The following is a 57671-nucleotide window of genomic DNA, read 5'->3' on the forward strand; positions in this document are numbered from 1 at the left end:
AGTTGCTGGTATCCGGTCGATCCTTTGCGTGACGACGTCGTCCCATATCCGGCGGAAGCACTCCGCCTGATCAACAAAGGCGAAATCCTCGTCACGCACGGTTGGGCTTAAAGGCTGGCCAGCAGGGTTTTTCACTGGAGGGGGCTTGAATCTCCGCTTCGCGGCATGCGGACATCGAGCCAACCTCCACAGTCACGTGGCAGTATTTGTGTGGACGTGGTCCCAGTATGGTGTCCACAGTGGGAGCATGGAACACCACACCAGGCGGAATCGGATCGCGTGGGATGCTGCGTCGGAGAAGCACGTCCGCGAGTACCAGGAACTGTTGGGTCAAGCCAAGAAACAGTCTTCGCTCTTCGAACGTGAACTCGACCTCCTACGGCCAATACTCGTGTCGTCGCCCACGGTAGTACACCTGCAAAGCGGGCATGGCTTGGACGACGTCGCCCTGGTCGCTGCGGGTGCCCGATCTGTGGTTGGTGTCGATTTCAGCGAGGTCGCATCGATCGCGGCGCAACGTCGAGCGGACGAGTTGGGGGTGGCCTGCCGCTATGTGGTCGCCGAGTTGCCAGGTGCTCCATTGCGTGACGAGTGTGCTGACCTGGTCTACACCGGCAAGGGAGCGTTGATCTGGATGCCGGATCTGCGGGTGTGGGCCAAAGACGCGGCTCGCCTGTTGCGACCAGCGGGGCATCTATTCATCTACGAGGCTCATCCCGCAGTGCCGCTGTGGACCTGGGACGAGGACGAGCCCCGGATTCGCCCTGACCGCAGTTACTTCGAACGCTCCCACATCAACGACACGTTCCCCGCCCACGGTGCGGTGGAGTGGCAGGCGACCCTGGGAGAGATCATCAACGCGGTGATCTCGACTGGTTTAGAGCTGCAGTACGTCGCGGAATACGCCGAGCCCTTCTGGCGACCGGGCAAAGTCGCAGCGGCAGCGTGGCGAGGGCAGCTGCCGAATTCGTTCGCGCTCGTCGCCCGACGAAGGGATCCCACCTCCGCCGTCGGGAATCGGTGACCGAAGCGGGTACGCGCACATAGGCATGGACGTTGGCCAATGCTGCGGTGGTCGGCGTGGGAAGAAACTCTCTGTTGTCGGCACCGAGGTCTACCATTACGACGTGCCACAGGACCGTCCGCCGATCCCCGCCGAAATGCGCCGCGCGATCTTGGTCGAGGCAGGTCACTGGTGCGCCATTCCCACCTGTCGGCAGTACCCCGTTGACGTTGATCACATCGTCGACTGGGTGAAAGTACGGCGGCACGAGTTCGACAACCTGATCGCCCTATGCCCGAGGTCCATCGTAGGGCTCGCCACTGGGCTATGCGCTCGGCACCACCCAACCCGACGCCTAGGGGGCTCGGTGGCGTCAGTTACTCCGAGTAGCTGTTAGCATGCCTACTTGGCGAGCCGGCAAATGCGGACGCTGGAGGGATGGCCGCTCGCCTCGGCGCTTTACCTCAAGATGTCGACGTTCGCGGCCACGGACTATCCGGCAACAGAGTCGTACGTCCACAGCAGAGCTGCGCGTAGGCTGCGGAGCACCTGTTCATCATCCGTCTCGCCGGGATCATCCCCCAGGGGAATCCACTCCTCGGCGACCGCGCGGCCGTGGAGTGTGCGGGTGATGAGCAGCCCGGAGTAGTCGAGACATTCCCCGCCGAGGGGCACTCCTCGAGTGCTCGATGCGAGATCCATACCTCGGCCGCGGCGCGGCCGAGCGGCTGGTCGAGAGCGGAGCCCGTCGAACATTAGGGCTCACCTGGTCTTTCTTGGAGATCATGCAGGTCTTTCCGGACTAGTCGAGCCGCCGCAATGGGGTGTTACGTCTGGTCGATCGGAGTGTTTGTCGGATCACCATGTTGGTGGGCTGCGACGTGGTGGAGCCGGACACATGGAAGTCGGGTCAAGTGCGACGGCATGGACAGCCGATACATCTGCTCGCTCACTAGTCCAACTGAGCGAGATCTGCTCTCGGTATAGCTGCTGCCCTGCGGCTCCTGAACGACTTTCACGGTCAGCGACCACGCGACCACGGAAGCCTCTATCTTGGTCAGCGGCGGGTGCGGCGGTGGCAGACAGAAAGAGGGAGATTGCGTGGCGCTGGACGGATCCGGGTTCCATGTCGAGATCGAGGTGCTGGAGGGCGCTGCGAAGGCGATGGGGGAGATCACCGCCAAGCAGGACAACTTCGATCTGCGCGGGCTGTGCGGCGAGGAGTCCGAGGTTGGCCACGCGACCATGCACGCTGCGCTGGGAAACTTCTGCGGGAAGCTGAGCGAGAGTATGGGCATTCTCTCCGACAAGGCGGAGGACATGCGCGGAGGTCTGGAGACCGCCGCGAGGATCTACCGCGAGCACGAACACGACACCAAACAGAGCCTGACCGCCGACCCGGCCGTCGAGGCCATGGAAGACCTGTAGGGGGCCGGGCTTCATGGTCGATCGGAAGGAATTGGGCGAGGCTACGACCCGGGAAGAGCTGATACCTGGGAGCCCGGAGGCGCTGTACAAGAACGCTGAAGTGCTGCGGGACCGGGCGATCGATGTTACCGCCGATGGCGAGGCGCTCAAGCGCATCGATGTCGGGGCCTGGCGGGGCCCGGCCTACGACGCGTACGCCGAGGAGAACGAACTCGAGGTTCCCAAGTGGCTCAAGACCGGCGATGCGCTGGCCTACGGAGCGCAGGCGGTGGAGAACTACGCCAACTGCCTGGGCTGGGCGCAGATGCAGGCGGAGCAGGCCCTTGAGCTGTACAACCGCGGCCAGACCCTCACACAGCAGGCGAACGCCGCGCATAACCACGCCGTGGCGGAGGCCAGCGCACAGACCCAGGCCAACGCGGGCCGCGGTGACCCCACCGTGGTACAGCCACCGCCATTCAACGATACCGGTGAGGAATACCGACAGGCCGCTCGCGAGATCCTTGACCGCGCCCGCCACCAGCTAGATCAAGTCGCTGACGAGTCCGCCAACGCGCTCAACGAGCTGGCCGCGGCCGCGCCCTCCGAAGACGACGAGGAAACCACCGCCTCGAAGGTGGGCCATACGATCCTGGACGGCCTCGGGATGATCCCGGTCGTCGGCGAGCTGGCCGACGGCGCGAACGCCGCGTGGCATGCGCTGCAGGGCCACGCTGGCGAAGCAGCCCTGTCGGGGGCGGCGGCAATCCCCATCGCCGGCTGGGCTGCTGGAGCGGGCAAGATAGGCAAGGCTATCGGCAAGGCGCTTGAGAAAGGTGAGAAGGCCCGGTTCGGCTGGTCGTCGCGCATCGGCAAGGGGGCATACAGGGATAATTTTTTCGATCAGTACCCTGAGCTTAGGGGGCAGGTTGAGGTTCATCATGCCGTTGAGCAGCAAGTAATCACGAAAAAGTATCCACACTTGGATATCAGCTTGCATGAGATGCATTCCCTCGACAATTTGCGAGGGATTCCGAATGACGTGAAGGGAGTGCTGCATCGAGGTCAGATACGTGGAGAATGGGACGAATTCTACCGCGAGAATCCCGGGGCCACGAAGCAAGACCTGCTAGACTTTGCGACCAAGGTTGACGAAAAGTTCGGCCATCTGTTCCGGCCGCCTGTGCGTTGAGAGGTTATGATGTATTACCTGGTTAAGCCAGAGGTTGCTGGCGAAATGGGAGAAGGGACAGTGCTGGATCACAGCACGCACCCTCCGAGGGTTGACAGGCTCGAATACGAAATCGGGGGATGGCTCGGCAGTGATCTCATGACCACTTTCCCCTGCTTTATCGTGACTGAAACACTCGCTGAAAAGCTGACAGCTTCCGGGCTTGGTAGCTTTGAGTTGCGAGATGTTGAGATCACCATCTCGCCAGAAGGTGAGACAGCACTGCAGGTCATGGGATTCAGTGAGTTTCCCAAGTGCAAGTGGTTCTATGTGACGGGGACGGCCGGGCATGACGACTTCGGTGTCACACAGAAAGCGAGGTTGATTGTTTCCGATCGCGGCCTGGAGGTCGTGCGTCAAGGTCGGATAGAATATGTCGCAATCGAAGAGTATAATCCTGAAATACATACATAGAATTGCTGCCATGTCCGCGACGGCCAGAGACTGTCGGGTGTTCGGAACAACCGAACCCCGATCCAGTTACCGGGTAGTCGTCCGGTCTCACGGGCGCACGATTGTTGATGATCAGTTGAAACCTACAGTCGGCGTGGGTGGCCCAGGGTAAGTGAACATGAGGAAACCGTTCCAGGGCGTGGCTACGCGCCACAACGACCGCGAGGCTCGTCGGCGCGCACGAGTTGAACCCTCACCATCCCAGCGAGCACGGCCGCATCACCGCCCTTACCGACGTCGCTTGCCGAGTGCTAGGGGGCTTGCGCCAGGGCCGGATCTACCACGCCGATCTTGAGGAATACAACCCCGAGGCGCACAAGTAGACCTCGCGTTCTATCGGTGCGTGCGCCCGCCTGTGTTTGCCCGAGCGGGAGTATGACGACCACCAACGTTTAGCCCTCTGGGATCTGGGCCCACACGCGGGCAGCAGCTTCGCGTAGCTCCGCTGGACCGTGTTCGCTCCACCCCTGGAATTTCCCTGCTAGCTCGGCGATCAGAGCGCGGTGTTCTGGTCGCTCGTCGGTGTGGGCCAGCGCCCATAGCAGCCCCCGAACCGCAGCGGTCGTGTCAGCATCAACCGACCGGTACGAATTCAAATGCCGAACCAAGCCCCAGAACATCCCCCCGACACCAGGACGGAGCCGCACATCCGCCGGTAGCTCAGGCGGAATCCAACGCAACAGCCCGCGCAGAGCCGGGACGAGGAACGCCGCGACGAAACAGATCAACGCAGCGATACCGATCGCTCCGATGGACCGCAGCCAAAAGGCCACCGCCACGAGCGCACCAATGATCAGCAGGACGACGACCGCACCTGTGATGTAGGCGCGCTGCAGTGCAGGCCGAAAATGCCACTCCTCCACAGCGTCGGACCGCTGGTTGGCAGCAGCCTGGTCCAGACGCGGGTCGACGACCGCCAGCCGCCACGGTTCGTCGAGTATTACGCCCCACCAGCTAAACACCGGACGTGCCTGCTCCCACGGCGGCATCGGACCAACACGCTTACCCGCGCTGCCTTCGATCATCGCTGGTTCGTCCTCGTGGTTCTAATGTGGATTCCGAATGCGACAGGAGTCGGAACCTCCGGTTCCTGCGGTCAATACACGTAGGTGGCGAGCAGGGCGTGTGAGGTAGTGGCCTGGTCGCCGTAGATCGCGTAGTGCCAGTCCAGAGCTAGACGTCGGAACGCGCTTTCGTCTTCGTCGGTCAGCTGCACTGGCTCGCCGGCAGGAGTGGTGTCGATCCGAGCGAGTAATCGCGCTGTATCGGCGACCGGAACGCCCTCGGCCGCGGGCCGGTGGTCGGCGTGGATCGGGGTGGTGGCGATGGCGACTTCGACCACGGCGAGCAGTTTCCGGAACGTGCGGTAACTGGCGTCGACCAACCCCTCGTACTCCTCGACGGTGGCCAGGTAGTCAGCCAGGTCAGCGAGTACGGCGGGACGATCTGGCTCGGCCGCGCGGATCAGCAGGGCTCGGGCCGCCACGAGCGTGTCGATCTGCGCGCGGGTGGCAGTTGAGACATAGAGGCCCATGTGCTGGTAATTGCCGTAGCGCACGTCAAGCGCGGTGCTGCGCTGCTCGTCGCCGAGGTGGCGGGCCCAGTTGCCGAAGATCGTGGTCCAGGCGTTGACTGGCTCGGTGGTCGTCATCTCGGCGGGCAGTTGCCACATCTCGACGCCCGGATCGTAGGTAGCCGGGTCGGCGGTGGATCGTAGGACGTGAAGGAACTCCTCCGCACCGCAAGCGGCGCGGGTTAGTTCTGGGTGGTCCGGAATGAGGATTCGCACCGGATTGGTGATATTGCTGATCATTGGTCTGCCTCGGGTGCGGTACGGGCGGGGACAGCGACATGTCCGGCGGTGCGTCGAGCGGTGCCGTCGTCTAGTTCTCGGGCGTTCCCGGAGTGAAATCGGCAGCGTCCACGACACGTTGCCCGTCGACCGCTGCCTCCTCTATGTCGTCAATGGCGCGTGCTGGAATCACGAACCTGCCGCGGATCTTGACGGCGGGAAACTCGTCGTCGCCGATCGCCCGGTAGATCGTCATGTCCGAAATACCAAGGATGTCGGCTACCTGGCTGACCCCGTAAAACTTCGGGGGTGTGGGTGAGTCCTTCTTCGCGTGCTTCATGGGCTTTGTCCTCTGTGGATGGAGGAGGCTCCGGCCGTTGCGTTGTCTGGTGGGCGTGCTGGTCGGGGCGGACAGCGGCGCCCTCCCCTGCAACCGCTGGCCGCGTCCCTGACATCCCGCCTTGAGGTGGAGTCAAGTGTTGACTTTATATGCCAAGAGTGCCGTGAATGGTTAGAAAAGTCAACAGATGTAGTCGATTGCAGGCGAAGGGGTGTGTGAGTGCTCCGGGGCGCGTGCTGGCGCGGCGCCGGTGGGTGATCAGAGTGCGCGGTGATGGTGCTGGGTAGCGGTGCGGCGAGAAGATCGTTTGCCGAGCGTGGTGGGTCGACCGGACCTGGCCATCGCGTGTTCCGGCGGGCTTCGACTGCGGCCTGGTCGGCGGGCGGTTGTGCGCCTGCCGGACCTACTCGGGACTGGGAAGCTGATGACCTGGTTCGGTGTTGACGGCGCCAGCGGCGACGTTCGTCACGATGTTGGCGGAGCAGCCGTTCTGGATCAGCAGAGCCATGGACGGGGGTGTACGGAGTGGGGGAACGTTCTCGCAGGTGACGGTCAGCGATGGCTTGCAGCTCCTCTGTGAGTGTCCAGGCATCGGAGTCATGGGGGCCTCCCCGGTAGCTGTGGCTCCGGCGAATGAGGCCGAGCTTCTCGGCGGCGTCTCGTGCTCGGCGGATCGTCTTCGGATCAAGGCGTGCTCGTTCCGCCCAGGCACGGACCGCGATCGACCCGTGGTCGAGGGCGATCGGCTCGACGAGAGCGTGGAGGGCTGCGAGAAGAGTCGTGAACTGGACCCCTCCTGGCAGGCGGCCGCGGGCGTCGGCGGACTCGGACGCGGCATCAAGGAGCGTGACCCGGACAGCTTCGATGCAGTACTGCAGGTCCGAAGCCCGAGCCGGGCGACCGATGAGGTCGGGCGGCCTGCTTGAACGGTGGACGCGGCGGCGCCGTGGGCGTTCGCGGCGAGCCTCCTCGAGTGCGGGAAGCCAGCGTTCGGCTCGCCACCGCTGTCGGCCGACCCGGTCGGCTTGCATGGGCGACGCCTCGCGGAAGTGCTTCCACGCTTGGTCTTCGGTGAGGCCGCGTTCGGCCGCGACGATGGTGGTGGCCGGCGCCCAGAACCACCGGCGCCACGCGTGCTGGCCCAACTCGTTGGCTTTGCTTCCAGCGGTATTCGCGGCGTTCCAGGCATCGATGGTGGACCACTGTGCGCGAGCGCGGGCGAGGGCATCACCGAACTCTCGCTCCGAGCGACTGTGCCGAGGCGGAGCCCGACGTGTGCAGCGCGGTCGTCGCGGCCGGGGGGCAGCGGAGCTAGGTTGCGCAGTTCGAGCGTGCGGCAGGCTGACGAGGTCAGCTGTAGTGAGGGTGCCGCCGAGCGTCGGCGCGGGGAGCCGATGACGATGTGCAGCGGTGAGCAGCCTCAGCGTCGAGCGCGCAGTGACCGACACGGCGTGGTGTGTGCCGATGAAGCGGGAGAGATTGAGGAACTCGCCCCGAAGCGGTGATGGTACGACGGTGATCAGATGGATGTGTCCAGGCCGGCCGGAGGCGCGTCGATACCAGGGCAGTCCGTGTCGGTCGCACCAGGAAACCAGATCGTCACTGACGGCTTGGCCCGCTTGTGGTTCGGCGCCGGTGTCATCGGGGTCAATGTCGACTCCAACTACGCCCGGCCGGAGGGTCCCGACGATCGCCACCGCGTCCGCCATCTCATCGATGCGCTGCCTCGCAGTGGCGAGAGTTGTTGTTGTGGACACCGCTTGGTTGTCGGTGTCGATGAGGATGAACGGTGGGCCGAAGAGTTCGGCGTCCAGCTCAGCCGTGAGCGCACCTTTTCCTGACTGGGCTTGAACGTTGGGCGGTGTCGATGGTGCTTGTGGAATGTCATCAGAGCGTGCGCTACCCTGGGAACAGCTGTGCATAGCGTTTCCCTCGTGTCCGCTGCTGTGAGCGACACCGGGGTAGCCGGAGTGGTATTCGGCCGTAGCAGTGACAAAGACCGGGATCCTGGCGGGGATACTCGGTCTCGGTGGTACCGAGCCCGCGCGACTTGTCGCGCGGGTTTTGTTGCTAGTGGACGGTGTCGCCGTGTTGTTCAGTTCGCAGTGTTGGCGAGTCGGTGACCACCTCCCGATAGTCGATCTGTGGCCTGGGCGCGTATCGAGGGCCGTGATCCTCGGTGCGCGCAGTGGCCGGGTTGGTCAGGCTGGCCCGCTGTCAGCGAACGGGGCGAGTCGAGCGTGCGAGATCTGCGACAAGGTCAGTGAACCGGTCGACCGCGCGCCTCGATTGCTTCCGGTGTCGTCCACCGCGGCGGCGAGGTGTCGCACGGCGGTTCTGCCGCGTTGCAGGCGAGGCCGCAGGGCGGAGGCGAGACCGTCGTAGTGCGGAAATGGCGAATACGCCTCCGAGTACTGCGGCGCAAATCAGGAGTAGGTGACGAATCTTAGGCATGTTTCTCCTTCTGTGGCACGGAAGTAGGTCGGCCCTGGCGCCATGGCCAGCGCAGTGGAAGCGTGTGGGTGCGCATGGCGGCAGGAACGCGATTGATACGAAGAACGATCGCTGTCCACGTCATCCCGATGCCCACCCCGACAAGTGCGAGATGGTCGCCGGGGGAAACTGCTTGCTGGGCAAAGAGATGCGTGAGTCCGATGATCTGATCGTTGGGACCTACGTGCCCCCATTGGTCGCCGGCGTGTTTGAGTGTCTTCTCTTCGGCGAGGTGTAAGGGGCGCAGGCATTGGTTGACCAGAAGGCGATGTCCGTAGTGAGGCAGGAGGACCCACCGGAGGTCGTTGAGTTCGAGGTCGGCGTCGGCCAGGGCATGCTGCATCACGTGGGCTATCCCCGTCGTGCTGCGCCGGGTCACTGATGACGCGCCGACCGCGGCGAGGTAATGCGCCTTGCGTTGGTGCACGCGCTCGATGCCGACTTCGGTGGTGCCCGGTGGGAGGAAACGGGCTCCGCTGCGATGGAGTTCTTCGAGGGTCGGGTCGGTCCACGAACTGGTCGCGAGTACGCGTGCGAGGCCGGGTTCGCGGCCGAGGATGAGGGCGGAACCGCCGTCGCCATAAGCGATTCCGTGGTCGGCGGTGAGGTGGTCAAAGGCAGGGGCGCCGAAGATCTCACCGCCGGTGAGCATGACTGTGTTGGTATCGGGACTGCCCGCGAGGACGCGGGCGGAGAGATCGACGCTGCCGACGAGTGAGTTGCTCATGGCGTTGATCTCGGTGGCGATGCCGGGCCCGGCGGGAAGCCCTAAGCGAGAACGCACGTAGGCGGCACGGGACCAGAAATCGATCCCGCGGCTACCTCGCCAAATGGCCGCGTGGAAATGCAGGTCTGGCACAGGAAGCGGTCCGGTGGAGGTCATGGCGAGGCTGGCGAGCGCGCCTCGACCTGCGTGCACGGCGAGGTCCATGCCGGTGATGCCGCGCGCGACGGACACGGCGCGCTGTCCCGTGCCACTGAGATGGTGGTGGTCCGCGGAGGGAAACTGGTCGACCGGCACGAGCGTGCCGAGGGCGGCGCCGATGCCGCGGATGTGGAAGTCAGTCCAGCGCATGTCAGCACCCGCCTGCCGAGAGGTGTGAGGCTCGGTGCCCTCGTGCATGGCTGTGGCGCAGGTCGTTCTCGATGGCGTAGACCGACGTGTAGTACGCGCGCAGCTGTGAGGTCGTGATTCCGGCGCACGCCGCGATCTCATCGAGCCTTCTGGGCGTGTCCTCGGGTTTCGTGGCCGACTTCTGAGACAACAGGTCGTGCGCCGCGGCGAGTATGCAGGTGCGCATGGTGTACTCCTGCGAGATCAACAGTGGTGGCAGCGGGCGAGCAAGGCCCCGAACGAGGCCACGCCGATTTCTCGACGAGAAGGCCGGTTGCCGCGCCTGGCATAGGGACATGTCGGAGCTACCGTGGGCGTCGGACGCGGCCAGAACGCCGGGACATGAGCCGCTCGAGGTGTTCGGCCCGCAGCTGACCGACACGCGAGCTGACAGCTCCGCTGAGTTCGGGCACTCGCTGAACGTCAGCGATGAACTTCGGGTCCGTACGGAACACGATCAGCAGGACGGAGGCGTTCAAGCTGAGATTCACCACGGCGTATGGGGTTTCCGGCGGGATATAGATCATGTCGCCGGGACGGGGAAGGTCCGGACGCATGTCGTGGCCGGAGAGCACGGCGGCATAGCCGCTGAGGACGGCCAAGGCGGACTCCGTGGCGCTGTGCCGCTGTGGCGCGGTCGCCCGGCCACCTGGGATGTGCATGCGCCCGGCCGAGAGCATACGAACCGGGACCGCGGGAGCGTGGATGATTGCGGTGACGGTGTCACCTTCGCGGGTGGTGGACGCGGCGGCGCCGCTGGCGGAACGGTGCACGGCGGCGGTGAGCGTGGATTCCATCGTATGTTCTCCAGTCATCGTCAGCTGCTGGGTTGGTCGGTGTGGATGCGGGAGAGCTCGCGGGCCAGCGCGGCGTTGGCCTCTGCCGCGGTTGTGGTTCGGCGGCCGAGGCCGCACGCTGCCGCGACTGCGATGGCGCGGTGGCCAAGCTCGGACTCGACCAGGTGCAGCGCGGTGCGGGAGTCCTCGGGATGGAGTTCGTCAGCCAGCCCGGCGATGATGTCGATTCCGGTGCGCAGGTGCTGGAGGGCGCGGTAGAACAAGGGCTCAGTCGGTGGCCCGGTGATGCCGGTGCACATCGGGATGTGCGCTGTCGGCATGGGGTAGTCGAGGCGGTTCAGCCGCCGGTGCAGGGCGTTGAGGAACTGTACGGCGGGAACCAGGTCACGGGGCTCGACAAGCGGCTCGTGGGCGAGGTCGCCGTGGCACAAGTGCAGGATCCAGCGCGCAGATCGAGGTGCGCCCGTGATCAGCTGAGCCGTTTTATGTGCGAGACCGAAGGAGAGGGCTGGCCAGAGCTGCCGGGGAGTCCGGTCGAACATGACCAGCACGGCCGGCGTTTCCAGTTGGAAGACAACGTCGTCGCCCCACCGGTCGTGGATGTGACGAATGTCAGTGAGGACAGCCTCCCGGAACACCGAAAGGTGTGCGAGGGCGGCTTTCGGGCCGCCGAAGCAGAAGAACGACAGGTCCAAAGCGTTTGGCACGGAAACCTGGTGCGGTGGCAGGTCGCGGTCGCTGGACAGGCGGTTGCGGGCGGCCATGGCCGCGGTGACGTCGCTTGCTCGCCGCAGCGCTATGTCTTCGGGTGCGAGGCGATGACCGGGCGCGAGTCCGTAGGCGGGCAGATCCTCGTAGCTGGTGGAGTCCCCGGTATGCACGGTTTGGAGTGCGGCAACGTCCGCAAGACTAACCAGCCAGTTGACGATCCACTGTGGATCCTGGTCGCACGGGAGGGTGAGCAGATCGGTGTCACCAGCCTGATCGACAAACCACTGCATTGCGGTGGAGTCGTTGATGAGTAGCTCAGGTGGGAGGGAACCAACGAAGTGCAGGGCTCTGCCCGATTCGCCGGACTGGTCCGGGACTTCGTGGAGCGTGGGATGAGAAATGACAGTGGCGGACATCGTCTCCCCTAACGTCGCGTGCTGATTCGTGTTGTTGGGGCGGTGTGGCCGACGAGGGGAGGGACGTCGGCCACACCGCTAGATATTGAGTTGCGGCGATGGTGCTCGTGACCCGCCCTCGCTCGGAGGCGAGGACGGGCCACGGTCTCGCCCGAGGGACCAGGTGAACTGCTAGCCGGTGACCGGAAGGTGGCCAGGCTTCGGGCCCGGGGTCGGCGCGGGCCGGTCATGAGTCGTGTCGTCGTGATGCTGGGTGCGGTCGGTGGGCCGCCCAGGCTGATGCCCAGGAGTACCCGGCTTGCCCGGTGCAGTGGGCTTTCCGGGCTTACCCGGCGGGTTGGCGGGCGGTTCGGTCGGCGGGGTCCCGGTGCCGCAGGAGACCGACGCCACGGTCACCGTGATAGCGGAGTTCTTCCCGTCCTTTCCGGATCCTGCGGCACTGACGGTGATGGTCGCCGCGGTGCCTTTCGCGCCACCGGAGGCACCAGGGCTGACCTTGAGGTTGCCGCTGCCGCCTCCGGACGCACTGACGGTGGTGACTCCGTTGCGGCACTTCGCGGAGAAGGGGCCCACCGTGGTTCCGCCGACCCGGACGCTGGACACCGTCGCCTCGGCGATACCGGCCCCGGCCCGGACGGTGATGCCGCTGGCGACGACGGCGCCACTCTTGGTGGACACCGATCCTCCGGCATTCTTGATAGCCCCGTTGCTCGACACGCTCGGCTGCGCACCGAGACTTTCGGTGCCGCTGACCGAGATGCCACTGGCCGTGGAGGTAGCGGCCTCCGCGTGAGCGGACGCCGCGTGAGCGGACGCCGCGTCAATGGCGGCCACCCCGCTGATACCACCAATGATCAGCACGCCTGCGCCGAGCCCAGCCAGCGCGGCGCGGGGACTGAACGTGTACTTGTTGGTGTTCACGGTTTCTCCCATGTTGTTGGTAATGGATGGGTCAGGTAATGAGCACTGGCGTGCCGATGGGCACCCACGTACTCAGAACGCGCAGCGCGTCGGCTGGCACCCGGATGCAACCGTCGCTAGAGGGGCGGCCGAATACCGTGGTGGTTGGCCACCCGTGGATGCCCGTGGTTCCGGGACCACCGCCATACGTTTCGTGGCTTGCGGAATGCGTCCCCAGCGGAAGAATCACCGGACTGAACGTCTGCCGACTGTCCTGGATGGACGCCATGATGAACGTCCGGCCCGGCGGGGTCTCCGCACCCGGCTTGCCGACGCCGATCGTCCAATTCCCGAGCTGCTGTCCATCGCGAAAGAGCTGCATGCGAAACGCAGACCGGTCGACTACGAGCCGATAGGGCGTGTGTGCGGTCTCCACCGAAGAGTCCTGAATGGACACCCATCCCGTCGAACCATTGGGCCTGGACGGCAACAGAACCTGTACCCAGCCAGGCTCCTCGGCGATCACCGGCAGCCAGGTGTCGGAGTTGATCTGTTGAGGTGGCAGCGCCGCGATGGCCGGGCCACCCGGTTGGGCGTAGACCGGCACCAGGTTACGTGGATGTACCACACGGCCGACCGGCACGCGGTCCCGATCGATGTCTGCCGGAGCTGCGGGCACGGTGGTGAAGGTCGTGGATTCGGTTAACGCGGCAAGGTTGTCCACGGGCTGTGGCGGGATCTCGTGCGCCTGCACAGCGATCGTGGTCTCGCCTGATCGGTCCTCGGCGCTGTTGCCGTCGGATGACCCGGTTGCCGCGACCAGCACGGCCGCGATGAGCAGCGCCAACACCAGCACGATGATGGCGGCGATGAGTTGCACTCGCTGTCGCGTCGACCAAGACCGGGTCGTCGGCGTTGGTTCGGTGACACCGTGCTCGTCGGCGTCGTGGGAACGCGGTCGTGAGTCTTGCGGATCGTCGCTTCCTGACACGACAGCACCTCCTGACGATGAACGGACAGACGAAGGAACGAGGGGAGTGGTGCGGGCCCGCCCCCGATTAACGGGCCCGCACCACCAGTGCGGCTACTTCGCCAGCGCGGCCACGAAACCGGCTGACGGAGTGCCGAGACCGGTGACCGTGTCCCAGCCCGGTGCGCTCTGCAGGTTCTGGGGTCGCGTGTCGAAGTCGACCAGGTAGCTTCCCTGCCCACCTGGCACCGAGGTGCCAGGCAGCGAATGCATCGACGGTGTCCATACGCCGGCCTTCTGCGGCGTTACGTCGATGATTGCGGGGCTGCCCTTGAGTGCGTAGAGCGCGGGGTTGAGCAACCCTGCCCGTGCAGTCCCGGCGCGGGCTTGCTGCGCGTCGACGGCGAGGCCGGCAACCAGCGGCGCGGCCAGCGAGGTGCCACCGGAGGGACCAATGGTGAACTGCCCTCGGGAATCGGTCTGCCCGACCAGCATTCCGGTGTAGGAGTCGGCCAGCGCCGCGATGTCCGGTACGGCCCGCTTACCGTGGGCAACCTCGGCGGGGACCGCCCCGGCTTGCCAGTCGGGCGCGTCGTACAACGCGGACGGTCCGCCTCCCGCTCCGCCAGCGAAGGGGCCGTCAGCGTCACGCTGTGGTACCCACTGCCCACCGGAGAGCGTGTTGCCGGTGTTCTCCCAGCCGGTGAGGACCTTGGGCTTGTTGTCCTGTCCCAATCCCACCGTGGTGCCACCAACGGCGGTCACCCATGGGCTGCTCGCGGGGAATCCCGCCGTGATCCGGCCGACCATGCCGGAGTTGTTTCCGGCGTCCCCAGTGGACACCGTGACGGACTGACCTTGGATCCCCGCTTGCAGGGCCATGGAGTTGAACTGATCGCGTGTCGCAGCCGGTAGGCGGCGCTCGCCGTCGGCGTCACCCCAGGAGTTGCTGATCACGTCGACAGCGTTGTCCTGCACCGCCTTGTTGAACGCGTCGTACAGACCGCCGATGCAGGTTTTCGCCGCGTAGTAGCGAATCTTCGCGTTCGGCGCGATCGTGTGCGAGGCTTGCACGTCCAGCGTCTGTTCGCCGTACCAGCCTTCAGCATCGCATTCCTTCTCGTCGGTGAAACCGCCGTCCGGCAGCACCGCGCTGTACTGGTCGGCCGCCAGCGGCGGCACCCCGAGGTGACCGGCAGCGCGGTTGGTATCGGCCACCAGCGTTGGAGAGTTGTAGGCACCGACGATCCCGACCGTGGTTCCTGCGCCATGGTGGCCGGGGTTCAGCCCATACATGGCGCGCACGGACGGCCCGGTGTAACCGCAGAGGGAGTTCGACTGCGACCCTGCCGGATATTTCTGTGGAACCTCGGCGTTGTTCTGCTCGCCCCACCAGCGCGCGCAATGCTGCACCGCGTTTGCGCCCGGCGCTGAAGGGGCGGTGTGCTGAGGCTTGATCGCCTTGGCGCTGTCATCCAGCCCCAACACGGTCGTGACCGCGCCCCGCAACTCCCGCGGCAGGGAGATGGGCGAGGCCGGGGCGACCAGATCCTGGACGCGGCCGCTGACCTGGCTGCGGAAGGTCGATAGCTGAGTCCCGAAGGCTTTCTCCAGCACACCGGTTGGCGCCTGTGCGTCAATGAAGTGACGATTCGCGCTCACCCCGGTGACCGCCAGGCCCTGCTGCGTAAGCCAATCGCGGACGTGCGTGACGGTCTCGTCGCTCGCGGCGAACCGTTCGACGAACTGCTGCGGAGTCAGAAACTTGCCGTGCTCCGCGGTGCCGGGGGTGGCGACCGCAGCAGCGAGCCGTTCCGCACCGGCCTGGTCGCGCAGGGAGAGCGCGATCTGCACGTGGCGGACTGCATCGTCTGCGACATCGCCGGTCTTCGCTTGCGAGGTGGCCCAGCTTGGCGTACTGCCCGCGACGACCGTCCGGTCATCCTGATCGCCGCCGGAAGGTTGAGCGCTGGCCGGAAACGCTGTGACTGCTGCAGCTACCGCTAACCCCGACGCTACTGCTGTGGTGCGCCATGGTCGTAAAGGCATAGAAGTCCCCTTGACTGGTTTGTTGAGTGACAGACATCGCGTGCGAAGAAAATGCGGCACGCGAAGCCTGGAATTTGCCGGAATGGCAGAAATATCGTTTCGGAGCTGTAGTGGTCCTCGTCAGGAATTGCTCACCATGAACGACGAATTCCTGAACTGGAGCCCAAGACAAGAACGCAAGGATCTGTCTTCTGCTGGATGGCCGCCGCCACGTGTGCGTGACTAAGAAGGTTCACAAGCCAACGTCGAGATATGAAGCAGAATCTGCGCCGGACGAGGCCGAGTGCTCCGCGATGCGAGTCGTGGGCCACCAGGCGGCCCACGAGGAAGAGTGCCCGTGGTGCTCGCCGTGCGATGCCGAGCGGAGCTCGTGTTGATCGGCGATGGCCCGTGGGTTGCGGTGCCCCGCGTCCGTTCCGATAAAAAGACCGTCATGCGGGTGCCTCGCAAGGGGCATGACACAATTCTCGGTCCTCGGTGCCCTGGACGTCGATGTCACGACTTAGCTCGATCGCCCGGACGACGCGGATCAACGAATTAGGCTCTCGAATTCGACGCTGCAATTGATGCAGTCGTCGCAGTATCGAGGGCGGTGCACTATTCGCGAGGAGCCAGACCTCCTCCGGCCTGTGCGCACAGAGCCTGTGCGCGTACAACTCCTGCGTGGCCTGAATGTAGCCAATGGTCCACGCCCCGGACGAGGCGTCGGCCGACACGGTCGGATCGTCGTCGCCCTCTCGCCGCCACTCGGCCCCCACGATCTCCGCATTGATCGCGCCAGCGCCCCAACCAGCGGACACGGCCCGCCGAGCATCGGCGCGGACGAAATCCTCGGCACTCGGCCAGACGGCGGAGACCATGCCGGGGCGCTCCGCGGGAAGCAACCAGCCCTCGCGAGCAGCCCCCAGCGGACCGGACTCGACGCCGAGCGAGACGATGAAGCGCCGCAGCTGACGGTTGTCGACGCGCGCTCGGTGCAGGGTTTCCGTGCTGGCCCGGTGTTCTGTGCGTGCTTGCCGATGTTCCGCGCTACAGTGGCGAGATCGATGACGTGGAGCGTCGGGGCACATATCGCGAGCGTCGATGAAGCGTTGTTCGGTCTGCTCCCAATCGCGCTCGGCATCGAGAATGACCTCCCGCTGGTGTCGTTCGAGTTCCAGCAGGTCGGCATCGGGTGTCGGGCTGAGTCCGCGTGAAAAGCGTCTGAGCAGCTGGTGGGTAATTTCGCGCGGGACACTGTGGACGCTGGCGTCGAGGCGTAGCTGTAACCCCCGCGCTGTATGCGCCCATGTGAGGTCAGGGCCGTGCGGATGGGACATAAACACTCTCCCCGGTCGCGATAGTCCACCGCCCTCGCCGCCGAGCTCCCGGGGCGCGGGCCGTGTGTGTGCCGCACCCTCCCTGGCGCGACTACACAAGTGGACCTTGCTATGGCGAAGCTAGAGCCGAGCGGCCGAGAAGTCAACAGATGTAGCCGTTTTCGCGCAGAGATGTGCGTGTGGCGGGTGAAATGCCCCGTATGAGCGCTTTGGTGTCTTGTCGGATCGCAACGGTGGTTGAGGTAACCGGATCGGGTGAAAAGAAATTTGCCAGTATTGTGTCCGGCAGAATTTAGGGTCCCGAACTACTCTGAGTAGTTGTCAAGTGAGCACGTGAGCGCGGTCACTGCCCGGACGTGCAGTTATTCGCCCAATCGAGTGCGCTCTAGGCGAAACGGTTGATCTTAGGGGGCTACGCTGTGGTTATACTTCGGTAACGAATCGGCGGGGTAGTGCCCATTTCTGCCCCGTCGGCGCGGGTCTACGCCTTGCGGGGAGCAAGGCAATGTGTTAGCCGCTGGCGAGGGGGTCGGCGGAGGGGAGTCAGCGCACGGCGCGGACTGCTGCGGGGCCCTGCTCGGACGCCACCGGCGCCGGTGGCCCTCGACACCTCGCAGTAGCCCGGGACCGGGGCTGCGGATAGGGGGCACACTGGTGACTCGAGTGCACGATCGGCGCGAGTTCGCGCGCCGTTGTGAAGAATTGATCGACTCCTTGCCCATCAGGGTTCCGTTCGAGGTCACTGCCTTCCTGGCGGAACTGGGCGAACAGCGCGGCACGCCACTGTTGTTGTGGCGGATGAATCCTGACCCGACCCTCCCTTCGGGGATGCTGGTGCGCACGGTGTCCGGCGACTATCTGTTCGTGGTCCGCGGAACCAGTGCCGGCCACTTACGGCACATCGTTTTTCACGAGGTGGGGCACCTGGTGCTGAGGCATCCCCTGGACAGGGTGTGCGGGGTCCCCGGCGAGCGTCACTTCCTCGACGAAGAGGAAGCCGAGGCCGAGCGATTCGCCTACCTGCTGGCTGCGCGCATCCGGGCAGCTGAACTGCAATGCCGTGTAAGCGGTCCGCAGGGGCAGTTGCGCTCAGCGTTCGGCTCCCGTCGGCAGTTCTGCAAACGGTAGTGCCTGACTTCGTGAGCACGGCCGCGTACGCCGCAGCGGTGGGCTCGATCGTCGAGTCGGTGCGCAAGAGCATCGTGAACAGAGCAGTCGCACACGAGATCAGCCGCGACTACGTTGCTGTCGGGCTGGCCGTGATCAGTCTGTCGCTGGTCGCAGGAGCCCCGGCGACCATGAGCTGGTGCGACGAGGTCACCGGCATGTTCAACCTCGCCTTCTTGCTGCATGGGGTCGCCGCGATGGCAGCCATGGTGTGCGTCGCGGGTTTCCTGCGAAGCGTTGAACGCCTGCATGTGCGAGTGCGCACCGCCGCCGGCCTGTTCGCGGTGTGCACGGTCGCATTGGTGGTGCTTTACCTCGCGCGGGGCACCACGGACCCGGACTTCGGCGCCAGCAGCGATCACCACGCGGCCTCGATCGCCTACAACTTGATCTACCTCGTGTACATGTGCGCCTGGCTCGTCCTGTTCATCCGTGGCTCGTGGTTCAGTACTCGGCGCGAGGAGCGCGTGGTGCAGTTCGGCGTGTTCCTCGCGGCGGTGGGAATGGCGTTCGGCCTTCTCGGGCTGGGGTGGAAGATCGCGCTGACCGTCCACGGCATCCTTGACCCAGGCCACATACTGCGCGACACGCGCATTTCCTTGATAAGCCAAGCAATCGGCGTGGTGCTCTTCGCGGCCGGCTCGGTGTTTGCCGCAGCCGTCAGGCGCCTTCACGATCGTCGGGACCGTCGACGCAACGCGGCCGTGACGAAGTTGTGGTGCATGCTCGAACCGGTTCGCAACGAAAGCGCGATCCTGTCGGATGACGAGTGCCCCGATCTCCGCCGGCAGGTAGTCGAGATCTTCGACGGCATCCTCGTTTTGCGGCGCTACATCCCCTCCGAAGTCGGAGATGTGGCCGCGGAATTCGCCCAGGCTCTCAAACTTGACCACGGCAGTACGAAGTTGCTACTCGGAGCAGCTGAACTCCGTGTGGCGCTGGAGTACTACCAGGAGGGTGTGACCTTCCCGCAGGTGGGAAACGACGTCGACGCGCGGCCGCAAAGCTCGACTGTCCGGGCCGACGAGGACGACGAGATCGCCTCGTTGGCACGGCTCGTGTCCTGGATGGCGTCCGAGGTCGTGGAGGAGATCGTGCGCGTGGTGCGGTCTATGCGTGACGACGGTCCGACCAGCGACTAATGCACAACCGACAGCTGAGTACCCGGCGCCGCAGTTCGACCTTGCCGAACCGCGGCGCCTGCTTCACCCTTCTGGAGACGACTTGGCGTCTTGATGCGAGCGCTGATCACGCGCGATACCTTCGAGAATCTGTAAGAACGCCCGCTTGCCGTCGTCGTTGGCGTACTCGAGCGAGTGTTTAACCTCCCGGGGGCGGACGCCAACGAACCCGACTTCGTTCATCAGCTGGTACGTGCGGCGCTCCAGCGGGTCCAGTTCGGTGGCTCCGGCTTGAGGGTCCTCGAAGCGGCTGGCTGGAACGGTGGGATCGAGCAGCAGGGGCTGCAGGCGCCAGAACTCCTCCAAGCCGTTGGTAATGGCCGCCCGCGGCTGGAGGCGGTCACCGTCTCTGAACTGGTACAGCGCCTGCTTGGTAAAGCTGTGCCCCGTGCGCAACCGCACCCAGTTTGCGACGACCGGGACCCGCGCGAGCTTCCGCTTGAGGCCCTTGGGGGCGGAAGCGATCACCTCGGGGTCGACGACGTGCTCCTGGTCGAGGACATAGAAGTACGACTCGTTTTCGAGGAGGTACCTCAACCGCTCCGCGAGCGTGGGATAGACCAGCAGCCTCTGGGTCAGTTCATACTGCTGCTGGGTTGATCGCCGGGGGATCGGCGACTCCATGTCCTCTCGTGGTCGAGTCTCGTCGGGTGACGTGGAGTGCTCTGACTCAGGTGTGCGTTGCTGCGCCACCGTCCGCACCCCCTCTCCTTCAGTTGTGCACTGCTCCTGCGGGCCGATCGAACTCGGCGGGCACCCTACCAACCCGCCGCGGCCACGCTAGTTGACATTATCGCTATCGCGCCTACCCTCGTCTATGGAGAGTCAACACTTGTAGTCGATTTGCTCGACTCGATGCAGGTCGGGGCGCTGCTGCCGAGGGCAAAATACTCCGGATGGGCGAGCCCGCCTCGGGGGTCAGTTCGACAGCGCGCCGTCCTGCTCGGCGTGAAGGCAAGGGGAGTTCGACGACGGCGAGGGGAGGCGCTGGAGTGCTGAGGAAAGACCCGCTGGGCGACCGGTTCGTCTCGCACGTCGCTGCACCGACCCGCGCGCAACCGGCGTCGGCGAGTGCTACAGCAGGAATGCCCCAGGACCCGCGTGGCATCGACACGTACGCGAACGCCCTGGCGGCGCGCGCCGTGGCGGTAGCCCCGAAGGTAAGCCCGGCGGACCGGGATGCCGCGGTCGAGGCAGGACTGCTGGCCGAGGCCCAGGCGACCGCCGATCACCGAGACGAGGATGCCGCCGACCTCGCCAGCCGCGATATGCGGGTCGGGGAGAACGTGGCTGAGCGCACCGCCCACTCCGCGGATACCGTCTCGCGCCAACATCCGCGCCTCGACCTTCCCGGCCCTGCTGACTGGTCTCGGTTCGGCGTTGTCGTGCCGGTGCTGGCGGCGTCACCAGGAGCAGGCGCCACCGTTGCGGCCACCGTACTGGCGGATGTGCTTCAACTCGCCGCCAGGTCGGTGCTGATGGTCGACACCGACGATCCCGCTCGATCCGGGCTCAACCGCGCGGCCCGAACCGATGGGCCACAGGCGCTTGGTCCGCACCCGGCGGTGCGGATCCGATTCTCTTGGCGCGCGCAGGCCGTGCTCGCCCGCGCCGAAACATCCCTGCCGGTACTGGCGCCGGGGATGCTGCCGCCACCCCGATTCTGGCAGCCCGGAAATCGGGTGATCGATGTGACCGTGGTTGACGTTGGACACGACCCGTGGCGTGTGACGGCGCACCCGCTTGCGGGGGCTGGGGCGTGGCTACGAACCGGAAAGCCTTCTCCCGAACCGATTCTGGTGGTTCGACCGACGATCCCCGCGCTGGTCCACGCGGAACAGGTCCTGGCTCGCCTTGAGCCGTGGGTGCGGCTCGGCACCGTTACCCCGCCTGCCCAGCTGATCGTCGTGGGTGCGAAACGGTGGCCTACCGGCGTCCCTGGAACAGCTGGGCGCCGGTTACAACGCCTACTTCCCGACGCGGTGTTTCTGCCGCATGACCCCGAGATCGCACTGTCCGGAATCACGGCGGCGGTCACCCCGCCCAAGCTGCGGTCCGCAGTTGGTGACCTGGCGCGACGCTTGCGTCTGCTACCCGAGTCTGAGCCCTCCCCAGGAAAAGTCTCCAGCCGCTTGCGGCGGGGACGACGAAGGGGAGACAACCATGATCGACATTACGTCGCCTCCGATGAGGACACGTCGAGGGCCTCGCAGTTCTAGACACAAAGGATGGTGCGCTCGCGGTGTGAACAACACCGCGAATCGCGCGACGGTGCACCCGCCGACCATCCTGGCGGGCTCGGAATCGTGTGTCCACATGACATAGAGCAGCCAACCTCGCCACGAAAGTTCGTGGCGTAACAGCGCATCCTCTCGTCCAACCAAGACCATCGCACTCGGGCTGTGTCCAAACGGCCGAGGCGCACCAAATTCAGCAAGCCCTCCCACTCCAGTTGCCCGACGCGTTGCGCGTCGGGCCAGGGAAGGGGAGCGGCGATGCTCGCACATACCCTGGCGGACTGGCTGGCCCAGATCCCTAACCCCAGTCCGGTCGAGCCTCCGGGAGCACCACGCATCCTAGGGGTGCTGAACAACGCCAAATGGGGTGCCGGTGTGGCGCTCATCCTGGGCTTCTTCATCGGCCTGATCGTCTGGGCCGGCGGGAGATGGGTCGACCACCACCGCGCCGGGAAGATCGGCGTCGTCATGATGCTGTGCGCCGTCGGTGGCGCGATCTTGTACGGCATCGGCTGGACGCTCATCAACGGATTCGCGAGCGGCTGAGCCATGATGGATCCCCTCACCGACCAGCGCTCGCGCCGCCGCGCCGGAGTCCGGCTCGGCACCATTGTGATCACAGTGGTCGCGCTCGCCGGAATCGTGGCCGCACTCCTCGTCGCGCGGAGCGTGACAGCACCCCCGAGAAGTTCCCCACAACCACAACCTAGTACCGCCCCGGTCCCGATCGAACCAGGATGGGATACCGCTGCGGAAGCAGCGCTTGCAGCGCACCCCATGCTGTCTCTCCCGCTCGAGGCCGCTCAACCCCAGGAGCTGACGACACAAACCGCCGGCCCGGACATCTCCATACCCGCACCGTCCACAGTGGTCGGACGCTGGATACCCGATGGGTTCCCGAGCACCCCGGAGGGTGCCCTCGCACAACTCAAGGCCATCAACGAAGTGGGCTCCCACGGTGGTGACCCCACCACCTATGCCCGCGCCTACACCGAATCGGCCATGCCAGGCGCGCCCAGCGTCGACGGCAGCGGCCTGCACAGGCTGCTGAGCCGATTCCGCACTCGCGCAGGAATCCCTGCAGGACAACCGAAACCCGGACTGACGGTCAGCTACGAGGTCACCCACGGGGTGGTCAAGGGAACGACGGACGGCGGCCGCTACACCGTGGTCTGCACCCTCGGCCAGCTGTCCTTCGACTTCCAAGGTCAGACAACAACCTTCGGTGTGGGCGACTGCCAAGCGATGCGCTGGACAGGCGCGGCCTGGCGAATCAGCCGCGGTCCTCGCGCAGCGTACGCACCTCTGGCGTGGCCGGGCAGCCTTCCCTCGGTGCAGGCGGGCTATCGCGCGCTGACCGGAGGTGGTGGGCGATGAACCCGATCCTTCCCGATCCGTCCGGTCTGCTCGACATGCTCGGCATGCTTGACTCGCTGGGCGACGCTGCCGGATCGGCGATTGCAGACGTGGCCAACGGTGTACTTGAGCCCATCATGCGCGGTATTTGGGACGGCGCACTGTGGATCCTTCGGGAAGCCTTCAAGCTCGCCGACAACTTCTCGATCTTCACGGTGTCCACGACCGAGGGCCCGGTCTCCATCCTGTGGCCGATGATGCTGTGGATCAGCGGCGTCCTCGGATTAGGCTTGTTCTTCTGGCAGATCATCATCACCACCCTGCGCGGCGGCCGTGGCTTCACCCGGCTCGTGGGCGGCCCGTTCCAGTACGGAGTGGCACTCGCCGTCACCGTCGGCTTGGTGGGTGGGTTCCTCGCGAGCGCAGACGGCCTGACCACGGCAATACTCGATTACTCGTTGCACGCACGAAACTTCAACGACGCGCTCAACATGACCGGGTTCACGGACGCGGTCTCGGACGGGGTCAAAGCCGTCGTGCTGGGCCTCGCCGGTCTGTTCGGCGTCGTGCCAGCCGGCCTGGGCTACGTCGTGGAAATGCTATTCCGCGAAGCGGCCATCTACGTCCTCGTCGCCACAACCCCCTTGACCGCGGCAGGGTTGTTGGCCAACGTCACAGCAATCTGGTTCTGGCGTGTCGTTCGATGGTTACTCGCCGCCATCGCGATGAAACCGGTTCTCGCGCTCACTCTGGTGCTTGGTATCGCCATCGCCGGTGGCGCACAAGGACTTTCAGGCTTACTCGCCGGAGTCGGAGTGCTGCTGGTGTCGCTGTGCGTTCCCTTGGTGCTGTTCAAACTGTTCGCTTTCGTCGACCCCAACACCGACGCTGGCGCGGCCTTCCGGGACAAACTGCACGACGCGGGCCTGGATTCCTACGGCGCCAACAGCATCGCGGGCCGCGCTGGACAAGCCGCCTGGAACAAGGCGTTCGGCAACAAAGATGACGATGAGGACGACTCGGCGGGCGCGGACCAGGAGCAGGCAAACACCGACCGCTTCGACCAGGCCGCAGATGACGGCGACGAGGCCCTGGAGTCGTCGGGTGTCGGCGAGGACAACGAAGCCGACAGCGAAAGTGGAGATTCCGGTGCCGGTGGGGCGAAACCCCGACCCGAGGCTGAGAACGGGGACGCCGGGGCCAACGCAGGCAGCGGGGACGAGGAGATCTCACCAGCCGCGGCCGACAGCGATCCACCGGATGACCACGACGGCGGGGACGGCGGGGACGACGACCCGGGACCACCCGAGCCACCGGGCGGCGGTGGGGGCACTACCCCACCAGACCCCGACGGAGGGCCGAAGTCCGGTGGTGGAGGTGGCGGTGGTCCTTCGGATGCGGAGATCGAGGAAGCGGCGGTGGTCGCATGACCACGAACATCCGCATCTACAAGGGACTATCCCGCCGCGAGCACGCCGGATGGGTCCTGGGCCTGCGTCCCGGACAGGCGTTCGTCTGCATTCTGCTTGCCGTGCCGGTGGTGATGGCGCTGGCGGCAGGGAACTTGATTGAGGCCCTGATGCTGACGGCAATATGCGGGCCGGTGGCGGGCCTCGTTGTCATCCCGGTCAGGGGCCGACCGGCAGTCCGATGGCTCGGCCACCTGGCGCTGTTTCAGGTCGGCATGGTGTTCGGTTGGTCGCGTTGGCAGTCCAACGTCGCGGGAGGCCGCGCGGTCGACCCTGATGAGCCCGACCTGCCTGGTGTGCTGACGCGGCTCCGGTTCCCCGATGGTCCACCTCTGCGTGACGCGGGACGCGTGTGTCTGATCCACGACACCGGCGAGGGCCGCTGGGGTGCGACCGCCCGCCTGACGCACGGCGGCGTCGGGATGCTCTCGGATGCCCAGTGCGAAAGGCTGGCGAACCGGCTGGGAAACCTTTTGCTGTCGATCGGGCACCGCGACGTGATCGACCGCATGTCCTTGCTGGTGCGTACAGTGCCCGATGATGGCGCCGAGTACGAGGCGTGGCGTCACCGCAACGAGAGCGCGGATGCACCTGAACTGGCGCGCCGGGCAACCACCGAGCTCGACCGCACCGTAGGCGCGGTATCCGTCCGCCACGAAGTCTTCGTGACCTTGAGCGGGACCGAAGAAGCGCTGCGCAAGCCGGCGACGGCAGCGGGCGGGGGCATCGCGGGACGTGCGGCCGCCTTGTACCGGGTGCTGGACGGCTTGGAAGACAAGCTCAAGGCGCTCGGTGCGCAGAGCGTGAAATGGCTGTCTGGAGGCGAACTGGCCGAAGCCATCCGGACAGGCTTCAATCCGGCGAGTGCGGCAGTATTGGCGGCGCGGCACCATTCGGATCGCTCCGATTCCTCTCGCGGTGTCGCGTGGGCAACCGCGGGTCCGACTCATGCGCCGACCCCGACCGGGCGGGCCTATCACCACGACGGGTTCGCCACGGTCTCGTACTCGGTCTTGATGCCCGAAGCCGGCACGGTCTTCGGTTCATTGGGCGCCTTGCTCGCGGTGAAGACCGCGGGGGAACGACGCAGTCTGGCGATCCACTACGAGACCCTGTCGCAGCGGCGAGCACGCAGCGCGGTACGCGGCAACCGATTCCGCGCTGGTGTCGTGCGCGACTGGAAATCGTCCAAGGGATTCAACAGCACAGCCGCTGACGCCCGCGAAGCAGGCGGGGCCCGAGCGCAAGAAAAAGCAGTCGCTGCCGGACACGGGATCGTGCGCTTCGCCGTGGCGACAGCGGTCACCGTCCCCTCCAGCTGGAACTTGGAGGACCACGCAGCTCGCGTCGAGAACGACATCGCCGGTCGATTCCAGCTGCTACGCATGGAACTCGCCCAAGACTCCTCGTTCGTGGCCGCCGTCCTTCCGGTCGGCATCGGGCTACCGAGACTGCGGGGAGGTGGCCTGTGAGCCCGCGCGCAGCACAGCCGGAACGGTCCGCCGCCGAACTGTTATCGACGTTCGGTGCGGCACCTGGTGCCAAACGGCCCCAGAAGCCGCCACGCCCACGCAAGGAACGGCTCAACCATCCCGTGGCGCCTCGCCGCGGGCGCGCTCGGCCTGGGCAGGGTTGGTCACCGGTGCACCCACCGTTGACGGTGTATCAGGCCAGCACTCACGAGATCGGCGGACTCTTCCCGCTGCTTTCGGCAAGTCCGATACCGGCAGTTGGGGCCAGGATTGGCTACGACGTCCTGTCCGGAGGAGCTTTCTACTGCCACCCGGTCGAGTTCGTGCTCCGAGGAATCTGCACCAACCCGAACATCGTCGTCTTCGGAGAGCCCGGAAAAGGCAAATCTTCGACGGTGGTCGCGTTCCTGTTGCGCATGATGCTGTTCGGGGTACGCACGCTGATCAGCGGCGATGTGAAAGGCGAATACACCCCACTGCTCAGGGCGCTGGGAATCACACCGATCATGCTGGGCCGGGGCAGTCACGCCCGGCTCAACGCTCTGGACCTCGGCCCGCTCGCCGCGCGATGGGACAGCTGGCCGGTGGCACGGCAGCGGGAAGAACTCGACGGTGTTCTCGGACGTTGGGTCCAACTGCTGGTGGCCCTCGCCGAAGCTCAAGGCTACACGCCCACAGTCACCGACGAGGCCGTGCTCTCAGCCGTCCTGCGCCGACTCGTTGGCGCCACAGACGGCTACACCAAGCTGCGGCCCATCACGATCCCCGACGTGCAACGGGAACTCGCCAACCCTGCCAGTTCGCTGTGGACGGACATGCGGTTCGCCGATCGTCGGCACTTCCTCGACCACTTGCGCTCGATCACCGACGCACTGGCGAATCTGATCTCCGGGCCCCTGGCCGGCCTCTTCGACGAGCCAACGAACTTCACACTCGACTGGGACGCTCCCGTGCAGAGCATGGACCTGTCCCGCCTGCGCTCCCGCGGCGACCAAGCAGTCGCCGTTGGGCTGACCTGCTTGGGCTCGTGGTCGTCGATGGTGACCGACCTCCAGGAGGACGGAGACCTCCGCATCGTCGTGCGCGACGAGATCTGGCGGCAAATGCGGTTGGGGTTACGTGCCGTGCAGGCCGTGGACAGCGAGCTGCGACTGTCCCGCGCGGAACGCAAGATCCAGATTCTGGTGAGCCACAAACCGTCGGATTTCCTGTCCGTCGGAAGCACCGGCTCGCAGGAAGTCGCGATCGCCAAGGACCTGCTGGCCCTGTGTTCCACCCGAATCCTGTTCGGACAGTCGACAAGGGTCGCCGACCAGCTCGCAGATGATTTGGCACTGTCCGAAAAGGAACAGCAAGTCACGACCGGATGGGCGAACGACCGGCAAGGCCGCGCGCTGTGGAAGCTGGAGAACCGCACCGGGTTCAAGGTCCAGACCGTGCTCAGCCGTGTCGAAAAGCGATTGTTCGACACGAACGCACAGCTCCGCAAACCTCCGGTCATCACATAGGTGTGCGATGGAACCCGCCAGCAGCAATGCTATCGCCGGAGTCGCCGCCGCGCTGGCTGCGGTGGTTGCAGTGCCCGTGGCGGCACTCTCGATCGCGGTTGCCGCCGTTACCACTGGCTCCGTGGTCGAACTGGGCGGATGCGACCAGGGTGGCGGCGCCGGAGGCGGCAGCGTCCTGGTCGACCAGCAGAGAGTCGGCGCGAGCGAGATGGACATCGCGCGCACGATCGTCGATGTCGTTCAACAGCGCCGACTTCCGCGCAAGGCCGCAGTGCTCGCGGTCGCCACCGCGATGGTTGAGTCCGGCTTGCGGAACCTGAACTACGGTGACCGAGACAGCCTCGGTGTGTTCCAGCAACGCCCGAGCCAAGGTTGGGGAACAGCAGAGCAGATCCTCAATCCCGTCTATGCCACTAACAAGTTCCTTGACAGCCTGTTGAGCATTCCCGGCTGGGACACGATGGAGCCGGGCAAGGCTGAGCAAGCGGTTCAACGCAGCGGCTTCCCCGACCGATACGCCCCGAAGGAACCCCAGGCCGCCGACATCGTGGCGAAGTTCTGGACCGGCCCCGACAATCCGGCGCCACCACCGGTCGACGGCAATCCTGGCAACGGTGCACAACAGGTCAGTGCGAAGACAGGATGCAGCGACCGCGGCGGCTCTAACATCCCCGTCGACCCAGGGAAGGTCGATCCGGCCAAGCTCCCGCCCGGCTACACCTTGCCAACCAACCCACGGCAAGCGGCCGCAGTGTCCTTCGCCCTTGCACAACTCGGCAAACCCTATGTATGGGGCGGAAAAGGACCCAACTCGTACGACTGCTCTGGGCTCATGCTCGCGGCGTGGGCGACCGCGGGCGTCGGCATCCCCGCAGGAACAGCAAGCCAGATCCATGCCGGACATGCGGTCCCGAACCTCGGCCAGGCCCAGCCAGGGGACCTCTTGTTCATACCAGGCGCGAACGGCTCCGCGCGCAACCCCGGTCACGTCGGCATGTACGCGGGGCACGGCCTGATCGTCAACGCCTACGACGAGTCCAAAGGCATCATCCTCGAGCCGCTATCCGCCTGGGCAAACCAGATCGTGGCGATCCGCAGGGTCGCCGAACCCAGCACTGTAGGTTCCCATGATTGATTGCGGATTCCCACCTACTTTGCGTCGGTCGTGCGGTCTCGCAAGGTTGATGGGAACGCGTTGGCGTGTCGGCGACCTACCAAAGACCTGGAGCCGCAGGTCGACGTGGGTCCGCCGATCTCGACCTCCTTCTGCCCATCGCGACGGACACCGCGCCGCGGTCCACGAACTTGGGACGATCTCGGAGAAACCGCAAGAACGGTGGGAATCCAGCGACGCAAAACTGTCGGGAACCAACATGGTCAACCCAGGTCATCGCACGCCGCGCCGCAAACAAACACGGGAACCTACAAGCACGCCCTCCCCGGCACCGGGAGGGAGCCCGCAAGCATGAGCACACAAGCCATGTCCGTGCTGCCTTCCCCGCATCGGGAGGGAGCACAACGACATGCCTCGCAAGCGCACGGATTCGCTGAGCCTGGACCGCGATGTCACCCTGATGGCCTTGCTCGTCGCCGCCTTGGCGGCACTGTGCGGCTTCGGTGCCGCACTGACGGTCGCGGCCGTCGCCATGACCGGGTTCCACACGGGATCGTGGGTGTGGCCTGACTTCTCCGATTGGTTGCCGACCGCTGTCAGGATCGTGCTGCATCCCGGCGATCCGAGCGCCGGTCTCGCGGCACCGTGGTCGACCGGATTGGCCGGCCACGCGGTGGGGTTCTGGCTCCTGTTCGGCGCGGAGTTCCTGCTCGTCGCGGGCGCGGTCACCGTGGTTGCCGTGCCGGGCTGGCGGCGGCTCGGTCCTACGGACGCCGGGCACGCATCACGCCGCGACATGCGCCGCGCGCTCTCGCCGAGGGCGGCCAGAGCAACCGCGCAGTGGACGCGCGCCGATCTATCAAAGGCAGAGCGCCGCAAGGCCCCACTGACAGAGGTTTCGGTACCACTACACCGAGGCCCCAACAAGCAGACCTTGGTGACGTCCCTGGAGACGCCGACCGGCACGATCGCCCCCACCCGGTCAGGGAAATCGCGCACTGATTTGGTGCACAAGGCACTCACGGCTCCCGGAGCCTTGCTCACGTCGACCACCAAGGACGACCTCGCCGAATGGTGCTTGCTGGCGCGCACCCGCCGCGCGGATGCCGGGCCGGTGTGGCTCATCGACGCCACGAACACGGTGCCGTGGCCCGCTAAGGCGCGGTGGTCCCCGGTGGTCGGCTGCCACGATCCGGCGGTCGCACTGCGCCGCGCGGAAACGCTGATCGAGGCGTCCTCACTGGGACTCGAAGACATTGGCGGCAACGACAAGGTATTCCGCGGCAGGGCCACGATCGTGCTGCAGGCGTACTTGCTCGCCGCCGCTCTGCACCACCGCACGATCGTCGACCTGGTGGGTTGGTCCATCACCAAGCCCCCCGACCAAGAACCCGTCGAGCTGCTGCGCCCCACGCATCCTGAGCTGGCCCACAACCTGCGCTCGGAGATCGGGATGGTGGCCGAAACCTCGGATGCGGTGTGGATGTCGGTGCGCCGCGCCATCGAGCCGTTCATGAACCCCGCGATCCGGCACTTCGCCACCCCAGGCCCAGGAGAAGAACTGGACATCGATGACTTCCTTACCCGCCAGGGAAGTCTGTTCGTCATCGCCGGGGAACACCAAGCACCACAAGCCCGTCCGGTACTGACCGCGCTGACCGAACAGATCCTCACCACCGCCCAGGACCGGGCACTCCAGCAAACTCGGCGGCGCCTCGAGCCCCCGACGACCGCGATCCTTGACGAGCTCTACGCCGGAACCCCGGTGCCACGGCTTCCCGCCATCATCGCCGACTCGGCCGGCCGTGGCGTGCTTATCCACTGGTCAGCCCAGTCCCGTTCCCAGCTCGACGAACTCTATGGCGAACCCGGACGGCTCCAGCTGATCGACAACACCCTGACCTTGACGGTCTTTCCCGGGTTGAAGGACGACAAGACCCTCGAATGGCTCTCGACGCTGTCCGGCCAGCACCGGCGGCGCACCTACCAGCATCACAGCGACGGCATGCTCGGTCCGGGCCGCTCGGCGATCGGCACCGAGACCGTTCCGACCTACCGGGCCGGCGATATCCGCACCCTCGACCGCGGCCGGGTACTGATCCTGCACGGCAACCTGCTGCCCATCCTCGGACGCACCGTCGACGTCGAACAACGGCCCGACTGGCAGCAATTGAGCGCTGACGTCGCCGCGATCCGCAGCGGAAACCTCGCCGTCACCACGGACGGCTACCGACGCGCCCTGCCATTCGCAGACGCCGCGCACAGTACGCGGACGGAGGCGGGCCCGGTATGAGCGACGACGACGAGATCTCGATCCCGGCCAGCGGTAGTGAGCCCGAGGAGGCACCTACCGGACGCTCCCGTGCCGAGTTGGACGGCATGATCGAAACCCTGTGGAACCGGGTGCAGGCTCAGCAGGCACAGATCGACCGGCTGCAGAAGAAGATCACGGCTCTCGAGGACGACCAGGAGGACAACCCGCGGCTGGCTCGGTGGCTGCCCTTCCCGCCACCACCAGCGGCGGAAGACAAGCAATACCGCGGCGAGTCCCCACTCTTCACGATCGGCCATTTCGTGCAGTACTACAACGCCGTCTACGTCGGCAAACCCGGTACCCGCGCGGTCGCCATCCCGGACTGCTGGCTCGAACACCCCGCCCTGATCGCCGAACTCGCCACCCTGACCTACACCTGGCGCGCCGCGCACATAGGGAAGAGCGCCTCCGCGCGCGACGCGCAGTACTGGCACGACCGGTGGCGAGTCGGGTTCGCCGAACGACTCGCCACCGAATGGGTCCACCCGCACTGCCTCACCGATGGGCACAAAGTCGCGGGCGCGACACCGCTCATCGACCGGTACACCCTTGAACAGCAGGAGCGAGCCCAGGCGCAGGATGGGTCCGCTAATCCGAGCGCGCCGCACGGCGACGAGCATGTACAGGCCGAGTCCTAGCCGCTCTACGGCACGCGCTGCCCAACTCGGCGTGGCGTCGTAAGAGCGTGTTTGAGAAGGATCGGCGTGTCTGCGTGACTCACCCGCCGTGTGATTAACTCCGGGCGAGTGGCACGACGCAGCCGGTACCCCTCACACCAGCGACGAGCAGTGGGCTCTGATCGAGCCGCTGCTGCCGGAGGTGAAGACCGGAGGCCGGCCGGAGTAGCATCCCCGCCGCGCGTTGGTGGACGCGATCCTCTATGTGGTGCGCGCCGGATGCGCGTGACGGCAACTGCCGACCGACTTCCCGCAGATCCTCCCGGTGGTGCGTGAACAGCTGCGGATCGCCGAAGGCCGTAACCCGCAGCCCAGCGCAGGGCTGATCGACTCTCAGACGGTGAAGGGTGCCGACACTGTCGGGCTGCTGCGCCCCGCGGTCAGAATGTGGCGATCGGGTTGATCGGGCTGCCGGACGTACCGGCGAAGCGGACCGGCGCGACTGCGAGGTGGAAGTCCCACTGGCCGAGCTCGGTAGCCGTCGTCGCGCAGACCTCCAGGTCGCAGTTGTCGAGCATCCACAGACCCATCGCGACGAGGCTCACGGCGTGAACCGGCATCAACACGTCTTCGTACCCTGACGGCTGAACGTCCTGGGGGGTGTCAGCGCCGATCAGCGCGACCTCCCGTTCATGCAGCCACGGCAGGCAGGACGCGTGCCAGCCGGCCTGCGTGAAACCGCTGGCCTCACCGGTCTCGTGCCGGAAGCGGCCATAGCCGGTCCGCAGGAGTACCGCATCGCCGGATCGCACCCGCACACCCTGGCGACGCTCGGCCTCCTCGAGATCGTCGGGAAACACACCCTGCCCGGGTTCCAACCACGGCACATCGCGGACCCTCGCGATGTCCAGCAGGACACCACGCGTGAGGATCCCGTTCGCCGCCGCCGTGACGGCCGCCCACGCCGATCCCGTTGCGGCGTCGACCAACGAGTGCGACCGCCCGTTGTACATCGTGCCGTCCCAGAAGATGTGGCACGGCGAGTCGACGTGGGTGATGGTGTTGCCGTGGAACATGATGCCGAGCCGCTCGTTCGAAAAGCCCCAGCGCCGGTCGTTGTGGAAGTGCGCCGGCATGTGCTCGGCGCCCGGCATGTCGGCGGCGCACGGGCACGTCGTCGTCGACCGCTCCATGTCTTCCGGTACGGCAACCTCCCATGCGCACGACACGCTCCTGCCGTGGCGCACGGCCCGCGCCGCCGCCAGCCGGACGTCGTCGGTGATGTGGTTCAGAGTGCCGAGCTCGTCGTCGTCGCCCCACCGTCCCCAGTTCGACAGCGTGTCGAAGTACCCGAGCACGTCGTCCTGTGTGGGCATCGGTCGCCCTGCCGTCATCCCCAGCTCGACTCCTCCGGTCACGCGGTTCGAGGCAGTATCCCTGACCAGTGGAGGCTCGTCGTCGTCGGCATAGCATCTCTGCCTGCTCCAGGGTAATGATGTCGTTCAGTCGTCGAGGTCCGGAAGCCAGCCTTCGGGATGCCATGTGTTGGGCGCAGCTTCGGGCGCAGGCCGGTAGGGCAGATAGATTCGCTTCGACGGGTCGACGCGTCCTCCGTGAATGAGAGCGCCCTCGGTGCTGCGGAGCCACCGTTCGCCGTTTCCGTCGCGGAACGATGCACCAACGCAGCTCTCACCGTAGGTGATCTTCCGTAGTCGCGTGCGTTCTGCGATGTCGGTACCACTGGAGGCTTGATTGACCTTATCCTCCACCATGAAGGACAGCAGGTTGTTGGCGTCTTCGAGCACCTCTGGGCTGCTCGTTGGTCCGAGATCGCCGATTGAGATTGAGTGCTGCCGCTTTCCTCTGAATCCGACGACGACCTCCACGCCATACACCGGGAGAGAACTGGTGTTGTGGTACTTCACCTGGGGTATCTCGTCGCCGCGATCAATCCAGATCCCGAACCGCGCAGCAAGGTCCCTGTGCCGGTCGTTCGTCAACTGACGAAGCTGCTCGTTCTGGACAACGTTGGTTCGTCGGTTGACGAGGTACGCGCGGTACGCGACGATCGCGGCCACCATGGCGAGCAACGCCGAGACCGCAGCCGGGGAAGGCGGCCACCAGTCTGTCCATGGATCATTCATGGGGGCCCGGACAACGATGGGCGTCGATTCAGCGATGCTTGGCATGGTTACCGCTTCCTGGCTAGCCTTCCTGGTGGCTGAATAACTCCGATTACTGCTCGTTTCGAGGTAGTGCCATCGTGTCATCTACTTTGCCGATAAGGCGGCGACGTCTCTGATCGACGACATCCACCTTAATGTCCCGTCATGCTTGCGTATCCACGTTCGGCCGTTTCCGTCGGTGAACTGAATTTCGAGGTACAGGACGTAGAGGTCTTTACGATTGGCTTCACGTCCAACATGGGCTGACTCGTCTCGGGCAGCGGTGGCGAGAAACTCGACAAGGGCTTCGCGTGCCGCTGGCAGCGTGGCTGGCTCGCGGGTTGGCCCCAGTGTGCCGCAAATCAACGGTTTACTGCGATGAGTTGTTCTGCTGGCCAGACCACCCACGTAGAAGGTGACAATCACGTGGTAGACAGGCTGGGCTGCCGCGTTGTGATAGATAACGTCGTCAGGCTCGGCGTATACATCTGTCGCCCAGAGGCCAAACTTTGACGCGAGCTCGGCTTCTTTATCTTGCTCAAGGTGTCGAACTTGTAAGGTTTGGGCCCGATAGGACTTCAACGCCACGCGCCCGGCCGCCAGGGCGACGGCCAGCGCGCCGAAGGCTGCGGTTGCGGACCACAGGTTCGAGAGGGAGCTGACCTTCTCAACCAGCCGCGCGTTGGACGCCATGACGTCTTGCGCCGTGAGGAACAGGACGGAGCCGACGGCCAGGATCAAGACGGTGCCCACGAGCACCAGGGCGACACGTCTCATGAATTTGACCGGCCGTCAATCTCGAATATCTCGAAAATCTCTTCGCCAACGTAGAGCTCCGCCTTGTTCAATGCCTTGTTTCGAGTGTGCTCGTCGATCTCGCTGAGCGTGCCGTTCGCGGCCCGTCGCCAATGGATTCCGTTCGCGTCGACGAAGTACACAGTCAGTTCCATCGACGATGTGAATGCGCCATAGCTACCTACCTGAACAGGTTCCTCGTCCCTGTGGTGCGCTTCGTGTATCGCGCGAAGGATCTCGTCGACCTGAGCACGGACTGACGCGGATGCCTCTTCCAGGACCTGGGGGTCTTCGCCGGGCGGCAGCGTTCCCAGCATCACCAAAGATTGGGTGTCATCCTCACGGGGGTTCTGCCGTGAGGAAACTACGTGCACGTCGTGTACTGGTTGTACGGAGGTGTTGATGTATACGACCTCGCCGGTGTCGGAATCGAACCAGAGACCGAATTTCGAGGCTAGCTCCTTGTGCTTGTCGGCGGCTTGAACCTGGTACGTGCGCCACGCTGCCCGTGCTGCGAGGAAGGCAGCGATGGCGGCGGCTATCGCCAGCAGCGCCGACACCGTGGAAGCGAAGGCGCTGACGACGTCGGTCCACTTGGGGGCTTCGGCGGCGACCATCACAGATCCGGAGGCTACCGGGCACCGAGGAGAGCGCCCCATGGCATCGCGAAGATGTCGACTACCGCGCCGAGGCATCGGATCATATCTGGCAAATCGTCACTCTCGGTGTAGCTTGCCACCCGTCAGCTAGGGCCCTTTTGGTTACTTGTCGTTTAGATTGTTGATCGTCGGCAAGGCGGTTGTCACATCTGATGACAGCGGTTACGAGGTGACGGGGTCAGCTCGGCCCTCCTCGATGAAGTCACGCCACTGCTCTAATCCCAGACGAGCGCCGGTGGCGTTGAGTTCCCATGTGCTGCGACGCGCGGTTGCTGAGACCGGGTTTCTCGGATTGGGTGCGTGACCGAGTCGTGGTCCCCGATCGGGTCGTGCCGGTGTGGGTATCGTGCTTGGCATGTCCCATCCGGATCCGCGGGTTGCCGCGCTGATCGAGACGAATCCGCACCTGGACGCCGACGAGTTGGTGTCGGCGTTTGAGCTGTGCAGCGAGCCTGGTGACCAGGTGCGTCGGTACGAGGAGGCGGAGCGGCAGGCGCATGATCTGATCGGTGCATGGCTCGCCCACACGGGTGCGCGTCATTACTCAGGTGACCAGGACCTGCCAGAACAGACGGGCAGCTCACGCGAGGTGTTCTTGCGCGCGGCTGGCATCGACCGGGGCCTGGTCGACGACAAGGGACGCCCCGAAGCCGTGCTCCCGTTGCAGGTTCTGATCGAACTGCTGGAAGACCTGACGGTGCAGTTGGCGGCCCGTGGCGGAGCGCCGCTGGAAACCCATCATGACTATGTCCGCCAGCGGCTTGCGATGGACGCTGCGTACCGTGCCTTCCACGGTATCCCGTAGCGGCACCCTCACGACCTGGCCGCGATCAGTGGCCGTCCACGGGGAAGTCCACTGGCCACTGACAGCCGTCAGCTCGACGTAGGCGCCTCAGTAGCCGAGACCACTGTGCAGGTCGTCGCCGTGGCCCTCGTGGAGATCATCGAGTTCGTCTTCGGCTTCATCCCGGCGTGCGGCGTGGCGGGCTTCGTCGTCTTCGCGCAGGTTCTCGGCCTGGGCAGCGACACCACTGCTGAACTCGGCGTTGAGCGCGTCCATGGTGTCGCGGCGAGATTCGACGGTGAGCATGGCGTCGGACTCGACGTCTTCGCGGTCTGGCGTGGTCATCAGCTGCCTCCACTGGTTGTTGATCTCTCGCCAGGCTTGGGCCTTGGGCCCGTTGCCGGCTGGTTGTGCACCGAGCGGGGAGGCAGCATCGGTGGTGGTGATCCCGTACGTTTCACGATACGCCGCAGCCAACGTCACGGTCTGGTCCCAGCGTTGCGCGAGGGCGGGATCCTCGGGCCGCGTGCCGAGCCGGGAAGCCCAGCGAGGCTGGTCACGAACGACCTGCTCGCGAAGCTGATCGGTCCTTGCCGTGATCTCGGCGTTGAGTGCGTCGAGCCGGTCGAGCGCACCGCGGTAATCACCGGGGCGGCCGAAGTCGGGCACGGCCTGCCACGGCAGCATCCGCTGGTGGCCTTCACCCTGGTCGAGACGGCGGGTGAGCTCGCCGACGAGCGCTTCCCCGGTTCGCCGGTAGTCGCCGTCGCGGCCGCCGGTGGTGTCGGTCGCGAGCGTGCGGACGGCGTCGGTGAGTGCCGCATCGGCGTCGAGTCCGGTGGTGGCTCCCCCTGCGGCGTGACGCCACACGATTCCCCACTGCTCGCTGGTCACCTGAGCATCGGGCAGGTGCCGGGCGACGATGTGGCGCCAGCGGGTGACCTCATCTTCAGTGGGGGCGCCGATCCGCGCGGGCGGTTGGCGGTCACGGGTGTAGGCAGAGACCCGCTTCGCGAGCACCGCGGCCGGGTCGTCGGCCCAGCTGAACCCGGTGTCGTCAGTGACCTTGCGGACCAGACGTTCGGCCTGCCAACCGTCATCTTGGGCACGACTGAGCGCGGCGAGCGCGGCCGGCTCGGCACCGGCGTTGATGGCGCCGGGCACGTGGCGGGCAAGAACATCGAGAAAGCGGTCCTCGTCCCCGTCACGGGCGAGGGTGTCGTATCGGCGCACCAGCACGTTCAAGGGCTCACTGGTGTAGCGATCGCGCAGCTGCTCGAACTCGGCGAACACCTCCTCGAGTTGTTCCTCGCTTGCGTTTTCGGCGGGTTTCGGCGCTTGCTCGGCAGGTTCGGGTGGACCGGCCAGGTGGTTCCAGCGGTTGGTGAGGGCGTGCCAGGCATGTGCTTTGGCGCCCTGGCTGTCCGGTTTCTCGCCGAGCGGGGCGGCGGGATCGTCGCCGACGATATGGAAGGTTTCACGGTAGGCGGCGACGAGTCCCACGAGGTCGTCCCATTCCTCGGCCGCGATCGGATTGTCCGGGCGGGGACCGATTTTGGCCGTCCACACCGGTGGCTTCCGGATGGCGGCCGCGCGCAGTTCCTCGACCCGGGAGGCGATCGCGGTGTTCATGTCGTGCAGGTACTGGGTGTGGCCGGGGTGGTGGCGGGCGGCGGCGAAGTCGGGGCGGGCCAGCCATGGGATGGCGGGGCGATGTGCTTCGCCCCGGTCGGCACGGCGGTCCAGTTCGGCAGCCAGCGCTGCGTCGGCGTACTGGTGGTCGGGCATCGGGTCGGGCCCGTCGGGGCGGGCAGCGAGCTGATGGGCTACCACGGTCAGGGCGGCGTCGACGTCGAAACCGACGGCGAGCGCGCCGGCCGCGCGCTGCCAGACGCGTTGCCACTGCGGGTCTTCCACGGCCGCGTTCGGGGCGATCGCATCGAAGATGCCGCGCCAGCGGGCGACGTCGGCGCGCTGCGATGGGGCTGTCGGCGCGGGTGGGGCGTGGCGTTGAAGATGCTTGGCGATACGGGATTGCAGGACCGCTCCGGGGTCGTCGGCCTTGGCCAGGGAGCTGCGGCCGAGCGCGGCGGTGACGAGGTGATCCGGTTCCCAACCGAGGTCGTGGGCGTTGCGCAGGGTTTGGATCAGCGCCGGCTCGCTGTCCAGGTCGACCGTCGCGGGAGCCCGGCGTGCGAGCACGGCGCGGTAGCGGTCGTCGTCGCGATAGGTGGCGGTGTAGTTGTAGCGCAAGACCAGCGTGCCCAGTGAGACCGCTTCGTCCTGCTTGGCGCGCAGCGTCTCGGTCGCCGACACCTCGGCGCCGGAATGGTTGAGCACACCGGTGAGCACGGCTTCCGGTGTCTGGGGCTCGGGGGTTTCCTGATGCTGATCGATGACGTGGTGATGGGTGATCACGTACAAGAAGTTCTTGAGCATCGCGCGGGTGATGCCTGGGTAGAGCTGTTCGCGCGTCATGGTCGGCGGCACCAGCAGGTGTGCGTTCCCGGTCGAGGTCATGCCCTGCACACGGTTGACCGTGGCCGCATAGGCGAGCTCGACGTGCGCCTTCACGTAGCCCGCGGGCAGGGTGATCGTGCCCTTGTGGACGCGGTGTTGCACGGTGATCTTCCCGGAGCGGTGCACGGACTTGACGGTCCAGACGTCACCGTTCTTCACGAAGTCCCGGCCACCAAACAGCGACAGCAGACGCTGGTTGTGGCGGGTGACGACCCAGTCCCCGACCCCGGCGGTGGTCGCGTCGTGCAGATCGACCTCGCGGCCGCGGGTCAGATCACCTCGGCGTAGCCGGAGTTCGCGCGCTTCGAGATTGAGAGCGACGGTGTCCTCATTGGTCGGCACGATGAGCAGGGACTGCACACCACGGTCGAGGTCGGCGCGCCACCCGGCGTGCGCAGCGTCGCGCATGGTCTCCAGAGACCCGTCCTCAACGCGGTTGTTCTTGAGGTAGTACTTCAGTCCACGGGTGTCGCCGTCGCGGATCTGTAGCGACGCGGCCGCCTGATTCCTGCGGTCTGGGCCTTGGAACCGCACGATTTCCTGGAAGCGCAAGGCTCCGACGTCGTGGGAGATGAGCCGGATCGCGCCGCCCGCCTCGACGGCGGCGAGCTGGGCGTCGTCGCCGATGAGCCGCACGTCGGCGCCCTTGCGCAGGGCGTATTTGACTACGGCGTGCAGGGTATGGGTGCCGGCCATGGCGGCCTCGTCGATGATGACCAGGTCTCCGGCCTCCATCGGAAACGCACGATGCGCGAACCCCAAGCGTTGCGTGGTGGTCAGCTGGTGCAGGGTGTGCGGCTTCGCGCCGATCGCGGCACCCAGTTCCTGAGCGGCGCGGGCGGACGGACCGAAGGCATAGACCCGGTGCCCGGTGCGCCGCCACGCGGTGGCCAGCACCTTCATGGCGGTGGTCTTGCCCGCTCCAGCGGGCGCCAACGCGAGTTGAAGGCGGCGGCCGGAGCGGGCGAACTCGCGCACCATGCGCTCCTGCCCCGCGTTGAGCTTCTTCCCCGCGAGCGCCTTGTCCACGGTGTCAGTGCGCAACCGGTGTCCGCCACGGCGGCGCGCCCACGCGACCAGATCCCCCTCCGCGGCCAAGGTGGCGGTGGTGGTGTAGCGGATGGAACGGCGTTCGACAAACACGGATTCGCCGTCTCGACGCCGCAGCGAGGCCGGTTCCTCGACCGCGACCGGGCCGGTGAGCGCTAACGTGTCGGGTTCGGCGAGCACCGCGGCGACCACGTCATCGATGAGCTGCTCGCGCTTGTCGGCGGGCACCACCAGGTGGGCGGATTGGCGGTGTGCCTCGGCGGCCAGGTTCCACCAAGAGAAGTGGCTGTAGTTGTCGGAGACAATCGCGCGGGTCGTGCGGGCGAGCGCCATGACGTCGACCGGCTCGTGCTCGTCCGAGCCCGTGAGGAAGACACGCCGACCGAGCACGTCGAGGACGCTCGGGGCAACGACCTGATGGGCGTACTCCCGCCACGCGCGCACGTGCTCCGATAGCGTCTTCGGAGGTTGCTTGCCGGGCCGGTTGTCGTACTGCGCCTGGCGGTCGATGGCGAAGATTTCCTTCGGCGTCGGCTCGCGGCCATGCTTGTCCCGGAACTCCACGATCCGTTTCGCACGAGCTGCCTCGAACTGCCGGTGCCGCTGGGAGAACGCCTTCACCAGCTCCACCGGAACCCCGGCGAGCTGCCACACCGGCCGCTTGAGATCCACACCCTCGGCGCCACGCAGAACCCACGAGGCGCCCTGTTCCCGGAACAGATCACGCAACCGCGAATCGAAGTACTCGCTCGCGGTCACGGTCGCGGCCATGATGGTGCGACCATCCAACGCGGTCCACTGGTCGTCATCAGAGCGCTGCACCTTGGACGAGATCAGCGCGTGGATATGCAGATGCGGGTCGGAGGCGCGGGAATCCCAGTGCTCGAACAACGCCGCGGTGATGCCGTTGACATCGACCTGGGCCTCACCCAGGTTCCCACGCCGGGTGAACGACGCATTCCGTTCCACATAGGACAATGCGTCCCGCGCGGCTTGGCGCACCAGCCCAGCGATCAGTTCACGTTCCTCCGGCCGCGCCATGGCCCAGGCGATCGAGACGGACTTGTCCGGCGCGAACACCATCTCGAACCCCGACACCGCGGACTTCAAACTGCTTTTCTGCTCAGCCAGCCACTTCCGCAACTCCTTGTCATCGGCCGGATCCCGGCCCTCGTTGGCTTCTTTGAACGCCTGCACCTGAACGCCATGCCGCAGCCGGGTGCGGACCTCGGCGGAAATGGGTGCACCGACAGGGCGGCCGTGTTCGCGGTTATAGTCCTTGTACGCCTGGCTGACCTTGCTGCGCATGTGGTCCAGCGCCGAGTACTGCGGGAACCGCCGGCCCAGGCGCGTGGCCCGGAGAGCTTCCTCGGCGGTCGCGCCGTTGGCGATCTCCTCCGCCTCGATCGCATCGGCGTTCGGATGCCTGCCCTCGCCGTAAAGCGCGTTCATCTGGGCAGGGGTGACTTCGCCGGCGAGTCCTAAAGCCTCCGCGCCGGCGCCAAACCATTGGCCTGCCGGGTAACCACGGGAGAGGTAGTAGTCACTTAACAGCTCGCCGGGCTCGAGCCGACGGTCGCGATCTGCGCACGCAACCGTATTCGTGAGATACTCATGACCACCAGGGCTCAGCTTGCGCAAGCCCATCACTGACCTCCACCGTACGCCGAAAATCCGGCGACGCCCACCCGGTTCAGATGATCTGCAAGATGTGCTGTGTGCGGGGGAGGGTGGGGTAGAGGTGAGGCGGGGGCGGTGGTGTGGCAGGCAGGGCGGGGCGCGGCTGGGCGGTGGTGTGGTGCGGGGGTGGCGTGCGGGCTGGGGTGGGCTGGTAGGTGGGTGGTGTGGGGATGGCTCGCGCGGTTGCGCCGTTCGCGCGCGTTGCGCGCGAACGGCGCACGAAAAAGCGGCCGCCGGTCGGTGACCGGCGGCCGCTTCGGTGGTGCGGTGGGCTAGCGCTGGCTGAGGTGTGAGAGTTCGCGACGGATGGCGTCGGCGGGGACCACTTCGGACACGGTGCCCTGCTCGGTGGTTGCCCACTGCGCGTGTCGGGTCAGCAGCTCGCGCAGGTAGGCGGCGACCGGCGCGGGCGCGTCGGTCGGGATGGCGTCGGCCTCGCTGAGGTGACGGTCAATCTCGGTGAGGATCTCGTCAAAGGTGCGCACGATGGCGACTCCTGGCGGAAAGGGGGCAGGGCACCCCGTGCGAGGTGCCCTGCCCTGTGGGCGGTGAGGCTAGGCGACGGCGGCGAGTTCTCGCGTCGGCGCGGTGGTGCGCAACGGCGGCGCGTTGCGCTCGCGGCACTGTTCGCAACGGCCGTCCGTGTTCGGGCCGCGCTGCTCGGTCGGCGTGCGCTCCAAGTTGCACGCGGAGCACAACGCGCGCGGGTCAATCCCGCGCAGAGAGGCGCGCTCGTAGTCCTCAATGGTCACTTCGCGCCCGGTGAGGTCCGTTTCGCGGTCGCGGGTGTCGTCCAGGTCAAGCTGTCGCTTGCGCTGTCCCTCGTAGGCGTCCACGGCGCGCTCATCCTTGCGGACCCTGCCTGCGCTGGGGATCGCGTGAATGATCTCTCGATACTGCTCGTCGTACTGGGCTTCGACTTCACCGACGGTGTACGGCGCGCGGGCGCGCTGCTCGGTGGTTTCCTGCTTGGGTGCGGCGGGTGTTGCGGTGGTGTGCTCGGCGGGCGTGGGGCGCTGCGCTGCTTCGGCTTCACGGCGGCACGGATCCGAGCAGTACGGGAGTTCGGGAGTCTCCGGCATCGGGCCGTCGCAGCCGTCGCACCGGTGGACGTCGCCGGACTCGGCTTCGCGCTGCTGCTGGCGTTTGGCGGCGCGGCGGCGCGCAATGGTGGCGCGCTCCTTGCTGGCGTAGATGCATGCCGTGAGCAACGCGCGGTGGTCGTCGTCCAGGCGCGGCCACAACTGGTAGCCGGTCTGGATGGCGTCCACGATCGTCGGGTGCGTGGCGCTGGGGTTCTTGAGCAGGGACGCGCACACGGTGAACGCGTCGCGGCGCTGCCCTTGGGTAGCGGCGTTCAACCAGCGCAACCCGTTCAGCGCGTGCGAGATGCGCGGCGGGTTCTCCCGCAGCATGGCGGTAACGTCGGCTACCTCGGTTACCGCGACAGCTCGGCGGGTCTCGCTGGTGTAGACGCACCGGTGGAACAATTCGCGCTCGCGGTCGCCGTAGCTGTCCCACTCGGCGTGTGCGGTGCTGACGGCGTGCAACACGTCGGCGGTGATCGCCTGGTCCGTGTTGAGCAGTGCGGCGCACGCGGACAGGATCGCGGGCGGGTTCTCTCCGCTGCGCTCGAATACGCGGCGCAACTCGGTGAGGGCGGACCGGACGCGCGGCGGTTCCGCCTGCAAAGCGGAAACAATCAGGTCCACGCTCTTACGGTGCTTTTTCTGAATGGTCGAAACCATGATTAGTGATCCTTACGTGATATTGGTTGTGGCTCTCGGGTTTGCCGTCCCGATTGCCTTACGGGATCGATACTAGTGCGTGTTTTGGCTGGTCACAACCCATATTGGGGATAATTTGCGCCAATTTACGGGCTTATGAGATGTGCAATAGAGCGGGACGGAAGAAGTCGCATAGCTGCTCTGTTTTCCTTGTTCTGGTGGCTCTCAGATGGCTGTTTCGCTGGTTCTGGCGTGCTGCTCTGCTGAATTGAAGGTGACCCCCTGCTGAGTGGGGAATGGGTGGCCCCGAAGCAACCAGGGGCAGGCCCCCGGCCTGCCCCTTAACGCCTGTCCTAGGGAGCGAGGGGACCCGAATGCAAGGACGCCGAAGGCGCCGCGAAGCGGTCGAAGATCCTTGTATTTGGGGTAGCGACCGTACAATTTCGGGGCCACCCATTCCCCGCGGACGCGACGTGTGCGCGGAAGGTGCCCACCGTGGCGCGGAACCGGAGCGAGTGCTCGGCGAGTGGGCTCCACGATGTTGACCGGTCGCGCAGCAGCGGTCAGCAGCCGCTACGCTGGGAGACAGCGCCCCGTAGGGCCCACGTGAGCCCGGTTGGCGGGGCGTGAGCGGGCCGCCGCGGCTTTTGCCGGTCATCGCCTCGGCGGTGACAGCCCTTCGGGGCTGGCGCGGCGGCACCGCGTCCCCTCCTCTCCCCGAGTGCGGTCTTGATTCGCCGCACAGATCTGGCCGCGACATACCTGCCCGGCTACCGCGGCGATATAGATGGCGCGGCGGGTAACCTCGGCGACAGGACCGCAGCCCTCCCCAGCGGGGAGGTTCGGCATGGCCGAGAAGAAGACGACCAGGCCACGGCGGCGGCGTCGGTCGACGGCGACGCTGGAGCGGCTGGAGGCCGCGCGGGAGCGCCGTGCGGAGCAGCTGGAGCGGGAGCGGGAGAACGAGCGCCGCGTAGACGAGGCGCTCGGTCCGTTCGCCGAGGCGGCGACGGCGATCGAGGCTGTGGAACGCAAGCGGGATGACCGCCTGGGCGCGCTGGAGAGCCAACTCGAACGCAAGCTGGCGGAGCTGGAGCGGCAGAGGGCCGCGAAGGTCGAGGAGTACGACCGGCTCAAGGAACAGGTGCGCGCGGACGCGGACATGGAGATCGCCGACTGGCGGACGGTCATGGCCACCTCGGTGCGGCAGATCCGCAGGGCCGAGGTCAGCGTGTCGGCGACGGCGGCGATGCTGGGCATCTCGCCCAGGGCTGTGAGCGCGCTGGCCCGGGAGGGCTCAGCCGACGACGGCACACCGGAGAGCGCCGACACGGAAGCGGCGTCGGTACGCAACGCGGAAGCGGCAGGCGCGCCGGATGCGGAAGCGGACGCCGGGACGGACGCGCAACCGGTGGACACCGCGACGAGCCCGGCGGAGGCCGAGACGGTGGCCGTCGACCCGGGTGGCGGGGGCGGCGAGTTCACCGCCGAGGCCCAGGGCCCCAGCGGTTGGCCGACCGGCGTGGAAGAGTGACCAGGCTGCGCGGGCGTGTGGTGGGCGGCACCGTCGTGGTGCCGCCCACCACGCTGCCGGGGGTTCAGCGGGAGGTGGCCTGCTGGCGCGCCTTGAGCGCGGCGACCCGGCGCGCGTGCCGCTGCAGCGTGAGCCGCTTGCGCCACTGGTAGTAGACGACCATGCCCGCGACCCCGCAGCACAGCACGAACCCGACCGCCCACCGCGCGGCGGTCTGGCTGGTGGTGAGATTGGGGAACTGGCCGATGAAGATGTACCCGGGCATGGTGATCACCCCGGCGAGCACGAACCGCCTGCGACGCTGCGCCATCCGCGGCCGGATCTTGTGGCGGGTGCCGTAGGCGACGACCAGACCGGCGAGGGCGCCGAGGACGACCGCGCCGGGAAGCGCGCCGAGCATCGGGGTGTTGACGAACGCGGTGGCGATCATCGCGACGTACCCGACCGGCACCGCTCCGAGGAACACTCCGGCGCCGCTGGCCAGGATCAGGCCGAGAAAGCTGATTCCGTAGCGGGTGCTCATAGTCCGAGCGTAAAGGACGTGCACCACGTTGATGGGTGATTTTCCGACCAACGGCCGCTGCTGGCGAGGACGGGCTGGAGCCCAGGTTCCGTACTGGCGGCTAGACATCGCGCGACTCTGCTCGCGTGGTGACCGCGGTGACGACGGCGCACCATTCCCGGCCGGTGAACGTGGCCGGGTCGGGGTGCGCGGTGAGCATGACCCAGTGGTCACCTTCGGGCTGGGGCACGGTGTGCAGCCAGGTGTCCTGGCCGGGCTCGGGGTAGTGCGAGGGCACGACTAGGCCGTGATCGGCGAGGTAGGTGGCGACGTCGATGAGGTGCCTGCGGTGCACGAGTCCGCGGTAGCGGTCCAGTTCGCGGTCGGTGGAGCCGCCGGTGCCGTCGTCGACGACCTGGTAGTCGATGGTGCACACGGTCAGGATGTAGTGCCTCATGATCACCTCCTGAGATCAGAAGAAAGCCGCCCCGCCGGTCAGCGCGCGGTGCTGGCGAGGTCGGCGGTGGAGAAGAGTTCGCCCTGACCGGCCGGAGTCGTGGCGCGGGAGCTGCGCGAGGGTCGGGAGGCACGCGTCGGTGTCGGCGGGCGGCGAGGGCGGGGGCCGGTGTACGCGGCCAGGATCTGGATGTGGTGGTCGCGGAGGACGTCGTCGTTGCGGCCGGAGTCGGGCACGTAGACGTTGAGGTCGGGGTCGTCGACGTTATAGGCGGTCCAGCACAGCATGTGGTGCGCGCCGGACGTGCGCGGGTCGCTGCAGATCTTCATCGCGTCGGCGCGCGTGACCCGCCAGAGCACCCGCCGGTACGGCCGATTCGAGTGCTTGCTGACGATGAAGACGACGACCTCGTCCTCGGGGGAGTCGGGGCTATCGGACATGCTCGGCTCCGGCGTCCAGCCAGATGAACTGCCAGCCGGGCACGGGGCCGCGTCCGGCGTGGCGCAGCAGGTAGCTGCCGAGGAAGTCGAGCGCGCGACGGTCCGCGGGAGGCGCACCGTTGGCGGCCGGTGCCATGCGGCGCCAGAGATCCTGGGGGTTGTCGGGGACGGCGCCGATGGAGACGAAGGTGTAGTAGTCGGTGTCATCCCCGGCGTACCACCAGGTCGCGATGACACGCGCCAGGGCGTTGGCGGTGCGGTTGTCAAGCCCGGCCGGGTCGTGATCGTGGATGTGCAGCGCGGCTCGCACGAGGTCTGCGTCGGACATGGTTCCTCCAGCGTCGAAGCGGGTGGACAGCAGAAGGGCCGGTGGGCCAGCCGTCGTGGCTGGCCCACCGGCCTGAAGGGGGTGGTGCCCGGTCGGCGGGGAAGTGTCGACCGGGCACCAGGTCGGTCAGAACGGCGGGTTACCCTCGCCGCTGGCGCTGCTGGCACCGGCCCCGACGAGCTGCGGCTCAGGGGCGGCACCCCACGGGTCGTCGTCGCCGACCTCGGCAGTCGGCGCGGTCGTCTCGGCAGGTGCCTGCTTGCGCTGGTTGTTCTTCTTGACCTTGGTGACCTTGGCGGTGGCGTACCTGAGCGACGGGCCGAGTTCGTCGACCTCCAGCTCGACCACGGTGCGCTTCTCGCCTTCCTTGTTCTGGAAGGTGCGCTGCTTGAGCCGCCCCTGCACGACGACCCGGGCACCGGACTCGATGCTGTCGACGATCTGCTCGCCGAACTTTCCCCAGGCGTTGCAGCGCATGTACAGCGTCTCGCCGTCCTCCCACTCGCCACGCTGCTTGTTGAAGGTCCGCGGGGTGGACGCGACGGTGAAGTTGGCGACGAACGCCCCGGTCGGGAAGAACCGGCCTTCGGGCGCGGCGGTGGTGTTGCCGACGACGGTGATGATGGTGTCTCCAGCCATTTGTGGGCCTCCTGGGCTCGTGGCGGTGTGTGGAACGCGGCGTAGCCTCAGCACACCCCGGTCCGGGGGTCGCCCTTAGGCGACGGCCCCGGCCCGGCTCATCCGCTCGGTGTGGACCGGCCTTTGCGAACTGGCGGTGACCTGGGTGCAGGCACGGGCCGGTTCACCCGGGCGGATCGGCGCCGGGCTTCGGGGCCGCTGGGCCCCCGGCCGGGGTGTGCTTACCTTCGGGCGGTCCACTCACCGGCGAGCCCGCGAGGCCACCTCGGCAGACACCACAGCCGTCGGCTCGGCGACACGCCGCTCGTTGTCCACTGGCCCGCTCTGCTCATGTGTGAGCTGGCTTCGCTAGTCGGTGACCTCGGACCACTCCCATGTCTGGCCGACGAGGTACCGGCCGTCGGCGTCGGGCTCGATGCGCTCGGGCTGGTAACCGTGCTGGCCGGAGTACTCGTCGTCGAGGAGCACGATGCCGTCGTTGTCCCAGTAGCCCCGGCTGTAGCTGGGATCGATGGTCAGGTGTGCGTGATTGAGCCATGCGACAAGCGCTTCGGCGACCACGCACCGGAAGCGGGGACTGGCGACCCTTTTCCCTCGTTCGTCCTCGATCAGTGCGGGAAACGCGGGGCAAGGCTCCTCGAGCGCGACGTAGTGTTCGCCGGGCTCGGCGCGCAGAACATCAGGCGTGAGCAGGCGAGACCGCTCAGCATGGATGACCTCGGGGCTCGTGGTGGGCACGGACAAGAACCACGTCCACGCCTCGTCACCGTGGACGGGATACAGACCGTCGCTGCCGGGGCAGATGTCTTGCGAATGGAAGTCCTCGGCACCCGGCACGTGGGCGATCACGGTTCCTGCGGGGCGCCCGGCGGAATCGAGATCGGGGATCTCCAGCCGAATGCGGGTGTGGCTACGTAGCCACCGCTGCAACTCCCGAAGGACTTCCGGACGCATGCGAGGCTGAGCCCACCAGTGACCGTCAGCGCCGCGAGCACGGGCGTTCTCAATCCGAGCGGGGAAGCTGACGTCGTGGCCGGGCTCGCTAATGGGTGTGGCCAGCTTGACGTAGTACTCATTCGGCAGGGCGCGGGTAGGTGTCATGACCGATTCCCTTTCCAGGTACGCGAAAGCGGGGTGGGATGGGCACCAGGCGGTGTCCGGTCGGCGGCGACGCCGGACCGGACACCGGGTCCTGGTCAGCGAGGAACGTCATCGCTCGGGCTGATCTGTGGCGTGCGGGGATGCCGACGGTGCGGGTGCCGTCGTCGCGTCGCTGAGCTGGTCGCGGACTTTCTGGGCGGCCTCGTTCATGGCTTGGCGGAGCTTGTTGTGCGGAAGGCTGTGGTCGAGGCAGCGGCCCAGGAGGTGCCCGAGCGGAACTGGGGTAGCGGCTGCCTCGAGTGCGCAGCTTGCCCCGGCACCATCGCCGCGGCAGTAGGCATGGGTGGCGATCACCGTGGCCAACTCGCTGGCGTACGGCTCCGGGGTTAGCCGCCACAAGTGCAGGGCGAGGTTTTCCGTGCCGATGCTGATGTCGGCGGAGGGGGCGGCGAGCAAGGCATGGCGGAGGACGCTGGCCGCGAAGGTCGCCACGAGGTCGGCCATGACTGTGTCGTCTGTCGGCAGCTCGCCTTCGCTGGCGGCACGGATCGCGCCGTCCGCGCGGGCCAAGCGGGCCCGCGTGGCAGCAGAGCGGGCGCCCTCCAGGCGGGCGGTGCGCGCGGCTGCGTTGATGAGCGGACGTAAACGTGCACGATCGGCGTCCGGGGCAGGGGTGTACCGCATGGCGAGGTCCTCGCGGCTGGCGGCGATGGTGTACCCGGAGGCCGTTGCTATGGCGGCGGCCGCGGTGCCAGCGGGGTCAGGCAGGGTCCCCCTGCGGGTCCCATCGAGATAGGACTGCCATGGTGTCCCGGCGGCGAACTGGGACACGAACACGATGTCCAGCTCCGTCAAGCCGCGTTGCAGCAAGGTCGTTGCCACCGTGCGCATCGTCGGCCGCAGCGGCAGAACAGTGGCGTGTGGTGCCGCGCCGCTGCTGGCGGGGACGAGGACGCCGAAAAGCTGTGCGACGGAAAGATCTGCGAGGTTGGCGGCGAGCCGGCTGGCCCAGATCGTGGGGGCCTCGGTCAGCTGCGCAAGATCGATGCGCTGCACTGCGCCGAACTTGCGCCGACCGTCCGGCTGATTAATGGACGAGATCAGCACGAACGAGTCACGGGGGACAAACCCGAGCAACGCGGGGACGGAAGCGATCAGGTCGCTCATCGACGAGATGGCGGCGGCCATGGCGGAAGTCCTTTCCAGATCGGGAAAAGGTGCGGTTAGTCAACGGACTCAGGGACGGAACAGGGCCTCGTCTCCTTCTCGATGGCCGAGAAGGAGACGAGGTCGGGAAGAGTGATTAGGCGTGCAGCTCGGTCTCGAAGGTGTAGCGGGCGAGGTGACCGAGCCAGGGCAGCGACGGCGGCTGGGCGCCTGAGCCTTCACCGGGAATGAGACCGTTGATCGCGACGCTCCAGTAGTCGCCGCGCCGCCCGTATGGAGCGCTTTCGCGGCGATACACGAGAATCACGTCGCGGCCGGTTCGGCGGCGCGCGTGGGCGGTGACCCGCATGCCGATCGGATGGCGGGTGCGCGGCACAACGAGGTCTTGATACCGCAGGGAGATCGGTGTCGCGTCGAGCGCGCGGCAGAGTTCGACGAGGACACCGCGGGCGGCATTCCACGCCCCGAACTCGCCGAGGTTGCCGCGGCGTGGAATATTGCTGACCACGGTGTCGGGCAGCAGGTAGGAGCGGCTCCAGTCGTACGGCGTGAGCCAGCGTGCCTGCGGAGGCATCGTCACGCCACCTCCGTGCCGTCGGCGGCGGCGATCGCGCGGGTGAGAATGCCGCGCGCCTCCTGCCGGAGCATGCGCTGCGTGGAGGTGCGGTAGCCAGCGAGGCCGCCGTAGAGCGGATCACACGCGGCGGTGACCGCGGCGTCGGTGCAGCGGCCGTCCGAGGTGAGGTAGGGGTAGGCGGCGTCCACGACGCGGAACGCCTCGGTGAGGTAGTGCACGTGGATTGACTGGTTCACGGCCCGGACCAGCGCGGCCTTGTGCTGGCGAATCCGGTACAGGTGCTCGAAAAAGTGGGTGGGCCCGGTGGTGATGCGGCGTGTGTTGAACTCGGTCTCGATCAAGGTGCAGGCGTTATCGAACACAGCGGCATCGTCAGCGGCGGCCGGTGCGTCGAGGGCGGACGTGGACATGGCGAACCTCCGGATCGCGTGCGGGTGGACGCCTACTCCGCAGCACACCCGTGTCCCCGGGCGCACCACCCCGGTCACGGTCGCGGCGCAGCAGTAGCCGGCGCCCGGGGCCGGGTGTGCTCTACTGGCGGCGGCCAGCCCGCACGCCGGAGGGCGCATGACCGTGACGTTGCTGGCGCAGTGGGCGCAGGGAACGGTGACGCGGTTGCACGAGGCTCGTGGCGCGGCGATGCCAGCGCAGGGCGAAGTCGGCGCAGTTGGTGCAGGAACCGGGATGTGCGCAGCCGGGCATGGCTCGGCCGTGCCATCGGGCGGATCGCGACCACGCGAGAGAATCCACACTGGACAGTTCGACCGGACAGCGCGCGAGAACGTGCTGGGAGACCCCGAAACGATGGAGCGTGATGCCGAGATCGCGGAGGCTGCGGATGATACGTACCACGGTCGAGGTCTGACCGGCGCCGCGTCGGCACAGACTTCCCACCCCGACAAGCGGCTCTCGCGTGAGATCGATACCCGCGCATCGGTATTGAAAGGCATGATCGAGGTATTGGTCGGGTTCCCAGCCCTGCAAGACCGGCAGCCATGGGACGAACGGGAACTGCTCACGCAGGTAGATCAGGTTCTCGATAGTATCGGACTGGTGTTCTGCCACCGGAAGACCGGATGCGGCTCGTGCTTGCGGTTCACAGGGAATGTCCTGTGGAGCGCAGAACACTGGCGGTGTCCCTACATTGTCCAGGACGCGAGTGACTCGTGAGCCGAACAAGTCTGGATCGCATCGCCAGGTGCCGAAGCGTGTGATCTCGGTGTAGGAACCACTGTCCAAAATCTACAAGTTGAACGCCTTCGGGTGTCGTTCCCAGTCGTCGGCGTAGGGATGCATGGTGTTCAGGGACACGCACATCGGGACAGAAAGCTGCTCCAACCATCGTCCATGATGGACGCCTAAGTAAACCGTGGTCACGGTTGCCCTCCGACGATGAATACCGGGGATGGCCGCCATGCGGGGGACGCCCGGTCGGGACGCTTCCTGTCATGTCGCACGGTGGTGTACTGGGGTGTTCCCGATCGGGCGTTTGATCGGGAACACCCGGTACCTGTGTGATCGGCCTGGCGATGACGGTGCGCGGTGCGCGGATTCGGGAACCGTGGTTAGGGATAACGAGGCTGGTGGTCAGGACGACGAAGATCCGGGCTCACCGGCCGAGATCAACACTCGTTGCTCGTGAGGATCGGACCTGTGCGCTCGGGCGCGGGGATCCCGATACCGGGCAGTGGAAGCCGGGCATTGGTGCGGAGGTCGCGGAGTACCCAGTCAGCGGAATGCGGCCGGGGTCGGCCGGTTCGCGGGTGCGCCACACAGCGCCATTCGTCGTTGTCGGGCTCCGGGTAGTACATGCCAGGAACGGAGCCAGGGTCCAAGAGAGGCTCTTGGCAGTAACGGCACTCGGGCCAGAAGCTGGTGGTCTCCCAGTCCACATTGTCCGGGCATTCATTCTCGTGACGGTCAGCCTCATAAAGCGAGACGTCACCAGCACGCACCAGTTGCAGGTGTGTCCGCGCGGGCATGGTCTTGCGCGCCACGACGTAGACCCAGTCCTGGGGATGGCGTTCTTCGACATCGAGCGGCGCGTCGACGTAGGGCTCAACCAGGTCACGGTCTGCGGCGACCAACCCAAGGGCGGTGGGAAAGGTGAGCGCCGGCGCCGTGAGCCCCGGCTGCCACCGCAGCCCGAGCCGATCGAGCGGGTAGTACCCCTCCTCGTCTGGCTGGATCACCGCGAAGCGACAGCTCCGCCAGAGCACGACGAGGAGCCAGTCGACAAAGCGCACGGTCTGGATTCCGGTACCCGACCAGGGGCGGCGGTCCAAGATCCGGTTCACCACGTCGCGGCGAAACCACGGGTCGGCGCGGAACCATGGAATGCCACTGGCGTTGGGCACCCACGCCGGGTAATCGATGTCGTCGCCCTGCACGCGCACCAGAGATTCGGTCCGGACACACGGAACGTCCTGACGCGTGCGGTCGCGGTGTTCTGGCTCGGGATTGTCGGTGGGTGACGACATGCCAGTCCTCCTAACAGTTCGTGGATATCAGAGAAATGCGGAAACCCGGAACGCCACCGATTGCGGATAGGGAGACGACGGGGTCGGCGGTAACCCAAAGGCGGGGTGTGCTCGACCAGTAGGCCACTGATCGAGCACACCCCCGCGGAACACGCGCAGCGAGACCCTGATGGGGTCGGCTACTCGTCTTCTTCGTCGGCGTCCAGGTCGTCGGTGCTGCCTACCCACCAGTCGTCGAGCGTGACGTCAGAATCGCCGCTGGTGACCGTGAGCGCGTCTTCGACCCAAGACCTGGCCTGAGCGAGGTCGGTCGCGTTTCGGACGGTCACCTTGACGTTGACCGTGACGTGCCCGGTGTAGGTGTACTGCAGCTCCGGAAGGCCGAGGTCGTCGAGGACCCGGTTGGTTCCGTTGGCGCACCAGCCGTCCGGTCGCTGGTGCTGGGCAATGACCTCCCGGCGCACCCGCCGCTCGAACTCCTGGCGCTCGGCGCGCAGTCGAGCAAGGGCCTGGTCGTCGGCCGTATCGGCGGACGACATGGTCGCCGGGTGCTGGGCAGTGTGGCCGAGGGAAATGGTCATGACTTGATGACTCCTTACTGCCGTGAATGTGGCGAGAAAAGCACGGAAAAGGGTGAGCGGGTACCGCTCACCGTGACGTGGTGAGTCGGTGTCCAGCGCGGAGATGTTCCCGGAAGGCCGCGAGGGTGACATTCGCCCGGCCGACTTTCTGTGAAAACTCGAATAACTCCTGTGCCCGTGCTTGGCGCAGGAGTTGTTGTGCCGACTGGCGTTTCTGAGCAGCGCGGCGGGGCGGCCCCAGACGTGCCTGATCGAGGCTGCGTCGCGCCATCGCGCGAAGCTCGGCGGCGGACTTGCTCATCGTCAGTTCACCACCACGCTGATGGGGTACGACACGGTGACGTCGAGGTCCTGCGTGGTGATCCGTGCGTCGGAACCGACGCGCTCGGCCACGATCCGGTCCAGAGCTTCCCGTACCGCTTCGCGGCCGCTCGCGCTCGCCAGGGACAGCATCCTTTCGCGAGCCGTGAAGAGGTCGTTGTCGTCAGTCTGCAAGTTGACGGAGAACTGGACGTTGGAGCGTGCGGCGTACTGAGGCTCGTAGAGGTCGAGCCCGAGCCGAAGCAGAGAGGTGTTGAGCTCGTCGAGTTTCCAGTCGCCGTCGTGAAAGCCTTGGATGGCGCGGTTACGCACGCGGTTGCGATATTCGGCGAGGTCGTGCCGTGCCTGCTCCAGTTCGGACAGTTTTGGGTTTGTGGTGAAGGGGCAGGTGATGTCGTTGGTCATAATGTGGGTCCTTTCCGCGTTGCCTGGCGGGAGAGCCGGGCTCGGTTGGTGTGTGGAGCGCGGCGCAGCCAGCACGCCCTGGCCGGGGTGCCTGCGACCGAGGGCTGGCTCGTCCGGTCGGGGTGGACCGGCCCATTCGTCGAACCGGTGAGGCGATGTCGGTGGCGGCCGGTTCACCCGAGCGGATGCGGTCAGCTTCCGAGGCCGCTTGAACACCCCGGTCGTGGCGTGCTTTTCTTGGGCCGGTCCACGCACCTCAAGCCCGGTCGACGTCGGGACTCATGACGCCGTGCATGTCGGTCGCGCCGGGAAGCCACTGCGCGCGCGATGGGGACTCGGACGGTCGGATCGTTGGCATGGAATTCAACAGTGACCGACCCCCGATAAGGACTGTCGACGTGGACCTGAGTGCGTTCGTTGCGACAGGCACTGATCGAGCACAGCCCGGCGCATTCGTGGAAAAGGCCTTGCGGCGACTACTCGTTGTTGTCCGTACTGGTTGATGGCAGCGTGCCCAGTGTTGTGAGGGCGCGCCGCAGGAAATGACGAATCTCTTCGCGCGGGCCTTGGACGACCAGAGCGGCGTCGTCGGGGTCACCGATGATGAGACCGAATTCCTTTGCTGGTAGTCGATCCGCGCCCACCGGCTCGCCTGGCTCGGCGAGCTGAATGCGGCAGTTGGGATGGACAAATTGGTATGTCTCGCTCATTCGAGCCTCCACAGTGAACAGGTGGCTTGGATGCGCAGAGCAGTCCCGGACGCGTCGTCGGTGCGGGGAGGTGGTCTCAAGACTCGGATTGCGCACTCGAGGTGGCGTCAGGAACGAAATGAGCGCGCACAACCGGCTCACCACGGTCGACGGCGTCACGAACGATGTCGAGTGCGGCCCGCAAGCAGTCGCGGACGGCCTTCTTGCTCCGTCGCGCGGCGGGATGGTGGTGGACCACCACGGAATCGACAGGCCGGTGACGTTCACGGCGCAGGCCACAGTGGTCGAGTTCGTCCACGCTGTAGAGCGTGGCAGTGAAACCGGACTCCGACTGGAAGGCGATGCGGAGGCGCGCTTGTGGTTGCCATCCGGTGTCGCGCGGTGTGCCGAGGTTCCAGCAGGCAGTAATGGTGTAGTCCTCGATGCGCAGCACAGGATCGCGGTGTGGTGAGACCACAGTCGCCGCCGCCGGAGGATCCGGAGTGGTCGGCTCGCCGACTTCCGGGCGTACGTCGGTTTTGTGGATGGTGTAGCCGGTGTCCCGGATGTCGCCGTCGATCGCGACGTAGAGACCTTGGTCTTGCACGATGACGCCGTGGTGGTCGAAGTGGTGCTCGTCGTAGGTGAAACACACCCGGTCGCCCGGCAGGTATCGGTGCTGGAGCAGGGGCAGCCAGCCGTCGGGAACGATGCTGGCCGGTACGAGGAGCTTTTCCAGTTCGACGGAGTTGGGTTGGCGTTGCCACAGCCACACTGGCGGTTCCGCTGGGGCGGCTGAAGAATCTACTTCGGACATGCGGTGATGACTCCCTTTCGTGCGCAGCTGGGAGATGGAGACGGCGGCCGGTCAGGTGCGGGAGCGATCGGGGATGACCCGCGGGCGTTGTCGACCGGCCTCGATGCCGTCGTGGATGGTGTTGGACAGCTCCTTCCAGTCGAAGTCGGCGACGCCGAGGTGATGGCGAGCGGCGTCGGTGAGGTGGTAAGTGATGGCCGAGCGGGTGATCCAGTCGTTGGCGAGCAGTTCGCCCAGGGCGGCCGCGGCGGCGTAGAGGGTGATGTGCCGTTCGCCCTCTTCGGCGGTGGCGACGTTGTGGCGCTCCCCGGCGATGGCGGCGTTGACGTAGGCGGTGACGCGCCGGCCAGTCGCCGGGAGCACCGGGACCTGCGTCGGCCGAGACGGCGGCGGAGGTGGAGTCAGTGCGGTGATCAGCCATTCGGGCAACGGAGCCACCGGCAGATCCCGCAGCACGGTGTAGGGCACTGCCCGGCCGTCGATGACCTGGACGGAGCCGACGAAGGTGACCGCGGCACCAGGGCCGCGGGTGTCGGCCCGCCAGCCCAGCCCCCGGCCGCGTTCGCCGACCGTGCTACGCAGCACGGCACCTGGCGGCCGGAGGAAGTACCGGTGCTCACCGTCGCGCGGGGTCGCCACCGTAAACGTCGCGACCGGATCGGGCTGCCGCGCCCGTTCGGCCAGCAGCGCGATGACATCGCGGCCGTGGTTGACACCCAAGGCCGCCCAGTGCGCCGGGACCGGGCCGTGCGCGGCATCCAGGTCGAGCACGAGCAGCCCGGAGGGCCCGCAGGCGATGCCCACGTTGCTGGTGGGAAACCGCTGCCACCAACGGCGGATCCGTACCGGATCGAGGGTGGCGCGCTGTTCCCATCGCTTGATCGACGGCTTCTTGGTGCCGGGGTCGAGCGGGAACACCCGCCACCCCCGTCCGACTGCGGTGAGCGCGGCCTGCATGAGGGCGGTGGAGTCGGCCAGTTCCGGAGGCGAGGCCACCGCCGCGAGGGCGCTCACTGGGCCAGGCCGACGCCGTCGTGACCCGGCAGCGGGTCGATGACCATGGCAGCGGCGTTGTCGGTGCCGCCGAAATACTGGGCGGCGACGGTGAGCTTGTGCGCGCAGGTCCGCGGATCGCCGAACAGCCGGGCGGCTCGCGCGATACTGCGGCGGGGCACGGCCTTGTGCACCCCGTCGCTGGTCAACAGCAGCCGGCGCCGCGGACCGAAGGTGGCGACGTGGCCGATGGTGCTCTCGGTGGCAGAACCGACCGAGGACATCACCACGCGGTCGTGAGGCCCAGCGAGCTTCTCGAGCTCGTCAAGCCGCCCCTCGTACCGGGACGCCAGGGATCGGCGCAGATCCTGACCACGGGTGTGGTCCAGGGTCAGCTGGGCGAGCAGGTCGTGTTCGGGGCGGTACTCGTAGGCTCGGCAGTCCCCGACCCAGGCCACGTCCCACCCGCCGCCCTTGTCATCGGGGAGGGGCGTTGCGACGACCAGGACGGTGTCCTCGTAGGCCAATCCGCTTAGGGCGTCGGTGGCGGCGAGCAACCCGGCGACGCTGCCGCGCTCGGCGGCGACATACGACGCCACGGACGCGGCGCTGCCCGCGGCGTAGGCGGGCAACGGGCCGTCACCGATGCCGTCGGCCACCGCCCACGCCTGCTGGCCGCCGGTAATGGACACGTGGATCCCGGTGGCGTCGGCCTGGTAACTGCGGTCGCCGATGCGCAAGGCCCAACCGGGATAGAACCCCTGGCGCTCGGCAGCGAAACGACGATGGTGGCGCGCCAGCACCCGCGCGTCATGACGGGACTCGGCGCATTCGGCCCAACCACATCGGCACACTGCGTGCGCCCAGCGCGGACCGGGCGGTAGTTCGGAGTGTGGCCAGACCGGGTGGTACTGCGCGGAAAACGTCGTCGTGCGGTGAACATCCTGTGGCGCAGCAGGAAGATGAGGATGCATCGCGGGAATCTCCATTCCACACTGGCTTCGAGTGGCCAGAAAAAGAAGAAGGGAAGCACGACAGCGGGTGGGCGCGGAGCGCAGCGGCCTCCGCACCCACCCGCTGTCGACATCAGGGACGAGTGACGCGGGAACTAGACCGTGGCGCTGCTCATTTCCCACGCCTCGTCAGCCTCGGTGGACTCTGATTCCCCATCGGGATCGGAAAAACCGTCAACGGACTCGGGATCGTCCACCTCGTCATCCCCGAATTCGTCATCCCCAGGGCTGTCCTCGTCCTCCTCGGCGTCTTCGCCGTCGCCGTGTTCGTCTTCGTCGGCCTCGACTTCACCGGCGCCGTCGCCCTCGATGTCTCCGGCCGACTCGTGGGTGCCGAGCTGGGCGGCGACCACGTCCTCCTCGCGCTCGGGGTTGAGGACCTTGCGTTCCACATCGGAGGCGTCATAGCCCCAGTCGATGATCGCGGACATGTACTCCTTCTCGAACTCCCACGGCTTGCGCCACGCATCGCGCGTGAGGTCCGTCTCCATGGCGCACAACGTAAGGAACACGTCGTAGATGACGGCCTTGGACGCAGATGCTGCAGATGCTGTGGTGATCTCGTCCGGGAGCTGGCTGGGCTGTCCGTAACCGGGCTCGGGCAGCTTGAGCAACTCGTGGGCCAGTTTGTGATTGCGTTCCATCGCCCTGCGCAGCTCGTGACTGCCCTTGGCCTTCTGCACCGCGAGGAACACCTGGGCACCCCGCGGTACCTTCTTGCGGTTGACGAAATTGACCAGCCAGTTGCGCCGCTCGCGCTTCGCCGCGTCCCAGAGCTTGTTATTCTCGATCACCCAGCGCCGCAGGATCCGCGCGG

56 protein-coding genes and 1 pseudogene (1 of these 57 running past the window's edge) are annotated in these 57671 nt (G+C 66.4%); 21 read left to right on the plus strand and 36 right to left on the minus strand.

All coding sequences use genetic code 11. The annotated features are described in order from the left end of the window. Positions 1-247 precede the first annotated feature (247 nt). The 5 genes from FXO23_RS30720 (at position 248) to FXO23_RS30740 (ending at position 4055) form a co-directional block, all read left to right on the plus strand. The gene (locus tag FXO23_RS30720) at positions 248-1024 is read left to right on the plus strand and encodes a class I SAM-dependent methyltransferase (RefSeq protein ID WP_158888988.1); all 777 of its coding nucleotides are present in this window, start codon (positions 248-250) and stop codon (positions 1022-1024) included. 136 nt (positions 1025-1160) lie between these two features. Then, entirely contained in the window at positions 1161-1400 is a 240-nt protein-coding gene (locus tag FXO23_RS52715; RefSeq protein WP_425484925.1) for an HNH endonuclease, read from the plus strand. 704 nt (positions 1401-2104) lie between these two features. Continuing rightward, positions 2105-2431 carry a hypothetical protein gene (locus FXO23_RS30730; protein WP_246258073.1) on the plus strand — a complete coding sequence of 109 codons (327 nt, stop codon included), beginning with the start codon at positions 2105-2107 and terminating at the stop codon, positions 2429-2431. 13 nt (positions 2432-2444) lie between these two features. Continuing rightward, positions 2445-3602, plus strand: a complete 1158-nt coding sequence (locus FXO23_RS30735; protein ID WP_158888990.1) for a putative T7SS-secreted protein — start codon at positions 2445-2447, stop codon at positions 3600-3602. A gap of 6 nt (positions 3603-3608) precedes the next feature. Further along, positions 3609-4055: a hypothetical protein gene (locus FXO23_RS30740; protein ID WP_158888991.1), complete on the plus strand. Its 447-nt coding sequence runs from the start codon at positions 3609-3611 to the stop codon at positions 4053-4055. 431 nt (positions 4056-4486) lie between these two features. Here the strand turns inward: FXO23_RS30740 and FXO23_RS30745 are convergent, their stop codons facing one another. The 3 genes from FXO23_RS30745 to FXO23_RS30755 form a co-directional block, all read right to left on the minus strand. Next, positions 4487-5119: a cation diffusion facilitator family transporter gene (locus FXO23_RS30745; RefSeq protein ID WP_158888992.1), complete on the minus strand. Its 633-nt coding sequence runs from the start codon at positions 5117-5119 to the stop codon at positions 4487-4489. 71 nt (positions 5120-5190) lie between these two features. Further along, the gene (locus FXO23_RS30750; RefSeq protein WP_158888993.1) at positions 5191-5907 is read right to left on the minus strand and encodes a hypothetical protein; all 717 of its coding nucleotides are present in this window, start codon (positions 5905-5907) and stop codon (positions 5191-5193) included. Positions 5908-5977: 70 nt separating this feature from the next. Beyond that, complete coding sequence (locus FXO23_RS30755; protein WP_158888994.1) at positions 5978-6226, minus strand: helix-turn-helix domain-containing protein; 249 nt, start codon at positions 6224-6226, stop codon at positions 5978-5980. 545 nt (positions 6227-6771) lie between these two features. On the opposite strand from FXO23_RS30755, the gene FXO23_RS30760 reads away from it, so the two are divergent. Together FXO23_RS30760 and FXO23_RS30765 are read left to right on the plus strand one after the other, a co-directional pair. Then, the gene (locus FXO23_RS30760; RefSeq protein ID WP_158888995.1) at positions 6772-7152 is read left to right on the plus strand and encodes a hypothetical protein; all 381 of its coding nucleotides are present in this window, start codon (positions 6772-6774) and stop codon (positions 7150-7152) included. Positions 7153-7749: 597 nt separating this feature from the next. After that, complete coding sequence (locus tag FXO23_RS30765; RefSeq protein ID WP_158888996.1) at positions 7750-8067, plus strand: hypothetical protein; 318 nt, start codon at positions 7750-7752, stop codon at positions 8065-8067. Between the two features lie 605 nt (positions 8068-8672). Here the strand turns inward: FXO23_RS30765 and FXO23_RS30770 are convergent. The 7 genes from FXO23_RS30770 to FXO23_RS30805 all read right to left on the minus strand — a co-directional run bounded on the left by FXO23_RS30770 (position 8673) and on the right by FXO23_RS30805 (position 16995). Beyond that, complete coding sequence (locus FXO23_RS30770) at positions 8673-9794, minus strand: 3-oxoacyl-[acyl-carrier-protein] synthase III C-terminal domain-containing protein (RefSeq protein ID WP_158888997.1); 1122 nt, start codon at positions 9792-9794, stop codon at positions 8673-8675. Between the two features lie 344 nt (positions 9795-10138). Continuing rightward, entirely contained in the window at positions 10139-10630 is a 492-nt protein-coding gene (locus FXO23_RS30780; protein ID WP_158888999.1) for a cupin domain-containing protein, read from the minus strand. Positions 10631-10650: 20 nt separating this feature from the next. Beyond that, positions 10651-11757, minus strand: a complete 1107-nt coding sequence (locus tag FXO23_RS30785; protein WP_158889000.1) for a hypothetical protein — start codon at positions 11755-11757, stop codon at positions 10651-10653. Between the two features lie 171 nt (positions 11758-11928). Beyond that, the gene (locus FXO23_RS30790; RefSeq protein WP_158889001.1) at positions 11929-12678 is read right to left on the minus strand and encodes a hypothetical protein; all 750 of its coding nucleotides are present in this window, start codon (positions 12676-12678) and stop codon (positions 11929-11931) included. A gap of 31 nt (positions 12679-12709) precedes the next feature. Further along, entirely contained in the window at positions 12710-13537 is an 828-nt protein-coding gene (locus FXO23_RS30795; RefSeq protein WP_158889107.1) for a L,D-transpeptidase family protein, read from the minus strand. Positions 13538-13741: 204 nt separating this feature from the next. After that, positions 13742-15676, minus strand: a complete 1935-nt coding sequence (locus FXO23_RS30800) for a S53 family peptidase (RefSeq protein WP_158889002.1) — start codon at positions 15674-15676, stop codon at positions 13742-13744. Positions 15677-16107: 431 nt separating this feature from the next. Continuing rightward, a complete protein-coding gene (locus FXO23_RS30805) occupies positions 16108-16995 on the minus strand; it encodes a hypothetical protein (RefSeq protein ID WP_158889003.1) in 888 nt (295 codons plus the stop codon). A 663-nt stretch (positions 16996-17658) separates the two neighbouring features. Here FXO23_RS30805 and FXO23_RS30810 point away from each other — a divergent pair. Further along, entirely contained in the window at positions 17659-18123 is a 465-nt protein-coding gene (locus tag FXO23_RS30810) for a hypothetical protein (protein WP_158889004.1), read from the plus strand. Between the two features lie 11 nt (positions 18124-18134). Next, a complete protein-coding gene (locus tag FXO23_RS30815; RefSeq protein WP_158889005.1) occupies positions 18135-19304 on the plus strand; it encodes an MAB_1171c family putative transporter in 1170 nt (389 codons plus the stop codon). Between the two features lie 63 nt (positions 19305-19367). Here the strand turns inward: FXO23_RS30815 and FXO23_RS30820 are convergent, their stop codons facing one another. After that, positions 19368-19967 carry a hypothetical protein gene (locus tag FXO23_RS30820; protein WP_158889006.1) on the minus strand — a complete coding sequence of 200 codons (600 nt, stop codon included), beginning with the start codon at positions 19965-19967 and terminating at the stop codon, positions 19368-19370. Between the two features lie 368 nt (positions 19968-20335). On the opposite strand from FXO23_RS30820, the gene FXO23_RS50835 reads away from it, so the two are divergent. The 10 genes and pseudogenes from FXO23_RS50835 to FXO23_RS52720 form a co-directional block, all read left to right on the plus strand. Beyond that, positions 20336-21562, plus strand: a complete 1227-nt coding sequence (locus FXO23_RS50835) for a hypothetical protein (RefSeq protein ID WP_179956924.1) — start codon at positions 20336-20338, stop codon at positions 21560-21562. Positions 21563-21838: 276 nt separating this feature from the next. Continuing rightward, complete coding sequence (locus FXO23_RS30830) at positions 21839-22126, plus strand: hypothetical protein (protein WP_246258076.1); 288 nt, start codon at positions 21839-21841, stop codon at positions 22124-22126. A gap of 3 nt (positions 22127-22129) precedes the next feature. Further along, the gene (locus FXO23_RS30835; RefSeq protein WP_246258078.1) at positions 22130-22957 is read left to right on the plus strand and encodes a hypothetical protein; all 828 of its coding nucleotides are present in this window, start codon (positions 22130-22132) and stop codon (positions 22955-22957) included. Continuing rightward, complete coding sequence (locus tag FXO23_RS30840) at positions 22954-24366, plus strand: TrbL/VirB6 family protein (protein ID WP_158889007.1); 1413 nt, start codon at positions 22954-22956, stop codon at positions 24364-24366. Before FXO23_RS30835 ends, FXO23_RS30840 begins: the two co-directional genes overlap by 4 nt. Then, positions 24363-25877 (plus strand): SCO6880 family protein, encoded by a 1515-nt coding sequence (locus tag FXO23_RS30845; RefSeq protein ID WP_158889008.1) that lies wholly within the window; start codon positions 24363-24365, stop codon positions 25875-25877. The genes FXO23_RS30840 and FXO23_RS30845 overlap by 4 nt, the downstream gene beginning before the upstream one ends. Positions 25878-26065: 188 nt before the next feature. Then, positions 26066-27385 (plus strand): ATP-binding protein, encoded by a 1320-nt coding sequence (locus FXO23_RS30850; RefSeq protein WP_246258107.1) that lies wholly within the window; start codon positions 26066-26068, stop codon positions 27383-27385. Positions 27386-27392: 7 nt separating this feature from the next. Beyond that, on the plus strand, positions 27393-28520 hold the full coding sequence (locus tag FXO23_RS30855; protein WP_158889010.1) for a C40 family peptidase: 1128 nt from the start codon (positions 27393-27395) through the stop codon (positions 28518-28520). Positions 28521-28908: 388 nt separating this feature from the next. Further along, on the plus strand, positions 28909-30792 hold the full coding sequence (locus FXO23_RS30860; RefSeq protein WP_158889011.1) for a type IV secretory system conjugative DNA transfer family protein: 1884 nt from the start codon (positions 28909-28911) through the stop codon (positions 30790-30792). Further along, positions 30789-31451, plus strand: coding sequence for a hypothetical protein (locus FXO23_RS30865; RefSeq protein ID WP_158889012.1), 663 nt, complete (start codon positions 30789-30791; stop codon positions 31449-31451). Before FXO23_RS30860 ends, FXO23_RS30865 begins: the two co-directional genes overlap by 4 nt. A 120-nt stretch (positions 31452-31571) precedes the next feature. Further along, positions 31572-31716, plus strand: a pseudogene (locus tag FXO23_RS52720) (transposase); the annotation flags it as partial. 154 nt (positions 31717-31870) lie between these two features. Here FXO23_RS52720 and FXO23_RS30870 read toward each other — a convergent pair. The 4 genes from FXO23_RS30870 to FXO23_RS30885 form a co-directional block, all read right to left on the minus strand. Continuing rightward, the gene (locus FXO23_RS30870) at positions 31871-32806 is read right to left on the minus strand and encodes a cyclase family protein (protein ID WP_158889013.1); all 936 of its coding nucleotides are present in this window, start codon (positions 32804-32806) and stop codon (positions 31871-31873) included. A gap of 126 nt (positions 32807-32932) precedes the next feature. Next, entirely contained in the window at positions 32933-33619 is a 687-nt protein-coding gene (locus FXO23_RS30875) for a hypothetical protein (protein WP_158889014.1), read from the minus strand. Positions 33620-33700: 81 nt separating this feature from the next. Then, positions 33701-34348, minus strand: coding sequence for a hypothetical protein (locus FXO23_RS30880; RefSeq protein WP_158889015.1), 648 nt, complete (start codon positions 34346-34348; stop codon positions 33701-33703). Positions 34349-34368: 20 nt separating this feature from the next. Further along, a complete protein-coding gene (locus tag FXO23_RS30885; protein WP_158889016.1) occupies positions 34369-35010 on the minus strand; it encodes a hypothetical protein in 642 nt (213 codons plus the stop codon). Positions 35011-35404: 394 nt separating this feature from the next. Between FXO23_RS30885 and FXO23_RS30890 the strand changes: the two genes are divergently transcribed. Further along, positions 35405-35854: a hypothetical protein gene (locus FXO23_RS30890; protein ID WP_158889017.1), complete on the plus strand. Its 450-nt coding sequence runs from the start codon at positions 35405-35407 to the stop codon at positions 35852-35854. An 87-nt stretch (positions 35855-35941) separates the two neighbouring features. Here the strand turns inward: FXO23_RS30890 and mobF are convergent, their stop codons facing one another. From mobF to FXO23_RS30905, 3 genes are all read right to left on the minus strand, one after another. Beyond that, on the minus strand, positions 35942-41050 hold the full coding sequence (gene mobF / locus FXO23_RS30895; protein ID WP_158889018.1) for a MobF family relaxase: 5109 nt from the start codon (positions 41048-41050) through the stop codon (positions 35942-35944). Positions 41051-41355: 305 nt separating this feature from the next. Next, on the minus strand, positions 41356-41568 hold the full coding sequence (locus FXO23_RS30900; protein ID WP_158889019.1) for a hypothetical protein: 213 nt from the start codon (positions 41566-41568) through the stop codon (positions 41356-41358). Between the two features lie 69 nt (positions 41569-41637). After that, complete coding sequence (locus FXO23_RS30905; RefSeq protein ID WP_158889020.1) at positions 41638-42831, minus strand: hypothetical protein; 1194 nt, start codon at positions 42829-42831, stop codon at positions 41638-41640. A gap of 826 nt (positions 42832-43657) precedes the next feature. Between FXO23_RS30905 and FXO23_RS30910 the strand changes: the two genes are divergently transcribed. Beyond that, positions 43658-44344, plus strand: a complete 687-nt coding sequence (locus FXO23_RS30910) for a hypothetical protein (RefSeq protein ID WP_158889021.1) — start codon at positions 43658-43660, stop codon at positions 44342-44344. A 64-nt stretch (positions 44345-44408) separates the two neighbouring features. Here the strand turns inward: FXO23_RS30910 and FXO23_RS30915 are convergent, their stop codons facing one another. The 18 genes from FXO23_RS30915 to FXO23_RS31000 all read right to left on the minus strand — a co-directional run. Beyond that, on the minus strand, positions 44409-44867 hold the full coding sequence (locus FXO23_RS30915; RefSeq protein WP_158889022.1) for a hypothetical protein: 459 nt from the start codon (positions 44865-44867) through the stop codon (positions 44409-44411). Positions 44868-44967: 100 nt separating this feature from the next. Continuing rightward, complete coding sequence (locus FXO23_RS30920; protein WP_158889023.1) at positions 44968-45303, minus strand: hypothetical protein; 336 nt, start codon at positions 45301-45303, stop codon at positions 44968-44970. Positions 45304-45341: 38 nt separating this feature from the next. Beyond that, the gene (locus FXO23_RS30925) at positions 45342-45743 is read right to left on the minus strand and encodes a hypothetical protein (RefSeq protein ID WP_158889024.1); all 402 of its coding nucleotides are present in this window, start codon (positions 45741-45743) and stop codon (positions 45342-45344) included. Next, positions 45733-46071, minus strand: a complete 339-nt coding sequence (locus tag FXO23_RS30930) for a hypothetical protein (protein WP_158889025.1) — start codon at positions 46069-46071, stop codon at positions 45733-45735. Before FXO23_RS30930 ends, FXO23_RS30925 begins: the two co-directional genes overlap by 11 nt. 126 nt (positions 46072-46197) lie before the next feature. Beyond that, positions 46198-46710 carry a single-stranded DNA-binding protein gene (gene ssb, locus FXO23_RS30935; RefSeq protein ID WP_158889026.1) on the minus strand — a complete coding sequence of 171 codons (513 nt, stop codon included), beginning with the start codon at positions 46708-46710 and terminating at the stop codon, positions 46198-46200. 348 nt (positions 46711-47058) lie between these two features. Continuing rightward, on the minus strand, positions 47059-47811 hold the full coding sequence (locus FXO23_RS30940) for a hypothetical protein (protein WP_158889027.1): 753 nt from the start codon (positions 47809-47811) through the stop codon (positions 47059-47061). Between the two features lie 108 nt (positions 47812-47919). Next, a complete protein-coding gene (locus FXO23_RS30945; RefSeq protein WP_158889028.1) occupies positions 47920-48999 on the minus strand; it encodes a DUF4192 domain-containing protein in 1080 nt (359 codons plus the stop codon). A 115-nt stretch (positions 49000-49114) separates the two neighbouring features. Continuing rightward, complete coding sequence (locus FXO23_RS30950) at positions 49115-49558, minus strand: hypothetical protein (protein WP_158889029.1); 444 nt, start codon at positions 49556-49558, stop codon at positions 49115-49117. Further along, complete coding sequence (locus tag FXO23_RS30955) at positions 49555-49965, minus strand: hypothetical protein (RefSeq protein WP_158889030.1); 411 nt, start codon at positions 49963-49965, stop codon at positions 49555-49557. Before FXO23_RS30955 ends, FXO23_RS30950 begins: the two co-directional genes overlap by 4 nt. Positions 49966-50086: 121 nt before the next feature. Next, positions 50087-50794, minus strand: coding sequence for a deazapurine DNA modification protein DpdA family protein (locus FXO23_RS52725; protein WP_425484924.1), 708 nt, complete (start codon positions 50792-50794; stop codon positions 50087-50089). A gap of 383 nt (positions 50795-51177) precedes the next feature. After that, positions 51178-52035, minus strand: coding sequence for a hypothetical protein (locus tag FXO23_RS30965; RefSeq protein WP_158889032.1), 858 nt, complete (start codon positions 52033-52035; stop codon positions 51178-51180). 179 nt (positions 52036-52214) lie between these two features. Next, on the minus strand, positions 52215-52616 hold the full coding sequence (locus tag FXO23_RS30970) for a hypothetical protein (protein WP_158889033.1): 402 nt from the start codon (positions 52614-52616) through the stop codon (positions 52215-52217). 303 nt (positions 52617-52919) lie between these two features. Then, entirely contained in the window at positions 52920-53342 is a 423-nt protein-coding gene (locus tag FXO23_RS30975; RefSeq protein WP_158889034.1) for a hypothetical protein, read from the minus strand. Positions 53343-53818: 476 nt separating this feature from the next. Further along, on the minus strand, positions 53819-54052 hold the full coding sequence (locus tag FXO23_RS30980; protein WP_158889035.1) for a hypothetical protein: 234 nt from the start codon (positions 54050-54052) through the stop codon (positions 53819-53821). Positions 54053-54128: 76 nt separating this feature from the next. Next, positions 54129-54848, minus strand: coding sequence for a hypothetical protein (locus FXO23_RS30985; protein WP_158889036.1), 720 nt, complete (start codon positions 54846-54848; stop codon positions 54129-54131). Between the two features lie 51 nt (positions 54849-54899). Next, positions 54900-55862 carry a bifunctional DNA primase/polymerase gene (locus FXO23_RS30990; protein WP_158889037.1) on the minus strand — a complete coding sequence of 321 codons (963 nt, stop codon included), beginning with the start codon at positions 55860-55862 and terminating at the stop codon, positions 54900-54902. Beyond that, entirely contained in the window at positions 55859-56581 is a 723-nt protein-coding gene (locus tag FXO23_RS30995) for a PP2C family protein-serine/threonine phosphatase (protein ID WP_158889038.1), read from the minus strand. Before FXO23_RS30995 ends, FXO23_RS30990 begins: the two co-directional genes overlap by 4 nt. A 368-nt stretch (positions 56582-56949) precedes the next feature. After that, on the minus strand, positions 56950-57671 hold the final stretch of the coding sequence (locus tag FXO23_RS31000) for a ParB N-terminal domain-containing protein (RefSeq protein WP_158889039.1). 1228 nt of this gene lie beyond the right edge of the window; 722 of the gene's 1950 nt are visible here — the last part of the coding sequence; its start codon lies beyond the right edge, outside the window; it ends in the stop codon at positions 56950-56952.

Source organism: Amycolatopsis anabasis, from assembly GCF_009765355.1.
Classification (GTDB): Bacteria; Actinomycetota; Actinomycetes; order Mycobacteriales; family Pseudonocardiaceae; genus Amycolatopsis; species Amycolatopsis anabasis.

Bases quoted from the DNA above. Each gene is read 5' to 3' on its own strand.
- FXO23_RS30720 (WP_158888988.1), top strand. From the start codon at position 248: ATGGAACACCACACCAGGCGGAATCGGATCGCGTGGGATGCTGCGTCG.
- FXO23_RS52715 (WP_425484925.1), top strand. From the start codon at position 1,161: ATGCGCCGCGCGATCTTGGTCGAGGCAGGTCACTGGTGCGCCATTCCC.
- FXO23_RS30735 (WP_158888990.1), top strand. From the start codon at position 2,445: ATGGTCGATCGGAAGGAATTGGGCGAGGCTACGACCCGGGAAGAGCTG.
- FXO23_RS30740 (WP_158888991.1), top strand. From the start codon at position 3,609: ATGATGTATTACCTGGTTAAGCCAGAGGTTGCTGGCGAAATGGGAGAA.
- FXO23_RS30745 (WP_158888992.1), bottom strand. From the start codon at position 5,119: ATGATCGAAGGCAGCGCGGGTAAGCGTGTTGGTCCGATGCCGCCGTGG.
- FXO23_RS30750 (WP_158888993.1), bottom strand. From the start codon at position 5,907: ATGATCAGCAATATCACCAATCCGGTGCGAATCCTCATTCCGGACCAC.
- FXO23_RS30755 (WP_158888994.1), bottom strand. From the start codon at position 6,226: ATGAAGCACGCGAAGAAGGACTCACCCACACCCCCGAAGTTTTACGGG.
- FXO23_RS30765 (WP_158888996.1), top strand. From the start codon at position 7,750: ATGGATGTGTCCAGGCCGGCCGGAGGCGCGTCGATACCAGGGCAGTCC.
- FXO23_RS30770 (WP_158888997.1), bottom strand. From the start codon at position 9,794: ATGCGCTGGACTGACTTCCACATCCGCGGCATCGGCGCCGCCCTCGGC.
- FXO23_RS30780 (WP_158888999.1), bottom strand. From the start codon at position 10,630: ATGGAATCCACGCTCACCGCCGCCGTGCACCGTTCCGCCAGCGGCGCC.
- FXO23_RS30785 (WP_158889000.1), bottom strand. From the start codon at position 11,757: ATGTCCGCCACTGTCATTTCTCATCCCACGCTCCACGAAGTCCCGGAC.
- FXO23_RS30800 (WP_158889002.1), bottom strand. From the start codon at position 15,676: ATGCCTTTACGACCATGGCGCACCACAGCAGTAGCGTCGGGGTTAGCG.
- FXO23_RS30805 (WP_158889003.1), bottom strand. From the start codon at position 16,995: ATGTCCCATCCGCACGGCCCTGACCTCACATGGGCGCATACAGCGCGG.
- FXO23_RS30820 (WP_158889006.1), bottom strand. From the start codon at position 19,967: ATGGAGTCGCCGATCCCCCGGCGATCAACCCAGCAGCAGTATGAACTG.
- FXO23_RS30830 (WP_246258076.1), top strand. From the start codon at position 21,839: ATGCTCGCACATACCCTGGCGGACTGGCTGGCCCAGATCCCTAACCCC.
- FXO23_RS30835 (WP_246258078.1), top strand. From the start codon at position 22,130: ATGATGGATCCCCTCACCGACCAGCGCTCGCGCCGCCGCGCCGGAGTC.
- FXO23_RS30840 (WP_158889007.1), top strand. From the start codon at position 22,954: ATGAACCCGATCCTTCCCGATCCGTCCGGTCTGCTCGACATGCTCGGC.
- FXO23_RS30845 (WP_158889008.1), top strand. From the start codon at position 24,363: ATGACCACGAACATCCGCATCTACAAGGGACTATCCCGCCGCGAGCAC.
- FXO23_RS30855 (WP_158889010.1), top strand. From the start codon at position 27,393: ATGGAACCCGCCAGCAGCAATGCTATCGCCGGAGTCGCCGCCGCGCTG.
- FXO23_RS30860 (WP_158889011.1), top strand. From the start codon at position 28,909: ATGCCTCGCAAGCGCACGGATTCGCTGAGCCTGGACCGCGATGTCACC.
- FXO23_RS30865 (WP_158889012.1), top strand. From the start codon at position 30,789: ATGAGCGACGACGACGAGATCTCGATCCCGGCCAGCGGTAGTGAGCCC.
- FXO23_RS30870 (WP_158889013.1), bottom strand. From the start codon at position 32,806: ATGCCCACACAGGACGACGTGCTCGGGTACTTCGACACGCTGTCGAAC.
- FXO23_RS30875 (WP_158889014.1), bottom strand. From the start codon at position 33,619: ATGCCAAGCATCGCTGAATCGACGCCCATCGTTGTCCGGGCCCCCATG.
- FXO23_RS30890 (WP_158889017.1), top strand. From the start codon at position 35,405: ATGTCCCATCCGGATCCGCGGGTTGCCGCGCTGATCGAGACGAATCCG.
- mobF (WP_158889018.1), bottom strand. From the start codon at position 41,050: ATGGGCTTGCGCAAGCTGAGCCCTGGTGGTCATGAGTATCTCACGAAT.
- FXO23_RS30905 (WP_158889020.1), bottom strand. From the start codon at position 42,831: ATGGTTTCGACCATTCAGAAAAAGCACCGTAAGAGCGTGGACCTGATT.
- FXO23_RS30910 (WP_158889021.1), top strand. From the start codon at position 43,658: ATGGCCGAGAAGAAGACGACCAGGCCACGGCGGCGGCGTCGGTCGACG.
- FXO23_RS30915 (WP_158889022.1), bottom strand. From the start codon at position 44,867: ATGAGCACCCGCTACGGAATCAGCTTTCTCGGCCTGATCCTGGCCAGC.
- FXO23_RS30920 (WP_158889023.1), bottom strand. From the start codon at position 45,303: ATGAGGCACTACATCCTGACCGTGTGCACCATCGACTACCAGGTCGTC.
- FXO23_RS30925 (WP_158889024.1), bottom strand. From the start codon at position 45,743: ATGTCCGATAGCCCCGACTCCCCCGAGGACGAGGTCGTCGTCTTCATC.
- FXO23_RS30930 (WP_158889025.1), bottom strand. From the start codon at position 46,071: ATGTCCGACGCAGACCTCGTGCGAGCCGCGCTGCACATCCACGATCAC.
- ssb (WP_158889026.1), bottom strand. From the start codon at position 46,710: ATGGCTGGAGACACCATCATCACCGTCGTCGGCAACACCACCGCCGCG.
- FXO23_RS30940 (WP_158889027.1), bottom strand. From the start codon at position 47,811: ATGACACCTACCCGCGCCCTGCCGAATGAGTACTACGTCAAGCTGGCC.
- FXO23_RS30945 (WP_158889028.1), bottom strand. From the start codon at position 48,999: ATGGCCGCCGCCATCTCGTCGATGAGCGACCTGATCGCTTCCGTCCCC.
- FXO23_RS30955 (WP_158889030.1), bottom strand. From the start codon at position 49,965: ATGTCCACGTCCGCCCTCGACGCACCGGCCGCCGCTGACGATGCCGCT.
- FXO23_RS30965 (WP_158889032.1), bottom strand. From the start codon at position 52,035: ATGTCGTCACCCACCGACAATCCCGAGCCAGAACACCGCGACCGCACG.
- FXO23_RS30970 (WP_158889033.1), bottom strand. From the start codon at position 52,616: ATGACCATTTCCCTCGGCCACACTGCCCAGCACCCGGCGACCATGTCG.
- FXO23_RS30975 (WP_158889034.1), bottom strand. From the start codon at position 53,342: ATGACCAACGACATCACCTGCCCCTTCACCACAAACCCAAAACTGTCC.
- FXO23_RS30980 (WP_158889035.1), bottom strand. From the start codon at position 54,052: ATGAGCGAGACATACCAATTTGTCCATCCCAACTGCCGCATTCAGCTC.
- FXO23_RS30985 (WP_158889036.1), bottom strand. From the start codon at position 54,848: ATGTCCGAAGTAGATTCTTCAGCCGCCCCAGCGGAACCGCCAGTGTGG.